The organism is Dyadobacter luteus (assembly GCF_003383615.1).
Classification (GTDB): domain Bacteria; phylum Bacteroidota; class Bacteroidia; order Cytophagales; family Spirosomataceae; genus Dyadobacter; species Dyadobacter luteus.
This window is the reverse complement of the sequence record NZ_QNUL01000001.1, coordinates 634385-692055: the sequence shown is the minus strand read 5'-3', so window position 1 is coordinate 692055 and position 57671 is coordinate 634385. Positions and strand designations below refer to the sequence as shown.

The window sequence follows — 57671 nt, the reverse complement described above, 5'->3', positions numbered from 1 at the left end:
TTTGATTGGGTTGTAGCTAGTAATCGGCGCATCAATCAAACGGCTGTCCGTAACAGTAGAGGCATAAGCCAATGCCGTCTCTTCTCTTTTCTGCAAGAGATAAAGATACAGTTCCTCCTTGATCGATTGCTGACGTTTGATGCCAACGTACTCCCTCTCTTTCTTTGGAATGCTACGTAGTCCAGCGGAAAAGCGCGTATTGATGCCTTCCAGGTTCTTTTTAGTCACAGCCATCCCGCGCTTCAGATTCTGTACGTTTTCACGAATTGCCTGGCGGGTACCTTCCAGTTGCGTATTGATAGTTTCCAGCAACGGGTTTTTAGCCGTAGTTGTTCGCGCATAACGCTCGCGCTGCAAGTCCAGCTCGTTGTATTTTGTTAGAAGCGATACCAAAACCGGATCGTCAATCATATAAGTTGCGGGAGCTGTTGCGCCTGCATCTGCATTTTGGACGAAATTATCTACGCTTTCGAGTATACTGATTTTTGTACTGACTTCATTCAATTTCGCATCATTCTCCTTGATATTTTGCAGAAATAATTCAGATTCGGCACTGATGTCTGTCAAGCCTTGATTGGTTTTGTATGCCTCAACATCTTTTTCAACATCACCGAGCTCCCCAGTTATTAGACCTAGTCTATTTTCTATAAATTTGAGTGTGTTACTGGCTTCACCATTTTTGTCGTTTAATGAAGATTGAACATATACATCAAGCAGCTTATTAAGGACGTCTTTTGATCGTCTTATATTAACATCTTCATATACAAGCTCAAGAACTGTACTTTTTACGTTTGGCTGCTGTACAGTTAATTTTCTAAGCATATTCTGAGCCAATTTCTTTGAATCAGTAAAATCAATTTCTATATCATTGAAATGAGAGTCTGTACCTTTCTGTACCACGAAAGCACCCCATTGATTGTTAAAGCGTTGACCAAAAGAGAATACTTTTTCTTCGGTGTTAAAACGGAAATGAGTACTATCCACCATTCGAATCAGCATCGGTTCAGCCATGCCATAATCAGTTATAACCTCTGGCTTGACGATAATTGGAGTAGCTCCATACAGATTAATAGTGCGCAAGCCGTCTTTTGTACTGTAGGATACGTCAAGGCTTAGTTCACGGATAACTTGCTCCATCAAATTTTGAGACTTAATAATTTCAATCTCATTTTCTACAAGTTTATTCCCTCCAAACTGAGAGCCTAATTCAGAAAGTATATCGCCCTGGGAGCCACTCAAACCTTTTTGCTCATCCTTAATTAAAATAGTGGCCTTAGTGCTATAAACGGGTTGTGTGATCTTGAGATAAAAGAAAGCTGCCGTAATTGTAATTGCCAGGAATATTGGAAATAGATACCAATATCGAAAGTAACGCCTAATGTATGCGTTAAGGTCAAATTGCTGTTCGTCTTCCTCGAAGAACTCCTGTTGCATATCGTTGGATTGGTTTTTCATCGTGTGTTGAGTGAATTTTAGCGAGTGAGGTTTAAAATCAAAATTCCCAAAGTGCTGATACCACCTACAATTGCTACGATAATGGGAACTGTCCGGACACGGCTATCGGTGTCAAGCATTTTGGATTTCACCGGCTCCACATAAATAACATCGTTTTTGTGGAGGTAATAATAAGGGGAATCGAATATCTCTCTCGAAGTAAGATCGATGCGTGCATACTCTCTTTTTCCATTTTCTTCACGGATGATCATCACATTGCTTCTATTTCCGTAGATAGTTAAATCACCTGCCATACTTAAAACCTCAGGTAGTGTTATTTTTTCGTCAGGAATCACATAGATGGCAGGAAGCTTCACCTCACCCAGCACCGATATCTTAAAATTGAGATTTCTTACCACCACCGTTGGTTCTTTAAGGTAACTGGCCAACAGCTTACGAATTGTTTCGGCTGCCTGATTGGTTGGCAATCCCCCAATCTTTACTTTACCAATCAGAGGCAATTCTATGGAACCTTCTACGTCAACCAAATAACCTAATGGCTGTAAACGTGCTCCGGCAGCTGTCGCTGAATAGTTTGCACTTGCTGTTGTGAACATATTAGGTGTGTTAAAGACCTCGTTGGCCTCCGCGCTTAAACTTCCGACGACCACTGACAGCAGGTCGTTAGGTTGAATAACAGGAACATATTGCTGCTTTATTTCCTGTGTATGATATTTTGTAGAATCTCCTTGGAAATATACAATTGATTTTGGAGACACACAGGAAGTTGTAAGCCCCAAAGCGAAAAGTACGGCGATACAAGCCAGGGAAGTGAATTTGAACAACAATTTTGAAAAATGGCGCATGTAAGAATGTCTGTTGTTGAGGATGGAATAGTTAATTTCTATGATTTAAAAGAATAGTATCTTTTGCAATTTCCGCGCTCAAATGAGCACATAAGCTGTTTTCTCCCTGCATGGCTTCTAGTTTTTATGTACTATATGAGCACAATTGTAGATTTAATTTTTTAATAATAACTACAAATGTAGAATATATTCTAATATAGTGAATTATTCTTCTAAAAGTTTTTGGTTTTGAAAACTGTACTTGTCCAGCCAGCCGTCTTTATTGGTCTTATTGATTAAATCCAAATGTTGAAGACGGTGGGCGTCTGTACCTATGTAGGTGATCAGACCCTGTTTGAGCAGGTATACCGCCATCTTATGTACATTGTCGCCGTAATAGCTACTTAGCGATAGCAGATTTACCTGTAGTTCACAGCCCTGGTCACACAGTTTTTTGTACACAGAAGGATCTGAGTAAAAGTAGGTATAACGTTCAGGATGAGCGAGCACAGGCCGATAGCCCTTTTCAATGATATAGAATAACGTTTCTGAAGTGTTCATCAGCTGCGTGGAGTAGGGAAGTTCCACGAGCACCCGGTTTCCGGGAAGTGTGAGGATTTTTTCGCCGTTGGTAAGCATGCCTACAAAGTGCTCATCAATAAAGTACTCTGCGGCAGCGTCTACCTCAATTGTGAGACCAGCGTTTTTGGCAGCGAGGCGGATGTCTGCCAAGCCATGTAGAATAGTGTCAGGGGTATTTTTATACATGTCCCACATTACATGTGGGGTAGTGATCGCCTTTCTGAAACCGAGCTCTTGCATCTTAGCAAGCATCTCCACCGACTGTTCTATGGTTTCAACGCCGTCGTCAATGCCAGGGATCAGATGCGAATGCAGATCAAGACCAATATGGTCAAGATGCACTTCTTTACTCTTATTTTTATTAAAAAGCCAATTCAGCATAAATCGTTTCGGTGTATCGTTCGTGGCTGAGGGTGAAACCAGCGAATTCGGAACCGGAATTTTGAGTTGAGTAATGATGGACAAATTTAAGTTAAAAAAAATGACACATCACAGAATTATCTGTGGAAATTATTTAGTGGGGGTGTGAAATGCATAATAGTACTATTCTTTTGTATGATTCAAATAGTTGAGACGTTAATGTCGAATTCCTTTGTATGACTTTGCAGAGAATATATTGTGTAGTCAATAGTAGTAGACCTATGGTGACAACATTTAAGGTAGAAAACCAGCCATTTTAGGCAGAAATATTGTTCATTTCGTTGGGGAAAAGTGTGGAACCGGAACGCGCTGACAATAGGTTAGAAACTACCTTTTTTGACTTTTTTTAAGATTCGCTATATACGTATTTTGTGGTGCAGCTTGCACTTATTCGAGATAGGATTGATGTAGCTTTTAACCCTCAAACCACTCATTTACCTCGTGCTCAGGGTAGATTTTTTTGTCACTAAATAGTGACCATGGCATAAAAGTTTAGTAAAAAGAGGCAAACAAACTAAACAATGCTATGAAAATTAAATTTCTAACGGTAGCGGTAGTTCTTCTTTTGAGTAGAGGGGCAGGGATTGCACAGGTGGTGTCACAGGATTCGGTAAAGGTACTTCAGCAGCAAAAGCAGCAACTTGAAGACGGACAGGAGGTTAATAAGAGAAAGTTAGAGCTGGCTAAATTGGAAAACGATTATGAGGCCAAAACAAAAGACGCGAAGGAAGCAGCTGAGAAGGCGCGTGTATCTGCCCGGGAAAATCAACAGGCCGCGGCCAGGCTCAGTGCGAACGCACAGGATAAGAAATTAGCCAATGCAGCTAAGTCCGCAGCCAGAAAGGCGGAACGGGACGCAAAGAATGCGCGTAAGGCAGCTGATAACCAGGAGAAGCTTTATGCTGATATCAATTCATTGCAACAGAAGATTGCTGAGCAGGAATCCAAACTTTCCGGCCAGGTGGCAACTGTCGCAAATGCTTCTGCACCGTCGGTAGCAGCACCTGTTGCACCAGCCCAAGCGGTTATGCCAGGAATAGAGCAGCCTGCACCAGTGGCTGAACGTCAGCAGCCGCAAGCACCTGCACAGCAGATCAATAATCCTGTTCAGGTAGGCAATGCGGCTGTGAGCCGTGAGTCTGTGAAAACGATTACGGAGCAGGTTGTGGAATCTACCTATAAGAATTATCCACAGCAGGCAGGACAGCCCAATATCATTATCAACAATATCATCATTCCTTCTGATTATGAGAAAAGACCAGCGGTAGCACAAGCACCGGTTCAGGCTGCTGCTGTGATTCAGCCTTTGGCAATGAGCGAAGGAGAAAGAAGCGACTATGAGGAATTTCTTGCCTGGAAGAAGCAAAGAAATACGCGGATGTATCAGGATACTTTTGAGCCAAGGTCTGACGCAGGTCGTCCTGAGCCTCGTCAGGGTGGGTTCAAGGAGCGCTTCTCAGAGAGACAGCCGCGCAAATCAGGTATGTGGGTAATCCCAATGGTAGGGGTACATGCATCAGATTTTAAAGCGGATTTCTCCAATAACGAAGCAGACGGAAGAACGGGTTGGAATGCGGGTCTTGATTTCCGGATGCATACAAGAAGATTCTTTGTGCAGCCAGGGGTTCATTACTTTAACTCATCACTGCGCTTTACAGACTCAGACAGCCTATCAACAGCGCCGCTTCTTGACGGACCGCGGATTCACTCTTTGAAAGTACCCTTGCTATTGGGTCTGTATCTGACCAAAGCTAACAGCGGTTTCTTTAAATTCAATATCAAAGGTGGGGCGACCGGTAATTATGTGATCGCAGTAGATAAGGACAATCAGTCGCGTTTTGACAAAGATAATATTGAAGAGTTCTCTTACGGACTTGCTGGCGGGATTGGCATTGAGTTCGGAATCCTGACGATTGATTTGTCGCATGAGTGGGGTATGAGCCGTTTCATCAAAGACAGCAACAGCAAGAACAACGTTCTTAGGGCCACGGTAGGTTTCAAGCTGTAAATCAGATAGCAGATAGCTTTTTAGTCGGTTAGGGTGTTATGATACTAGCACCCTAACCGATTTTTTATTTGTGGGGGGGCAGATTTGAAGCGGGTGGTTATTTCTTTTTCACTTCTATCTGATTCTCATGGCTTGCGGGCCGTATATACCTGTATCTTGCTGCACAGGATCGCCAGCATCAGAATCTTTCCCATTTAGCTCGTTAAGTCTGGCGCGAAGCTGCTGGTTTTCCTTCTCCAATTCTTTGGTGCGTTTTTCAAGTACCAGCCGGTCCATGCTCTCGGTTGGATCAGTAGCTGTCGTGCTTTTTAAATCCTGCTCTTGGGGTTTGACTGCAAATACTAAATAAACCCGCTGCACGAGCGGGCATAATCCGCTGATGTTATGACCTGCCGAATTTAGCCCAACCAGGCCTTTGGAAAATGAACTTTCATTTCCATCATCCGAATCACGATGTGTTCCGGCGTGGTATCTGACGATCAGTAAAGCTGCAAGAAGTAGCAATCTTTTTAGCATTTGAAGCTGGCGGCGTTATTCAAATAAAACAAGTCAAGTTCCTGAAAGTTTAGTTGGCCCGGGTCTACCGGGCACTAATACTTTTGACGAATTAATAGAGGAGGGGCCGTTTTTTATACCGGCTACAAATCAGCTTAAAATAATCTCTCTAGCCAAAAAAAGGGCGTAGACAAAGCGTAGACAAAGCTTGTAAGGTCTTGTAATACAGTTATATAAATTTGATCAGAATCTGCAATTGTTCTGGTAGAGCTGCTTCTTTACTCCTGAGTTGTTTCTGGCAGCGCCATTTTTTTAAACAGTCTGGTTTTAGCCCTTCGAACGCTGGCAGGATCAATGTTAAGAAGAGCAGCAATTTCCTTGTGAGAGAGCTTCATGTGGAAGTAGGCGTAGAGCCTGGTTTCTCTTGTAGTCAGTGCCGGGTACCTGGATTTGAGTTCTGTGAAAAAGTGGGGGTGAACCTGCTCGAAATGGATCTTGAATTTGTCCCAGTCAGAATCCAGCTGCGTGCTGTTATCGATCAGCGTGCTCATAGCGCGCATTCCCTGAGATGTGCTCGGGTTCGGGCGGCTTAATAGCTGCAGCTGAGATTTCAAATGGCTGAGCAGTTCGTTCTTTTGTACCATATGTAAAGCAGATGCTGCCAGCTCCCGCTGGTTGGTTTGAAGCGTCTGTTGCAAAAGATCATTTTTTACCTTTTCAGTATTGATATCTGCAATGGCCTTGTCGATTTCCAGCTGGTTAAGTTGCACTTGAAAACCTGCTTCTTTCAGATCGAATTCCAGTTGTTGATTGCTAATCCTGGCTGTTACCAGGGCGCTTTGTATACCCCGTGTGCGGTCGACGAGCGCGATGGAAAATGCAAATGCCTGCGTGATAATAGCCAGCTCAGGAAACCACAGGTTTTCTTCATTGGGAAGTGCAACGACAAGATGAGAAATCGGAATGGCCAGTATAAACATAAACGGTAGCCCGTTAGCCAGTATGAAGGTTGTGGCAAAAGGAATCTTTTTAGCATAAGCAGCGCTGGCCGCCCACATAATCAGAATAATCAACAGACAGCAGGCCAGATTATCAAAGGCAAGCGTGTAGTATTCAATGCTGATGCCTGCAAGATTGATCAAAATAGCTACCAGAGTGAACACGCCGTAGGCACGCGCGCAGCTCCGAAGAAGATGATCAGTTTTAGGTAGATAAGTTTTGGTATTTAAAAATTCCCGCGTGAAGGCAGTGATTGCACATAGGACCAGCAGTATCGACAGATGCATGAGAATCCTGGGGACATCGTAAAAGGTGATCATGTCGTGAACACCTACATTGAAGATATACACTGGTAAAAGCTCGTTGAAGATCCATCTGTAAGAAGTAATGTAGATCATTCCCCCCAATTGAGCCAAAAGATAATACAAGACAGCTTTATCGCGGAAGCTCCAATAGATATAAATGTTGTTGAAAATAAAAACCAATAATACAATCACGCAGCATACCCAAGCAAGCCTCACAGTCTGCTCATGAGCAGCCGCCAGATCAGCCCGCTGAAATGAAACATCCAGCTTTATTTGTTTATCTCCGCCGCCAAGCTTACTGAAATCAAGCTTCACAAAAAAAACCGAGGTGCTCTGCGCTGGAAAGCTAAGCGGGTGCCGGCCTAATAGTCTGGACCCGTCATTATTGGCCGCGTCTGTCTGGCTGGTAAGCCACTGTCTCTGATCAGGATCGAAGTAGTAGAGCGTATTGTTGAACTGAGGTATTATTCTCACAACGAAATCCTCTGATAACCGGTTAGGATTATCAACGCTGATTTTAAGCCAGTAATTTTGGCCACTGCTCACCTGACCAGGAGCAGCCCGGAATACCACATCCGGATTCTCTGTCAGATTAGTAATACTATAACCCCTATCGTTAGTTATGCTCACTACTGCCGAAAGAGGTTTACCCTTACCTTCATAGGGCAGCTGCAGCACAGGTTGGCAGAAGACTGTTTCTGTCAGAGAAAAAAAGAAAACGATCAGAGTTATCCTATACAAAACAAGAGGGGGTTTCGGTAGCGGATGCGAATGTACAACAATTCGAAACCCCGGAATATACCTGAGTTAGAGTAGTCTACAACCTGGCTGTTTTGAAGTTTAAGATTGACTTTCGAATTACACTAAAGCAGACCTATCAACTGATCAGAGGGCATGTAAAAGGAACCCTAATGTAGGTTTTCTATAAAACTATAGAAAACCTAATAGTATTACAACACAGTACCGGACCGGTAAATACCTTCCTTATTCTATTTCACGCTGCAGTCGGGTTGGCTTGGGACCCATTCTTTGTTATAAATCTTCCATGCTTCGGATGCTTCTCCTGCTTGTTTCCAGGGCTTAACATCCCTAAAGTAATGGGGTAACAGAGCAAAAAAACGAATTTTCATAGTTCCGCTTTTATCCTCTCCGGAGCAAGTACTCGCTTTATCCGGTGTACCGGCACCAGAACCGGAGCTGATTAGCTTTCCATTACTGTCATAACAGCACTGCTGGCCTGATTTTCCTGCCGAGGTTTTTGTGTATGGGTAGGAGCGGAAACATTCTGTTGCTCCATGATGATATGTGTCCAGGTCTCCTTTGTCTTTTGCCCATCCATCATTAAGTATTATTTTGTTAAAATCCGGATTGGTACATGGGCAGGGTGGCAGTTGTTGATGCCATGTGCGTTTATCGGTTGTATCATCTGTTTCTGTCAAAAAAATAGTGGTAACGATCAGTGCGAGTAGCGCAATTGATTTCATGATTGTTTTTTTATTCAGCATCGTATCATAGTAAACTGCAAATTAATCCTTTGTTGTCAAATTGCAGAATCGACCGGTGCCATGTTTATATTTAGTTGATTTGGTGATATCGCTATTTCAGCTCTTTGAGCTTAGATTCCATTTGAATCAGAAAATGGCCGGAGTTATTTTGCCATTCATTATCATTGATACAAAATTCAAATGATTCGCCTTTTTTTAACTGGAGCATGGCCTTGCCCGGTCCCATACCTAGGATTTCGAATTTTGGAGCGATCAGATATTCCCATTTATTTGGATTTACACTTCTCTTCAAAAGTAATGCCCCATGCCGAAAATTGCCGAAGAGGTTGTAAACTGTATCCATTGGAAAACCAAGAAATCCTGCAGATGTTCCCGAGGGTGCAATGCTGCCGACGAAAGTGCCAAGTTTTACCGAGCCGTCAACAATGAATGAAACCGAACAGTCTTTTTTTGCTTTGAAGACATTTGCAGCTATTTTTTGAATGTGTTCATCATTATGGCGATAGACAATTTCGTTTTCCTGATTCCAGAACTTATTGCACCCAAACCTATCAATAAATGGCATGATGAATAACATAGAAAGTCCCAGCCATCTGCTATAAAGCACATTACGGCGATAGTGCGGCCGAAAACTATGGATCATCGCTTCATTATTTGCATTTGGGGTTGGTGCGAGTGGTAGGGCAAGCAGATATTCTTTCAAGGAGAGATGATGGATCTTAATCCGGGCACCGGTCTGGCGCACAAAATCTATTTTGTGCATGGTCTGCACCCAGGAAGCATATCTTAGAGGCACTCTTCCTGATAAATACAGGTAAAACCGTAGTGTCCAGTGATGAATAAGCTCAAACCCCCCAAACCAGAGCGATGCGATAATGGCAAGGCCGAGACTGAATCTGAGCGCTCTGGTTACAGACTCAGCAAGCCCACTCACCGTATACAGACAGAGCGAATAGAGTATACCAATCGTTGCGAAAGTAAGAACTCCATATATCAGTGCATTTTCCAGCGATTTGAGCATGCCTGAATTAAGACCGGTGCGGGAGTCTTTTTCGATCGTTGTAACATCCTGACGGCCTCGTATCACTCCGATAATCATGAATGCAACGATAAATGCAACACCATAGCCCAGAATGAAAACCATCAAAGTTTCACTATACTTGAAAGGCATTACATGCTGGGTGAACATTTGACTCATTTTTTGCAGAAACGGTCTGAGCCATAAAGTAAATGTATTCCTGTTGTCGTGTTGAAGTTGAATGATCACACCGATAGTACCTATCAGAAAACCCACCGCAGCTCCGCCTGCCAAGCCGTGTCGGACGGCCTGCCCCCAACTGAACTTGCGTTGCTCTACTGGTTGAATGTCCAGTTCCGCTGTTTGTTTGATTTTTCTGAATCCAAACGTTAGTCCGGCGATCAGTCCGAATACAATTCCTGAGAATGATTCTGTAACAGAGAAGAGCCCGTACATATCTGCATGTTGTCTGGGAACTGTCAGTCCCTGGTAAAGTCCGCATAACAAGGCTGCACATGAGACAAAAAGGACAATAGTAACCCAGGGGGATATCTTTATTTGGAGTGTCTTTAAGGTAAGAAATGAAACCAGCACCCCGGCAAGCACACCATTTCCCAGGAAGTCGAGCGGGCTAGCGATTAAAAAGCCCACTGCAATGGCAAGTAGCACTGCACTGAGTACCCGGGAGGTATAATAGTAAGCCCATACTTGACTGTTACTTTTTGCGGTTTGAGGGTCATGAGGAAGTAACCACCGGGGCTGAATATCTTCAATGTAGAATGTCTTGTTGTCTATTTGCCTGGACAACCATGCCGCGTATGTTCGTGCGAGTTTTTGCTGATCTGATGAGATATGAAGGCTTTTTTCTTTGACGACTGTACCAGGTATTTGCTGCTTTTCAGTAAGCCGCTCTGCAAAAATCAATGGATCATATTTTTCCCACAAGAGTAGCAAACAACCTTCTACAGGAAGCTGTTTTATTCTAGAAATATCATTTTCGTTAAGTGTGGCAAACGTTTTTACAAACAGGTTCAGGATCAGAGGGACTTTTAAATAATTGTATAGTTCGGATTTTGAATCCAATACACTTCGAATTGCCGTCTGATGTTCAGGATTATCAATGTAAATCTTACCAATAATATTGTCAATGTCATGTCTGTCAAGTGATTCTACCTCATAAATTTGAGGCGAAACAGGAAGGTCCGATTGGAGCCTGACAAATTCTTCTTTACGGCTCGAAATGATGACTGTTTTATTTTTTTCACTGTAAGCTTTTATAGCCTTCATAAATTCGATTCTATCCAGTTGAGGGATTTCATCCAGCCCATCCAGACATATTGCCAGGTGCCCACCTTCGATAAGCCAGTTCCTGACCTGCTTACTTGCTATTTTGTAGTGTTTTTTCAGACTGTCTGATAGCCAGATTTCCAAAGCATTGGATTCGACATTCGCTTGTATTCGATAGTCTCCTGCGTCAAAAAGTATAGGTATTTTAACCCCCTTAATAAATTCAGCTGAGGGACTTGCAGGTATTTTAAGAAGAGATTCATGTAGCCTTTTTACAAAACTGTAGCTTTTCCCACAACCGGCATCACCTAAAATGACAGCAAAAAACACATCAATGGTCGGATCATTCAGAATAATCTGATCGACAGAATTGCCAGTCTTACCATTAATGTAGTTCTGACCGTTTGTTTTTTCCTCAGTTGCAATCTGAGAATTTATCTGTATGCTTGACACATCGGGATGGTGAAGAAATTTTAAGGTAACCAAATCCAGGCCTGAAAGCCCTTTGCAGGATTTAGCATATTCATCAAGGTAACCCGCATAGATGCCCTTTAATACATGTATCAAGTTTCGTTTAGCGTCCAGAATAGCTGATTCTTCTGCAATTTCAGGATTCCAATCTTTCCATAAAGAAAATTGACCCAACCATTTTTTAACAGGTTTTAATTGCGGGATAATTCCCATCAGAACTACAAAGATCGGAATGAAATCCATGAGCATTTCATAGCTTTCATAAAGGCTCAAAATGGAATTGTTGTCCGCATTCAGATCAAGTACTTTTTCAAGATAGTGCTTCAGGCACATGAAAGAAAACCAGGCAGCAACTATTGTTAAAAGAAAAAACCGATATAAAGTTTTCAGACTCATAGTCTTTGTAGGGAAAGATAGAAGGGGATATGAACAATAAAGGCAACAGACCTACGTCGCAGTGAATAGGGCATAGGCTGCCTGCGGACGACCTGCGTCCGGATTCGAGAAATTCATTGTAGAAGAATCAGCCTAACCGAAGGATACCGGAAAAAAAGTAGCTGTGATCTTGCATGTTGAGGTACAGTTTTTCATCAGAGGAGTTATTTAGTTGAGTGGTATACGTCAGACAAGGTAATAAAGATTTAACAAACGTTCAATCAGTGCTTTAAAATAATTTTTGGTCAAATATATCTCCGGATCACAGCAGTAATTTTTAATGAAATCGTTCTTTCATAGAATACGTCATCAAAATAGCTCAGGGAGCCGGAAAGACAGTGCGTATTTATCTTGCATAGCGTCTCAAATAACTATCGCATACTATACACTAAGTCGTTCAGATATCTAAGGGATAATATTGGCTTTATTGACTTGAGAATACTGAGATGATTAAGTAGCCGCGGCCATGGAGAGGCTTTTGTTTTAAGAAAGGCGAAGTTTTGCTACGTATGTAACTAGGGTTACGCTCTAAGCCCGAATTTACCGTAATAATACCTTCAAAAATGCAGCCTTTTTTATGCCTTGATTTTTACAAATTCTTCAGATATACCAGGTTTCATCTCAACATCCCGGAAATTGATGCCATAATTTTGGCTTCTGTTTAGTACGGTTTGTGTTTTCGTGGATGGATCTGAAGCGGAATTGATTGTAATCCGGTCCAAATAAAAAGCAAGCATTGCTGTGGTAAGCTTCCTGAATGATTGATTTTGTTGTAACCAGATAAATTAAAGGACTGTTTTTATTATTGATGTGCCAATACGTACTTTTGGAAGTGATAATAGCTACAAGTACTAAATCTAAAATCTCTTGAAAGATAAAATAGGCTTCAATATTGTATTCGCCCTGATCGCATTTCCTATCGGATTGGCTTTAAGTCGTGAATTTGACTTCCAAACTTACACTTTCAGAAAACCGGCATTGGGCTGGTTGTATTTGATTGTATTCATTGTCTCAATAGTGCTTACCTTCAAAAAACAAAGCAAGAAATAATGACGTTACTGCCGGAAGGTTCTGTTGTAAATGTGTTGATCTGCGAAAGTCCTTGGTGCGTGTACATGCTCTTACTATCAGCTAAAATGCGAGAGCTCGCCGGAGTGATATAATTGTATTGAGCAGGATTTTGACCGATCAAAGCAGTTGGCTGAAATGGATTTGATTATACCAGCGTCAGTGATTACACTGGTGCAGATCCGGTAAACGTAGCTTTCACAGGTGATGGGGATATCTAAGCGCTTTTTCTGAATGAACATATCTAAAACAGTAGACTTCCGGTTAATGGTGGTTTACACAGTAGCTCAAAAGTTAAGTTTTACAAAGGCCTCCCAGGAGCTGAATATCTCTCAGCCTGCTGTTACCAAGCATGTAAGAGAGATGGAGTATCAGCTCCAATGCAGATTGTTTGTCCGGAAGGGTAATGCAATCGCCAGGACCTCACAGGGGGATATCTTTTTAAGTTATGCTGAGAAGATCATCCGCCTCTCAAAGCAGATGGAGTCCGAAATAGGACTGGTCAGTCACAGTGGTCTTGGAAACATTTCTATCGGGGCAAGTACCACTGTAGCCCAGACGATCATTCCAAGGCTGCTTGCCCTATTCAAAAAGAGGTATCCGAAGATCGAGCTCACCTTCGTGCAGGCAAATACGGATGTTGTCAGCAGCTACATTCTCGACCAGTCTATTGATATAGCAATTGTTGAAGGCGTTGGCCATATTCAGCAAATCAACTATTCCCCTTATGTAAAAGATGAGATGGTGCTGGTTACCAGGGCCGGTGGTAAATATGCCAAACTGGCTGAAGTCAGCAAAAAGCAGCTTTGCCAGATTCCGCTTGTTCTCAGAGAGGCCGGCTCAGGATCGCTGGATGTGATCAGAAAGGCGCTTTCAGAAATAGGACTGACCTTGAAGGATTTGAATGTTGAAATCCAGCTCGAAAGCAGTATCGCTATCAAACAGTATCTTCTTTATTCTGAAACAGCAGCGTTCCTGTCGATTCAGTCTGTTGTAAATGAGCTCAAATACAACGAGCTGACGGTCCTTGATATAAAGGATCTTGAAATTTACCGTGATTTTCAGTTCGCTCACCTGCATGGTCAGGTATCGGCTATGGGTGAGCTTTTTATGCGGTTTTGCCGCAACCAGTATAACCTGTAGTTATTCCGGATAACGATTTGTGATTGGCTAAAACAGCAAGACTTCCAGAGTTTTGTGACAGAATTAAAAGCCAATTTACAAATGATAGATACAGACATATGCATTATTGGGGCAGGCCCAGTTGGACTATTCGCAGTTTTTGAAGCGGGTTTGCTTAAAATGCGTTGCCATCTGGTGGATGCCCTGCCGCAGGTAGGCGGACAGCTTTCGGAAATATATCCGCAAAAGCCGATCTACGATATACCCGGTTATCCTTCTATTCTTGCCCAGGAGCTAATTGAGAATCTAATGGAGCAGATCAGTCCTTTCCGGCCAGGTTTTACGCTGGCAGAACGTGTCGATAGTATTGAAAAAGATCAGGCTGGCAAGTTTACTGTTCTGACCAGCGAGAAGACGCTGATAACGGCGAAGGTGATAGTCATTGCTGGCGGGCTCGGCTGCTTTGAGCCGCGGAAACCCGCTATATCCGGATTGGAAGATTTTGAGGGTAGGGGAATTTCTTATTTCATTAAGGATCCGGAGCTTTTCCGTAATAAAAAGATAGTGTTGTCCGGAGGTGGGGATTCTGCCTTAGACTGGACTATTTTTCTGGCTGAGGTTGCATCCGAATTGACGCTGGTACACCGTGGCGAGAGCTTTCGTGGCGCGCCTGATTCTGCAGAGAAAGTCGGTCAGCTTGCATCGGAAGGAAAAATCAGACTGCTTCTTGAATCGCAGATCACATCCGTTTCGGGAAATGGGCACTTGCAGTCTGTGACTGTGGCGGGCAAAACACGGCAGGATTTTGCATTTGAGGCCGATCACCTTATACCTCTGTTCGGTCTGACACCCAAATTGGGACCGATAGCCAGTTGGGGGCTCGCCCTAGATAAATCCGCAATCGAAGTTCGGCTAAGCGATTATAGTACCAGTGTAGAGGGTATCTATGCGATCGGGGATATTAACACATACCCCGGAAAACTGAAATTGATTCTAAGCGGTTTTCACGAAGCGGCCCTGATGGCTCAAAGTGCATTTAAGTATGTATACCCACAGCAAAAACTGAGTTTCAAGTACACTACCGTCAACGGTATAAACGCGTTTTAAATGATACACGTAACTGTAATTGACCGTCAGCAGAATCAGAAAACGATCCAGATTCAGGAAACAGAGGATAGTAATCTGATGCAGATACTCAAAGAGCATAATTATGAAATGCGTGCTACATGTGGCGGAATGGCCCTTTGTGCAGATTGCCACTGTTTGGTCCTGCAGGGTTTTGATCAGCTGCAAGCCCCTCTTGATCAGGAATTGGATACGCTCGAGACAAGACCCGACGCTGAAAGCATCAGCCGTCTGGCTTGTCAGTTGAAAGCATCGGAATCCCTTGATGGGATAAGAATAAAGCTGACAGCTTATGCGTGTTAGAGACAAGAGCGATCAGGAAGGATTCTGTCAGTGAGTTGCTGTGCAGTTCATGTAGGGCAAAAGAGCAAAATCCTCTGCCACAGCAAAGGCATACACTAAGAAAGCAATAATGGCCCCCCAGACGTCGAGTCGTTATATTTCTTAGCGTATGTCTTTTCATTTAAATGCAATTAAACACCTAACTGCACTTTTGCTGCAGCGATATGGTTTTGATCATTGGTCTGAACAGCAAAAAAACCGTAGGCCAGAGCCGAAGCTGCTGCACGCTCGATAGATTGTTCATACAATTTATCGAACACCCTGCCGCCCTGCTTTTCATATTCATTAATCAGCTCTCTGAGACTCTTTTCACCAAAGACATTCACGTGACCGGAAAAATCCAGAGCTAAGTCGCTGACGTGTGCAGTAGACCAGTCAATGATACCGCTCACTTCGCCATCAGCAGTTGCCATCGTGTGTCCTGCGTACAGATCCCCATGGATGAAGCATGTAAAATCCGGCCAGAGCGTGTCATTGTCTAACCAGGTTTGGTAGCGCATCTGAAGACTCTGGCTTATTCCCAGCTCTGATTTGACCAGCGCGAGCCGTTCAGATATCTCCGCTCGCAGATCCTGTGGTTTGAGAACTTTCAAATCCTTTGCTATAACCTCAGTTAGTGGAATATTGTGCAGCTCGACAAGCGCCTTGGCAAGGCTGGGGACATATTTGGGACTGTGCTGGTCGAAATGCCAGGTTACCTCATACGTCTTCTCATCGAAGGACAGCGCCGGTGGATCTTTTAACAGAGGGTAAGCAACAAGCTTAGAGCTGGCTATTTTCCAGTCCGGCACTTGTACGGACAAGTATTTTTTTACAAGATCTAAAATGCGGCTTTCCGACTCAATCTGACTATCCAGATCATTTCGCCTCGGAACCCTGAGTACCCACTGGCGCTGGTTGAGATCTTTGGCAAAACCAATTTTAAAGTCGATGCCCATTTCATTAAAAGCCATTTCTTCGCTCAGCAGCAGGCCGTGCTGCTGGGCCAATGCCTGAATTTGTTGAATTGTCATTATACAATGCTTAATGTCTTGCGTAAAGTTAATCCGTACCTTACGGATCAAAACCCTAAAATTTTCAGTAAAAAGATAAGGCCAGAAGGCTGATTAAGGCTTTCGTGAGCCATACGCTGTGAGCATGCTTTGCATAGACACTTTCTGATTTTGGTCTGTCACCAGCTTACGAGCCTTTTGGAACACACGCAAAAAGGGAGTGACGAGTGCTAAATGACCGTTACACTTTCAGCAGCTTTTTCGCCACACAATCACCTCAGGTTTAACGGAAGGGAAGTTTTTTAAGAATGCGAATTTCCGAGCAGCCGCATTTGTCCGAATCTAATTTTCGATACAATCAAGTAGTCTTAAAATGGAATGTTCTTATAGACCAAACGTATAGATTTATAAAATGAAGATTGCCGTGCATCGAAACGCAGTAACAAAACACTATCTGAAGCCTTCGGTAATTATATTAATTGCCATGTTGTTTATAGTATTGTTTGGATGTAAACCCACAAAGCAAGAAGTGATTCAGCCAGATTTTAGGCCAGAGGATTTGATCGGCAACTGGACAACAATACCCAATGGACAGCCCTATCTGCGATGGACTTTGGATAAAAATGTATTGTCAGAAACCTGGGCAAAATCAACTGCCTGTGAACCGGTAGTTTCTTACTTTTCCTATCCGTACACAGTGGTAGCTGATACTCTTTTGATAGACTATGGCATCCCCAAACACATTCAGGATAACTTTTATATTATCAAATCACTGACACCAACGCGAATGGTGCTATACAGGACTTATTTTAAGGAAGAGGCGATATTTGAAAAATGTATGTGAGGTACTTGCTATGTTGTCCTGCACAATTTTTCTGCCGCTGGAAATCTTTAAAGCAAAGTGCCCTACCAGCAAGCTGACAACGGCGGCAGGCAGGGCTATTCTTACTTATGGATCAACCTGCCATTTATAAGATGCGATAAAGATACCAGCGTAAACGCATGCAGGATACACACTGTAAGAGCGTAAGGCGACATCTTTCTGATCAATACAGAAGGTACATTTTGCCGCTTTTACGAAGGCAGTCAGAAAAGCCATGATCATAATATAGCGCCTGTTACCCGCGTGCAGAACACATGTAGCAATGCAGACGTATTCCAGCCGCTTGTAAAGTATGGCAACAGATAGTACAAAAACAGCTTTGAGAGAAAACAACACCGGAAAACCATTCACATTCATCTCAAGTGAAACTATGATTTTTATAATTCGAATAATTCATTCAGACCGACCGAAAGCTTTTTTTGACACCGAAAGCCTTCTCGTAGACAGCATCTAAGATGTTAAAATCGTTGTTGAGAATCTCTTCATTACGTATGTTGGATACGGGAAGCCTTTGGGGAATATCCAAACTGCTTTTTGAAAGCGTATGAGAAATGGGACAGGCTCTCAAAACCAAGCTCCAAATAGATAGAAGACGGTTTTTTGTTATGCTTGACTATTTGGAAGTGTGCTTCTGCAAGCCGTTTGTTTTGTAGCCACTGGCGGGGCGGAATACCGAACTTTTTATCGAAATCTCGCTTGAAACCTGCCAGACTTCTTCCTGTAAGTCTAGCAAAGTTTTCAATTGGTACATTGAATTTGAAGTTGGCCTGCATAAATTTTTCCAGATCAATTTTATGAGGTTCGGAGAAATCAAAAAGGAAGTCCCGAAGATCCGGTTTCAGCTGTAGCAAAAGTTCAATAGCCTCTTTTACCTTTAATATGCTCAGCGGATGGCTTATACTTTTCGCATTCTGGGTGTAGGGGATAAGCGAGTTGAAGAAACCCTTTATATAATTACTTTCGGGCAGCAGGATATTCGACTCACCGCGATATTTCTCTTTTGTTTCCATCTGGTTTTCCAGCGCATATTCCCGCAAAATATCCTCCTTCATTACAAACATCAGGGCTTTGTAAAATTCATTATTTTTAGGAGTCTTGGTAGTTTTCACGAATTGGTGTTTTTTTACCAGATACACTTCACCCGGGCGCGCTGTAATCCTGTCGCCGGATGTCTCAAAGGTCATTTCGCCCGAAAGCTGCAGTAATAAAACACTTTCTTCAAGCAGGTTGTCATATTCTGTTTGTTTAGCTGTATCCAACGAATAGACGATGGAATCTGTAAATAAATTTTCTGTCTGCTTTCTCATACTGGTCTTTTCTAAACTGGCAGCCCTACCATTCCGGCACTTTCATTCCATAACAAATCTCTTGCGTAATCATCCTGTGCCAGCACGGACGGACTGGGAAAGGTAAGCTTACCTCTGACCAATGAGGCATAAATCTTACCTTTGGGAGGTATGACTTTACCTAATGCTAGATCTGCTAAAGCTTCTCCTGAACGCTTTGCGGTTCCCATGTAAAAGGCTGGTTTGATAAAACTAATCATATGAAATAACGGACGAATCGCAGATACTACAAACCGTATAAACCCCGACTGTTTGCCCATCAGAGATGTATCACCGGTTAAGCCCGGATTGAATGCAATAAAAGCTATATTTTCTATCTCGCCAAACTTTGATTCCATAGCGCTGATCGTAAGTAAGTTACAAAGCTTAGTCGCTGCATAAAAAGCCATTCCCTTCGGACTGCGGTGGGTCGGAAATGCCAACTCTTGAATATTTAACTCTTTTGGTCCGAAGGGAATAACAGCCGGATCGTGCGCGTCACTGGTCGTCATGATAACCTTGCCACCTTCTTTAATACTTGGTAAAAGCAGCCTTGCCAACAAATAATGAGAAAGGTGATTCGTCGCAAAAGTCAACTCAAAACCCTCTTCACTACGTAGTTGATTAGTAGTTGCCTGCACTCCTGCATTTAACACAAGAACATCGATTTTTTCATTAGCTAGCCGTCGTTTTACATTATCTGCAAAAGAATGGACACTCTTCAGGGAAGACAGATCGAGCGGTAAAACTACCGTTGAGTCGGGTACCAGGCGGGCATTACCACGCGCACCGACATAAATTTTCCTATTTTTTTCATTGGCAAAATGATTTAATGCTTCTGCGCCTATGCCTGCCGTTGCGCCGGTCATTACAATATTCATGATTTGTGATGTTTTTGTTCTGGTGCAAAGGTCAGGGGAATTGCGTGAGCAAAATTGCCTGTATAGCTCAATTTACTATCTTGTACAGCTCACAATAAGGTTAGATGCTATCTTCTCAACCAATTGCAGAGCTATGGCTAACTGAATAGAGGTAATTCTATTTTCTGGGAATTGCCAGAGCCCATATGGGTAAAAGCATTGCTGGCTTAACCGATGCTGTCTCAATCATCGTCTATATGCTATTTCTTGTTGATTCAGCCTATGGATATGCGCTGTGGAGTCTATTCGCTCGCAGGCCTGTTGCAAAGCGATTTAAAGCTGAACCCGTTATCAGGCGGCCGCTCATCGCAGACTCAAAAAGTGTCTGATTTTGACAGCTGCCGTCGTTATTTACGACAGCAGAGCTTTGCCTTATCATAAAATGTCTGTTTCATTGCATCAAATGTATAACTTCATACATTATACTGAAATTGAATATCTCACCTAGTTATGTCAATGTTTTCTAACAGTCTTACAAAGCCCTTGTTAACCAACCTCCTATCCGGGGCAATCATAATATTATTATGCTGTTGCCACTCAAAAACAGTAGCCCCGGATCCTATCGACTGCACACCATATAATGCTCCATCAGATGCATGGAGGTATCCTGTGTTGCCGGGAACCAAGGAATGGATAGAACTTCCAGATACTGAGACTAGATTTAACGCATGTCAGATTCCTTCTGAAAGGCTGGAAGCTATGTCAAATGAAGCTTTATTAGACTCATGGTTGAATTTTCCATTTAATTACGATATCTACTTGACTAATAACTTGTTAAAGCATATGAATAATGTAGTTACTACGTTTTCCGGATTAGCTGAGTTATCTACCAGAAAGGACAGGTTATCTACAGTATTGCGGGAGTATACTAGTCGAAATCCATTATGCATCCAACAACTGTCGGATTCAATAAAAAAAGGTGAGTACTCCCTAGATTTTGGTCTGTTTGAGGCATTGTTGGCGACAGATGGTTTTCTTAGTCAGTCCGCTCTTGAGGACAAAAAAGAACTCGTACGAGAATCAATTAGAAAGTATGATCGCAAATGTGAAGCTGGAAAAGAGAATTATACTGACAAGAGTCTTTCCTTACTCGTTTGTATGAAGGTGATGTATCAAGCTAATTATAAGCCATTTATTAACGAGTTGAAAGATCCAAAGCAAACTTTGCTCATCGGTTTCTTCCAAACAGGTATTTTATATTCAAGTTCGGAACCTGACCAACCGATTGTACAAACAATTTTGCGGCATTCGAAGAAATTTTCTGCTTAAAAGATTCTCAAAAAAGCCTCCTCTACAAAGACCGCTTAGCCTATATAGCCGCTGTCTGCAACAGATTGTGAAAAGCACAATTTCTTAGTATAAAACCAAGAACTTTCCCAAAACCATTCTCAGCCCCTTGGTCTGTGTTTTGTTGTTTAACATAAAATCTATTTATCACAACAAGGCAGCCAAATCTGGGTTTTGTGCTATAATTATGATCAAGCAACATTGCTATGTAATATAACTTTTTTCAGGTTTATTTTTAGACTGTCTACGAAAGACAGGTATACATATTGATAAGCGCCAATTATTGTTAAAATATAATTTTTTCTATATAATATAACTTTAAAAATGCTTCTGGTTGGATTTTACCCTGTTTTTGACAAGATAGTTGCCATTCGCTTCGCTGTGCAACGGGTAATTTTGCCTTCGTTTATGCCAGTATGTAAATAGGTATATTAGAAGTGCTCTGTCAATAACCGATCATTTTACCAAATGATAATTAACATATAAGGAGATCTTCAGATTTGCATCGAAATTTATTTATTACTGGCGAGTGATAACTTAAATTAAATAATAATGCATCAGTTTTTTTACCAAAGCTCTTTTTTAGAGAATAGTATTTCAAAATATAATAAATTAGCTTTTCTGGCTTTAATTATATTTTCTATCAATAATGCGGGATATTCACAAACTTTTCCAGTTCTACCAAGTCCGAATTACGATGTAGATCACACATCACTGGTTCGGGGGACAGTAAGCCAGAATGGAAGCGGTGGAATTGCAGGAATCCTTGTAAAATTGAAAACCTCAGATGGTAATGTTATAAGTTATGCACTGACTAATGACCAGGGTGCTTATGAACTTTCAGCAAAAGCAGAAGCAGGTAATTATACCTTAGAAATAGAATATCCATCAGACGGATTTTCTGTAACTTCTTCTCCATCTGTGTTTTCATTATCAGCAAATCAGGTAGAAGCGGGTAAGGATTTTAAGCTAGAAAGAAAATCCAATACTCTAACAGTTTGTGACATACATTCATTAGAGTTAACTCCTTGGGGATTAAGTTCAAATGTGTATTTAAATTTGACGAAACCGGATATTTCAACTCCATATAGCTCTGTAAAGCTCTTTACATCGGCTATGACCAGCCACCCTGAATTACAAATCGTAAACACAAATAACAGTGAACCAGCCAGAGTAACACGTCTGGATGTTGGTGCGATTGTATATCACGAAGCTCCAAGTTCATCGAGCAATATTAATTCTGCTATGGAATTTGCAAAAAGCAATATCGGCGGAAGTCAAAATCTTCTGGTCCCTGCTTCTACAACATATACATACTATGACATTTCATCAGGTAAAACATGGACAAGTAGCAACTTATCCAATGCTGCTTACAATACTGATGGTAGTAATGTACAGATACAGATTGCGGCAAGTGCTGAAATCACATCGACAATTAATGGAGGGAATGCAACTTTCAGTGTGTCTACTAACGCAAATGCCGGAGCCTGTTTAGTTTATACTTATCCATCAGACCCTCTTCCTGTACGCCTGGTATCTTTTGACGTTACTAGTCAAAACGGAGAACCAGCTCTGTTGAAATGGAAGACAGCAGAAGAAAATTTAAGTCAGGAATTTCAGGTTGAGAAAAGTATGAATGCCCGCGAATGGACTAAGGTAGTTTCCATTCCTACTACCAATAGAGGCACATATATCTCTGACTACCAATATTATGATAATGAAATTTGGGAGGGTATTACGTATTATCGATTGAAAATGGTGGATCAGGATGGTAGCTATTCTTATAGCACTATTCGAAGTCTTAATGGTAACAATGCTTCAGTTAAATTGACGGTTTTTCCAAACCCAATTTCGGCATCATCTGGCCAGATGCTACAATTTTCTAAGTTACCATCTCCAGCTCAAAAAATAGAAATATTCTCCATTTCAGGAGCTTTGATCCATAGTGTCGAAACGCCTGATTCAGAAGGAATCAATATTGGTCAATTGGAAAAAGGACTTTATATTGTTAAAGTAATTCTTCAAAATGGACAAATCATGTCTTCCAGAATCATAGCGAAGTAAAATTAATGAAATGCCTGTGTATGATGAAATGAATGCTCAATTCTTGTCATATGCAGGCATTTTTCATTTTCATGGCTTTATCTTAGGTTGTTCATAACATCATATCCTTCTCTTTGTAATTTACCTTAATCACAATAGAGTTGAAACTCGTTGTATAGATATCGTCTAACGGGTTGTGGACATATCAGACGCCAATTTTTACAGCCGGCTTTGTACATCCGAGCCGATTTCTGGCATATTAAGGAAATCCCCTTTCGATAAATGCCAGGAAGTACTCCGGTCTGGCGTTTGAAGAACTTTTTAAAATGGGAAGTGAGCTGTAAATCCCAATTCAAACACAGGCTCGGTCAGGTTTTGGTGTGAGTACAAAAGCAGCTTTTTAGATTCTACCGTTAATTTTTTCGTTGATCAATGCGCTGGCAAATATTCCAATTAACTTCTTGCAGGTTGCGTTGAGCGTTTTGGAAGTTATTTTAGAATATTTGCATGATATTCAATGTCTTAGTTAGCGGTGTATTACAAGCCGAGTTGCGTGAACAAATTTTTGAGTAGAGACGGATGTGGTAGCATGGGATGTGACTTTATCTCCCTTTTGAGCAAATTAAAAAACAGTTGCAGATACGTCTGAACGACTGCTCCAAAGTGGGCAGCACTTGAAGATATTCCGGTTCAATACTTCTGAAAATGCCTGGAAGGATGTCATTTTGTTCTTCCAAACAAAAGCCGCTTGGAATGTTTAGCGGGAAGCTTTGAAATAGAGAGTGCTAAAGGGGATGGTTTAACAGGAAACTTTTTGAATCATTACTACATACCCTTTGGGGATCTCGGTGAGTTCCCAGCTATGGATTTGTCCAAGCATGAGCAAATATGAACTATCAGGTTTGACAGCGAGCCTGTGCTTTCTGATTCTTTGGTTTACTCCAATTGCCGAATTTCTTCAATTGAACTGCCGAGCAATACATTATTTTCCTTTTCAGAATCCACATCGAATTCGGTTCCCAACACAAGCTCTTTGATTTTCTTTTTTGTCTTGACCACTATCGTTACTGTTTTATTCCCCAATGCCCAGCACCCAATGTGTTTGCTTATCAATTCTTTACTGCCATCCTGGTAAAAAACCGTAAGGTGGATAGGGACAAGTTCGGATCCCAAATTTTCGATGACAACCTTGTATTGGTCGCCTGACTTTTTCACACTTCCAATTGCCAGATCAGGAATGCCTTTGCTGAAAAACCAATTATTCCAAAACCAATCCAGGTTCAAGCCCGTGAAAGAATTCATACTATAAAAGAAATCGTAGGGCGTCGGATGTTTTCCTTGCCAGGTAAAAATATAGTGTTGCATGGCTTTTATGAAGACGTCTTTTCCCAGCATCTGCATTAAGTACAAATAGGCCAATGCAGGTTTCAGATCCTTATTGGCGTATCTTGCTTTTCCATAAAGTTGTGGGGTGGGGGTCATAATCGGTACGTCCCAGGCAGTACCGGCACTTTTATTAATATCACTGATATCATAATCCAGTTTCCCATTCGGATCAACAAACGGGTATAAAAGAAATTCCGAAAGCGTTGCCCAACCTTCGTCCATAAACGCGTGTTTGGTTTCGTTGGTGCCTACAAGAAATGGAAATAAAGCATGAAAGATTTCATGAGTGGTCAACTGCGCAGATTCCTGACGGTCTTCGAAAGGCAGATTGTTGACCATCATAGGGTATTCCATTGCGTCCAATCCATCAAAAATGGTTTGATGAGAATAGGGAAAGGGAATGGCCGGAAACTGGTAACTAATCGCTTTTACAGTTCTTACAGCGTAGTCAATAACGGGCAGGTATGCATCATGGCGCGGATTGTAAACAGCATCAACACGTGTTCGCCTGCCTGTTTTCGGGTCGACCAACACACTTGCAGCTTTCCAGATATAATGATTACTGATCGAGAAGGCGAAATCAGTGACATGATCTGCATGAAATTTCCAGGTGTTTAGCCCACCACTGTTCAGGGTAATTCCTCCTGTGGTGATATCTGTTTCGGTAATGATATTTTTAACCTCATCCTGTTTCTCAGCCTGCCGGATCCGCTCGACGAATTGGGGGCTGTATACCTGGTCGATATTAGTCAGATCGCCTGTAGCCCAAACCTGGTAGTCTCCCGGCACGGTAATGTCTACATCATAACTGCCGTAGTCGTTATAAAACTCATCATGACCTGTGTAAGGATACTCACTCCAACCATCCACATCATCATAGACGGCGATTCGAGGGAAAAAATATGCCAGAAAAAATGCGCCTTCTTCAACCTGTCCGGTACGGATGAATGAGCCCTTGTTGAGTGTGTATGCGTAGTCGATGTTTACTTTAATTGTTTGCCCAGGATGTATCGTTACCTTCCGGACTGTCATCAGTGTAGCTCTGGTAACCAAATTTGTACTGTCGATCTTTTTGCCATCGATTAGAAATTCACTGATATTGAGGCCATCTCCCAAGTCGCTGGAATTGACAGCCATCTTACGCAGTGCCTGTTTCTGATAGAGATTAGGAAAAATGTTCAGCAGAATCCGGCTCAGCGTGTCCGGACTATTGTTTGTATAGTTTATTTGGACACTGCCATTAACGGCACGGGTTACTGGATCAAATGTGATTTTTATCTTATGGTCTGCGTGGTTCTGCCAGTAATTTTTTCCCGGAGTGCCATTTTTGTTTCGTGTCTGTTTCAAGTACACACGTTTCATTTCAGGGGTTATAGGCAATACCGATTGAGCCTGAGCTACTAGGTTAGAGAAAAACAAAAGAAAAGTTAATACTTTTTTGCTGAAATGCATAGGTAGGTTTACCGGGCTTAGTATTGTGTTTTCCGAAGATAGTAATATTTACTTTCGCATAGCAATGAGTCTGTTCAACCAGGAACTCAGCATGATTAAGCTTGATATTCCGTTTCTAAAAATGCTGAGTTCTTCGTTGTGAGCTAATCCAGACTTATACGGCTGACGATATCGTAATACGCGTTCAGATCAAGCCATTCGATCCCGGAAACAACTTTACCATTTTCGATAGTCATGATGTACATGTAAGCATTTTGGTACGGTTGACCGTCAATGGCGACACTCGCACTTTCTATCCTTGCAAATACCTGGTTTCCGTCAGCCCATACACCCAAGGTCTTGATGGTCAATGGCTGAGCCAATCGGAGGTATAAAGGTGATTCTGCTATCTCAAAAAGCTCTTCCATACCGTAGTAGGTTGATGCTACCGGACCGTGGCCGGCGATTGTCCACTGAACATCTTTTGAAAAGAGATTTTTAAAAAATAAGGTAAAATCATGCGCCGACTCAGATAGTGCATCTGTTACAATTTGTTTGTTTGCTGCTTGCTGCTCAATATTGTTTTCCATCACTTTCATCAGTTCTATAAAATTTTACAAACTTTTAATAAATGAACAGATCGAAACAGCCTGTAAGCCGGAAAAAGCCCTGGCTGTGATCTGATACAAAGTTACGATGGAGACTAGCCGGTAATTTTGTTGCCGGCAAACCGATCTTTGTCAAATTCAAACCTTCCGGAATGCAGAAGGAGCCGAAGCAGTGTTTTTTTTAAAGAACTTGTTGAAATGGGCCTGATTCTCAAAACCCAACATGTAGCTGATTTCGGATATGTTCAGATTGGTATATCTCAATAACGCCTTCGCTTCGCCAATCAATCGTTCATTGATATGATCGGTAGTAGTGCGACCGGTTGTTTGCTTAATGGCACGGTTTAATGTATTTACATGTACTGAAAGCGCCTGTGCAATCACTTTGGCCGAGCGAAACCCGAAGCGGCGGGTCGTGGAATCGATAGGGAACTGCCGGTCAAGAAGCTCTGTAAATACCTTAGTAATTCGGGAATTGGCGTCATTTAAAATTGCTGTGGTGTAAGATGAAGTAAGCTTCTGGGCTGTAAAAATAAGCTCGGTTACATAAGCCTGGATCAGTTCCTGTTTGTAAATGTATTCCGAATTAAATTCATTGATCATTTTCTCAAACAGATTATTGACAAGTAAGTACTGATTCTCGTCAAGCGAAAAGACTGGCCTGCTGCCGGGGCTGAACATAGGAAGATTACCTACGTTGAGCCGAAGGTTGAGCCTGATGAATTCGTCTTTGAATACGCAAAAATACCCTTTGGTTTGAGCCGTAACAGGGTCAGATGTATAGGGTACTTTCGGATTAAAAAATAGCAGCGTTTTTCCATTGACAGGGATACTCATATCTCCATAATGAAATACACTACTACCCTCAAACAGCATAATTTTGTAAAAGTCCCTACGGATATAATCCGCAGATACCTGCCCGGGTTGTAAGCTGTCCTGGATGCGGAAGACATTAAATTGACCGGGCTCGTCTTTGATCACTTTCGGTGACTTCTCAAACTTATATTTATAGAATTCTGCAAGTGATTCAGTAGCTTTTGCCATTGCTTCGGTGGTTTGAAATTTAAGATAGATGGGTAGTTAAATCTGTTTTCAGTTCATTAGCAGTTTGATATTTAACCTTCGGATTCTATTAAAATTATCATTTTAAAATGTGTTCGGATATTTGGCTGGTAAGTTGCATCAGACCATCATTGGTCAGAAGGGAAATGCTAGCCACGCTTCGGGTAGCTGGGCACGGCGCTGACTAGTATACACTCCTTGCCAGTCAGGCCAATCCGTACCCGGAACTTTGGGCTTGTATTGAACACTAGGTATTTCTGTGAGCAGCTCTGGTGAAATCAGTCACTGTTCAAATATTCTGCCGTCATTCAACTTCAATTGAAGATACATCCCCATATCCACAGCGTCTGAATACCTAGCTTCAGCATCAGTAATATGAGCTCTTTACAGATCACTACTGGCAAAACATCCAAGGGGAGAGTTTTTAAAATGGCAGGCCTTCTGCTGGTTTTATACTTTATTAGTCATTCTTTAAAGTAAATACCCTAACTGATAATTTCTATTTTATCTGTAAAAATCGGGACTTTTACATCGTCACTTTCCTGTCTGCAGCTTTAAATACTGCTATATGCTGGTTGTAAGGTAGGCGGTCATCTTTCTTCATCTGGACTTGCCAAAACTCTCCTGGATCTTTCCACCGCTCATAAAAGATGTATTTGGTTTGATCATTTTCACTACGAATGGCAGCCAACATAAGACAAGTTTTTGCTGGGCAACCTTTTGCAGATGAGGTAATAGTATTGCCTCGAATTCTTTTAACACTTCTGGTTTCAGGGTAAATTCTACTAATATTTCAATTTCACTATTACTTTTTTCCTACTAATGGATTTTATATTCTTTAACCACTCATTTAACTGGTAATAGAACAGATACTAACTTGAAGCTTCGGTATCAAAAAGCCTATTGTTTGGTAAAAATCCTGTTACCCAGATAAATTCTGTTCCCTTTCTGAATGAGTGGATCTCCATCAGAGGTGAAAAAGACTCCGGGTTTAAATTCGGTTAATTTTGTCTCGCCGCCCCTTGAACAATACAGATAGCCATTCTTTAGGAAAATTTTGACTGTCTGTGGCTGACGGTTGTTGAAGCCTGAATAAGTCCCGGTTAAATCAGTCCAGGCTGCCTTGCCCGGCCCCGCCTTTTCGGTCGGTGAATCATTGTAGATGTAAAAATCAGCGCCGTATTGGTTGATATTGACAAAGTGTCTGGGTTTGCCTGTCTGACCGGCGTCAAACAGATACTTCTCACCATTCGGAGCAGAAAACTCTTGCTGACTATGCGCATTCAACTTTATTGTATCAATTTCTGAAATCACGGCAAGTTTCCCGGCCATTTCAACAAAGCTAACCACCCGCCGTCCACTCTTATATCTTCCGGTCAATGTTCTTATATAATTTGGATCAAGCTCAATGGTGGCTTTAAGATCAACGTCAGGATCTTTTTCTAAACCATCTACATTGTGTAAAAGCATCATTTTCAGGATGTACTCGCATACCTCGCTGGCAAATGGCGATACCAGACCATCATTTGTCATAATGGCAATGCCTATCCTTGCTTGGGGTATCCAGGCATGCAGGGCTTGGTAGCCGTATCCGTCACCGGGATGAAAAACCATGGTTGCACCATAGAATGGTCTGACCAGCACACCCAATCCGTAGCCGGAGCTTTGACCATCGAGCTTGTATTGAACGCTTTGCATCTGTGCAAGCAGCTTACCGGAAACCAGTGTATCACCATTTATTACGCAATCATTCAGCTGAAACTGAAGATACCTGCCCATATCCACAGCGTTTGAATACAGACCACCTGCAGCAATGTTGGGGATATAAGTTCTTTGCAAGACATTGTTTCCATAACACCCGATGGCAATGTTTTTGAATTGGTAAGCCTCATCCTGGCTATATGTGCTGCTAGTCATTGCCAATGGTTGCAGTACGCTTTCTTTCAGGTACTGATCAATTGGTTTGTTAGCTCTCTTTGCAGCAACATAACCAACAAGATCATGGCCCATGTTCGAATAACTAAAAAATTCGTTCACATCGAATCTTAGCCAGGATCCGTTGAAACTTTGAACATGCTGCTCGAAGGTGTATTTGGTCGTGTCGTAATTGTTACCCAAGGGCGCCTCATGACAAAAACCTGCACGATGGCTCAAAAGGTGTCGAAAGGTCATTTTGTCGGCCTGGCTGCTGCCGGTTCTGGATTGGACATGAAGAGCAGGATAATAACGCCGGATTTTATCATCGAGACCAAAACTGCCCGAGGTAGCTTCCATCAGAAAAGCGGTTGTTGTCAGCGTTTTTGATATGGACTGCATGCTAAAAAGCGTTTTCTCATCTACCTTTTTTGCCTTTGAAGGATCAGTGTAGCCAAACCCCTTTGCCAATATTGTATATTGGGCATCCACAAGCACAATAGATGCTCCAAGCACGCCGTATTCTCTCATTTTCAAAGTAATAACGCTATCCGCTTCCCTTATGATCTGAGCTTGATCTTTGCGCGTCAAATCCTTCACCATACCGGATTGAGCAAAAGCCTGTATAGTTGCCAACATTATTATGACCGGTATTAGGGAACTTGCTCTTTGCATCAACGAGATTTTAGACATGTACAGATTTGTCAACCAGACAAGATATCGAGCTTAAATGATTACTCAACATACTTAACGCAAGATCCAGGCAGTTAGATGCTTTGGGCAGTGGCCAGATGCTTCACCATCGCATTCTCCGCTGCTGATAGGCAAACAGGGGAGCTTTTACAATAGCTAAACGACCAAGTCCTGCCGGATATTTAGCCGGCTATCACATCCGGCGGAGCTGAATTCAACTAGTTGGGTAGCGAACGCATAAAATCAAGTATTTCGCGTCCTATCTCCACAACGTGGGTTTCCAAAGCAAAATGGCCTGTGTCATAAAATTTCAGGGCCGCATCAGGCAAATCTTTCTTATATGCCTCAGCTCCTGCGGGCAGGAAATAAGGGTCTTTGTCGCCCCAAACCAGTAAGAATTTAGGATGGTATTGTCTGAAGTACTGATGGAACTTCGGATAAAGCTCGACATTGGTTTTATAATCTCTTACCAGGTCGAGTTGTATGTCAATGTTTCCCGGCCTGTCTAAAAAATGCTGATCAAGGGTGTAAGTCTCCGGAGCAATTAGTGACTGATCGGGTACTCCCTGATGATACTGAAACCAGGTGGCGTCTTTGGATACGAAATCCCTGAGCGACTCACGATTTGGCTGAGAAGGATCTGCCCAATATTTACGTATCGGATTCCATTCACCGCTCAATCCTTCCTGATAAGCATTGCCGTTTTGCGAAATGATACCGGTAATCTTTTCCGGATTAGCCATCGCCAGACGCAGCCCGACCGGCGCGCCATAATCGAAAACGTAAACGGCGAAGCGTTTTAACCCAAGCGTATCAATAAAGGCCTGCATGGTAGCGGCGAGATTGTCAAAAGTATAATTGAAGTCTTTGTTGGATGGGGCATCAGAATAGCCAAATCCGGGTAAGTCCGGTGCAATGACATGGTATTGCTTACTCAGGATTGGAATCAGGTTCCTGAACATGTGTGAGGATGTCGGGTAACCGTGTAGTAAAAGAAGAGTCGGAGCATCGGGTGCGCCTGCTTCCCTGTAAAACAAGTTTAGACGATTTACTTGAACATTCAGGTAACGTACAGAGTTGTTTGGCATGGCTGGTTTATTAAAAGTTAATGGTTGATTTGATTGTGCCAGCATATCACTGGGCGAGAATAATGTCAGTAGCACTAAGGCGAATATGTAATCCGATAAATGTTTCATCTCCTTTTTTTTACCAAAACTAATCACGACATTTAATCATGACAAACGATTAATTGTGATCACTTAAATCACTTTTTATGATTCCTTTATGAATACCAACGATTTGAAAATATTTGAGGCAGTCGCATCCACCGGAAGTTTCACCAAAGCGGCCGCGGCAATGTTCACAGTGCAGTCCAACGTTACTGCAAGGATTAAAAGTCTGGAAGAAGAATTCGGTGCAGAGCTGATTTCCCGTACATCCCGGAAGGTAGAGCTAACCGTAAGTGGAAAAACATTGCTGCAATACTGTAAGCAAATCGGTCAGCTGGTTGCCGAGGCTAAAAGCAACGTGCAAAATACTGATAAGGTGGGTGGGACACTCAGGATTGGTTGTATTGAAACTACTATGGCTTTAAAAGCACCGGAAATACTCAATTACTTTCAGCAGCACTATCCCGACGTTGAACTGGAGTTTAAATCCCAGATGAGACAAGTGCTGATAGGCGAGGTATTGAACTTTGATCTGGATGCCGCATTTGTATCAGCTCCAGTTAACGTTGCCGGTCTGGATCAGATCCGCATCAAAGAAGAGCAGCTCATTATCTTAACTGCCGGCGGCGGGCCAAAACTGGAAGAACTACTTGCAAAGCACCCTGTGAAGATCGTGACATTCGGTCAGGGCTGTATATTCCGGGCAAGATTAGAATCCTGGCTAAGCTCTAAGGGGATTATACAATACAAAAGCACTGAACTGAATTCTATTGAGGGGATTGTCAATTTTGTAGAAGCTGGTCTGGGTATTAGTATATTGCCCCAAGAAGTCATTTCCAAATACTATGCAGGCAGAAAAATTGTCAGCCATAGGCTCAGCAAACTGCTGGGGACGATGACTACGGTCCTTGTCTTCAGAAAGGATAAATTACAATCGGGTGCTCTGAGGGTTTTTATCAATACCTACCGTCAGCATATTAATGTTGAGAATAGACCTGCATCCGGTTAACTGATCAGGCTACGCCTGTAAAAACGTAGAGTTAGTTGTCATCTCTAAAATATCAGTAACTAATACAATAGCCGCATTTGAGGGCAGATAGCACGAAAGGAAAACAGTCAAGCCTGTAGCAGAACAAATGCAAAAAAAATACAAGGATATCTACCACTGCAGACCTTATTGGATCGGCAGGGAGGACAGGCGTAAATTATGGGAGTGAAAATATCGATAGCTTCTAGGGCATTAGAAAGGGATTGCCCATATCGAAAGCAAAAGAAACAACGAAAGTTCCAAAGACGAGCGTCTCCACGAAAAGTAGTTTCAAAACATTTAAAAGCCTGTTTGCGATACGTAAACAGGCTTTTTTAATGTGTTTCAGGTATCAAATTTTGCAATAACTCGCAAAGTTTATGTGAGTACTCGGTGTAGTACGCCTTTTTCGAAAAAAAATCACTCACTGGGGTGTTTGTAAATATTTGTATATGAGCATGTTAGCGTAGTTTTCGTCTTGTCATTTCTGTAGTGAACTCCGAAATTTGCTTTATTCTAAACCAGTTACAAAATGATGGAGAAATCACTCGGGTTACTTTTTTATCTTAAACCCGCAAAGAATGACCAGGGCGAGCAGAGGTTTGTATACCTTAGAATCAGAGTAAACGGGAAGGCAAATGAGATTTCCACTAAACGAAAATGGTCAACAACGCGTTGGAATGCATCCACTAACAGGGCAACAGGCAGCAAGAAGGACGCCAAGCACCTAGTCTGTTTTTAGACTCCCTTGTTCAGAAGGTGCACGAGGCCAGTTCTTAAATCTTTGAGCTAAATCAGCAAACTTTTTGAGCTAAATAGGACAGTGCGAGAAGTCTGTGATGAATACCTTTGTATCATAGTTAAAATACGGATGAGCTGGTAACTTTGATTGGGTTGATCATGTTACTGAAAAGCTGACTTTTTAAAGAATGGATATGAGCAAAGTGATTAAGGTTCCTACTGCGCTGGTGAGCGGTCCGGGGCAACAGAGCGCTTTAATGTTGGATGGCTGTTCGGTCATAGAGCAATGCATACACAGCATGAAGGCCAAGGGCACAATGTACCTGGAAGAGCATTTGCTGCTGATCGTTCTGGAAGGCACTGTCACGCTGACGTATGGAAAGCAGCAGTATGCACTTGGGAAGAACGACATGATTCTTTTAAAGAAAGCGATTTCAGTACAATACGATAAAGTGGGCAATCCGGATAATGACAACATCTATGACAGTCTGATGTTCAGTTTAAAAGACGATCTGTTAAAAACGTTTCTGGCTTCATCGGAAGTTAAAGTACCCAAAATTGAAGGGGAAATTAAAACGGCTGTTTACCCGATGAATGAATGTCTCGTAGCGTTCGCCCATTCTCTCAAACCGTATTTCTATGACGATTCGATTGTTCATCCGGGGCAGTTGCGACTAAAAATTATGGAACTGCTCTACGACGTTGCAGAATGTAATCGTAATATGTTTTTGCAGATTCTTCAATTGCACCAGCCGGTGAGGGCAGATATCCGTCATGTAGTGGAGCTGCATTATGCTTCACCGGTTTCGTTATTGGAGCTGGCCTATCTTTCAGGCAGAAGTTTATCAAGTTTCAAAAGAGATTTTCAAATGGTTTATAATACATCACCGGCTTCGTGGATACGGGAGAAGAGACTGGAAAAAGCAAAAGATATGCTGGAAACCACACTCATGTCTGTTTCTGATATTTGTTATACACTCGGGTTTGAAAACGTATCCCATTTTTCCAGGATTTTTAAACAATACCATGGTCAGGCCCCTTCCATATTTCGGAGCTAGACATTTAAATCAGATCTTATGAAAAAAATATTAGTAATCGGATCAGGCGGACGCGTAGGTTCGGCTTTGATAGGTAAACTTGCGGAATCGGACTATACTGTTTTGGCAGGATCAAGGCATGAAAACAATTCTTCCCCGTCTGAAAATATATCGTTCATTGCCTTTGATTTACTTTGGGATGTGAATCGGATGGTGGAGGCAATGAAGGGAAATATTGACGCCGTTTATTTTGTGGCGGGTTCAAAAGGAAAGAATTTACTGCAAATTGATTTGCATGGTGCTGTTAAAACCATACAGGCTGCGGAGAAAGCAGGTGTAAAAAGATTCATTTTACTCAGTTCAGTATTCGCTCTTGAACCCAGTCACTGGCACGAATCTTTCCTGAAAGATATTACAGATTACAACATCGCCAAGCATTACGCAGACCTATATCTAATGAGCCAGTCCAGCCTGAACTACACCATTCTGCAACCCGGCGCATTAAAGGAGGAAATCGGAACAGGGAAGATTACCGTAGATGTAAAAGAGCCGTTATCAAATTCAATTGCCAATGTGGTCGATGCGCTAGTTGCCATTCTGGAAGATGATCATACCATTGGAAAAGTGATCATGATGCATGACGGTGACACGCCCATCAAAGACGCGCTTAAACAGGTGAAGTAGCAAACGAGAATTCTAAATCATGCGGTAAACCAAGGCGGCGCTTCCAAATTTGAACAAACTTAAATATTAATATAAAACAAACTAAGAGATGATTGAAACCAAAGGATACGCTGCGCAGAGTCCTAACGAAGATTTAGCGCCCTGGGCGTTTGAACGCCGGGAAGTTGGCCCCCACGACGTTCAGTTTGATATTTTATATTGCGGTGTTTGCCACTCCGATTTGCATCAGGTTAACAACGATTGGTTTCCGGGTATATTCCCAATGGTCCCAGGACATGAAATCGTTGGTCGTGTGGTCAAAGTGGGCGATCACGTAAAGAAATTTAAAGTAGGCGATCTTGCAGGAACAGGCTGTATGGTTGATTCCTGTCAGGAATGTGAAAATTGCAAAAGAGATCTTGAACAATATTGTCTGGAAGGCAATACGCAAACCTACAACGGAATGGAGCGTGACGGGAAAACACCAACGTATGGTGGCTATTCCAATACCATTGTGGTGCGGGAAGAATTTGTACTGCATGTTTCTGAAAAACTGGACCTGGCTGCGGTCGCACCATTATTGTGTGCTGGTATCACAACCTATTCCCCTCTGAGGCATTGGAAAGTAGGAAAAGGACATAAATTGGCGGTACTTGGTCTTGGCGGTTTGGGGCATATGGGTGTAAAGTTTGGCGTTGCTTTCGGAGCGGAAGTAACTGTTTTAAGTACATCACAAAAAAAAGAAGAAGATGCTAAAAGACTGGGCGCACATCACTTTGTTGTTACCAGCGATGAAGCTCAGGTAAAGGCGGCTTTAGGAACTTTTGATTTCATTCTGGACACCGTTTCTGCCGAACATGATTTTAATATGTACCTCTCTTTACTAAGAACAGATGGTACGCTGATTTGCGTTGGTGTTCCATCCAAACCAGCAGAAATAGCTGCGTTTAGTTTGCTTGGCGGAAGAAAAAGTGTTGCAGGATCAGGCATAGGCGGCATAGCTGAAACCCAGGAAATGCTTGATTTCTGTGCCGAGAATGATATCGTTTCCGACATTGAGCTCATTGACATGAAAGATATACAGACAGCCTATGACCGCATGGAAAAAGGTGATGTCCGTTACCGGTTTGTAATTGATATGGCAACACTGTAATTGATAGTTGCCGGATCGTAAAGCCTTGCCAAATTTTGGTGAGGCTTTTTTTATAGGCAACTGTATTTATTTCGGATCAATCTGACCTGGTAAACATCACCTATTCAGAAGTAAATGTCACTTTTTAAACTCATCAAATTGGACCAAATAGAAAGATTATTTGAGCTGAACAGAATACTTTGTCTCTTTGGTTAGATGTAATTTTGTAAAACAAATAAAAACTATCAAATAGTTGAAAATAAAATAGTTAAGTAGGAAAATTGTACAATATGGCCAGGAGTAGAAAATGGGTTTTAGCATTGGCATTATTACCATTTCTTTGGGTATCGTGCACAAGTAGTATGAATAAAAACAAAATTAAAAATAACCAAATTATGGAAGTTTCACAGCAGGAAAAACAAGGTATACTACATGCAATCGATTTGTATGTGGAGGGTGGGCGGAAAGCCAGTGGTAGAATCGCAGCGGAAGCATTTTCACCGACTGCAACAATGTCCTGGACAGAAGATGGTAAATTAAAAAGTGTACCGATTCAGGCTTTATTTGATGGATTCGATACTTGGCAACCTATGGAAGCAAGTTACGAACTCACCACCCTGGATGTGGCAGAAGATGTGGCTATTGTCCGCATTGAGTCACAATTCGGCCCAAGCAAATTTGCTGATATGTTTACCCTGGTCAAAGATGGCGATCTGTGGAAAATTGTAAGTAAAGTTTATCACGTTAAAAAGTAGAGATAATGGTTGCAAATAAGAATATCAATAGCGTTCAGGATTATGATGATGTATTGGCGGTAGTACAGGGATATGTAGAGGGATTAAGGACAGGCGATGTGGAACAATTGAAAAAGACATTCCATAAAGATGCTGTCATGTACGGACATTTACCGGAAGGTTTGTCCGAGGGCAGCATTGAAAATCTATACGCTTATATAGAAAAATTCGGTTCCGCTCCTCACATCAAGACACATCTGTCAGTACTGCATAAAACACCTACCACAGCATTTGTGCGTGTTGAGATGGAAAGTGATGCCGCTGATGAGGACTTTACCGATTACCACTCATTGATTCAAGTAGATGGAGAATGGAAAGTTATTGCAAAATTATTCCACCTGTACAGCAAATAAAAAGTAAATTTTATAAAGCATTATTGGTGATGATTCACTGCCAGTAATGCTTTTATTTATAAAAGTAAGATTATGTCAAAGTTATTTAGTCCCTTAACTATCAAATCAATATCGTTTAGAAACCGTGTTGTGACCTCACCCATGTGTATGTATTCTGCAACAGATGGTTTCGCCACCGACTGGCATTTGGTACATTATGGATCCAGGGCAATGGGAGGTGCTGGAGCAGTAACGCTTGAAGCAACAGCTATTCGTGCTGACGGTCGGATAGGAGTCGGCGATCTGGGAATATGGAAAGATGAGCATATTGCCCCCTTGGCAAAAATCGCTTCGTTTATTAAAAGCAGTGGAAGTGTAGCAGCGATCCAACTGGCACATTCGGGCAGAAAAGGCAGTACCTGGGCGCTGGGCAGTGAAAGTCGTGCGCTGATGCCGGAAGATGAAGATGGCTGGCAAACCGTTGCGCCTTCGGCGATTCCATTCTCGCCGATCATGCAAACACCCCGTGAAATGTCCCAACAGGATATCGATGAAATCATCCAATCCTTTGCCGACGCTGCACAAAGAGCTTTGAAAGCCGGTTTTGAACTGATTGAAATTCACGCTGCGCATGGTTACTTAATCAATGAGTTTTTATCTCCAATTCCTAACCAGCGTACCGATCAATATGGTGGAAGCCGTGAAAACCGCGCCAGACTTTTGTTCGAGATCATCGAGCGTGTAAAAGAAGTGTGGCCTCAGGAGCTCCCAATCGCTGTACGTATATCCGCTACCGATTGGATGGAGCAAGGCTGGACGGTTGATGATTCTGTTTGGTTGAGCAAGCTGCTGTCGCAAGCGGGTATAGATATCATCGATATATCGAGCGGAGGAACTGTTCCTGGCGCTAGAATTGTTTCCGGGCCGGGATATCAATTGCCTTTTGCAAGTGCTATCAAACGTGAAGTGAGAGATACTTTATATGTGGGTACAGTAGGCATGATTACGAACGCAGAACAAGCAGAAACGATACTGGCCAACAGCGATGCTGACCTTGTGTTTGTTGGGCGGGAGTTTTTAAGAAATCCCTATTTCCCGTTGGAAGCGGCACGAAAATTAGGATCAGAAATTCCGGTACCGAAACAGTATCAACTGGCTTTTTAGCGGGATTTATTAATGCTATGGTAGGAAGGGAGGTTTGATACAGATTCCGGCGCTCCTGATCGCGTTTCCGGATAAGGCGGTGGCTATGCTTTTTGGTACCAACAAGATCGCCGCCATTTCAGGAGCAGCAGTGGCGGCGTATCAGTAGAGCAAGTGTATCCGGTTTGATTACCGGCTCCTGCTTGTAGTCAGTCTGGCTGCATTTGCAGCTTCCTTTTTAGGCGCGAAAGTTTGCGATGCTGATCTATGTTTATACAAACAAAAATCTCGCAGCCGCCCAAACCAGGGTGCTTCCATTTGCGAAGCAGCTGTTGTTAGGATCGGTGATTGGTCTGGTCGTCGGTATCTACGGCGGATTCTTTGGCCCGGGAACAGGTAGTTTTCTGATGCTGGGTTTTGTCCTATCGCTCAAATTTGACTTTTAACTGCTTCTGGTTATACAAAACTTATTAACTCTGTCACAAATATTTCGGCATTGCTGGTTTTTATCCGACATGGAAATTTTCTATTGGGTATTGGGTTAATGATGGCTGTGTTTAACATTGCCGGAAATATGATTGGCAGCAGAATGGCCTTACGCGAAGGAAATGGATTTGTCCGAAAAATATTTTTGGTCGTTGTATCGTTGATGATCCTGAGGTACGGATATGATGTTTTTCAGGAGTTCTCGTCGGTTTCGTTTTAATGTGTTTGAAACGATTGCTGTTTTCGTGCCTGCATATCATTTAACGAAAGTGATCCGTAGAATGGCTGCTCCACACCCAAATCAATGAATATCTGCATGAGTATCACGCCAGGATCGATCATGTAAATTTGCAGCTTGTGTTTGCCCGCTTTCAGGTCCGGTACCTTAAAAGTACGTTGCGCCGAATTGCTCAGTACATTCTTTTTCCATTCATCACTTCGTCCAATAGTTCTGAAATTGAAAATTGTTACAGGACCGCCATCAATGCTCACACCGTAGCGTAGTTCAAAGTTTTTGTTTATCGGATAGGTAGGTAACGTGCTGACGGTAATGTCGGCCGGCGATTGGCTGAATGTAAAAAAATCATATTCGACAACAGGATTACTTTTCACTTTAAGCGTATCCAAATAGCCTTCTCCGGCTTCTTCAACCAGCGGTAATGATTCCAGCGATCGGCCGTGGGAACCCAATCCTTCAATGACACTCCAGTGCAGGGATCTTGTGTTTTTTACCGCAGTGTAGTCCGCAGCAGGAATGGATAGGTAATGGGCAGCCTCTATATGTCCTTTAAAATTTTCGAGCTCCTTCACATGGGCATTGTTGGCTGTAACAGCAAAGGTATATCGATCATCACCGCTTTCAACAATGATAGTCCCTTTCAATGACGCTTGTACAGGTGCTTTGTTCCAGTCAATTTCTACCCAAATGCGCTGCTGGCTGTTAAGCCCGTCTGGTGTCAGGTCACCCTGACTATTGCTTACGCTAATCCATTTTTCAGACACTTTGACCGTGAATGTTCTTTTTACTTTCTGTGTCAGGAAAACGTCAATAAAATATCTTTGCTTGTTCCATTTGTTAAATTCAGGAAGTATCGTTGCGCGGGACGTGCCGAGATCCGTTGTCGAATCAGCTTGATTGTATCCTTCGGGAACTGCACAAAAAGCGGGCAAACTCTTCTTTAGAGGTAAATTAAAATCCGGTACATCAAAGACAGGAAGCTTGCGGGGGAACATGTCCATCATACCATTCCATTTGCCATTGGCAAGCTTTGTGTTATAATAAAGGGTTTCTGCGGCAATTTTCTCCTGAGCCCCGCCCGACAGCGAAGTATAATACGCAGCGCTTAGTCTTCCTTGACTGGCATAAATGAAGGCCTTGTCTCGAAAAAGGAATTTCTTGTTTATCCACGCGGCACCTTTTACGGGGTATTCCACAAGCTCGTAAAAAGCATCCTTGTCTTTGGCTGCAATATTTGTCCCGATGTCCTTTACCTGTGCAAGCAGCTGGTCATAGGCGTCCATTCTCAGCTGCGCCTGATCATTGTAAAACAGATGATTATAGGCAGTGAATTTTACTCCGGTAGTAGGCTCCGTCTGGCTCCAACCCATGTATTCCGGCTTACGCTCGAAAGCGAGGTCATAGTAATGCCAAAGCGCTTTTGCTGCTGATGCTGACTGCTTATCCCCAAAAATCGTTGATAACCAATTTTGTAAATGCGTCATTAAAAAAGCTGAGTTTTCGAATGGCTCGATGTTATAAGCCATATCCAGAAAAAGCTGCGTGGCATACTCAGCAGGCTTAATATCACCCACATTTAAAACCCATAGCTGCCTGGCATTCATTGCAAAAGCCTTTGTCATTTCCTCACGCATGTGCGCGGGATGTGTGGTGTTAAGCCATAAATAATCGTGAGGCCTGCCCCAATAGGAAGCATGGTAATAGACGCCGGAACCACCTGATCGCCTATTCTCCTGAGCATTACTCAGCCGTTGAATGTATCCGTAATTGTCATCAGGCCACACCAGCGTGATGTCGTCAGGAACTTTAAGGCCTGCATCATAAATTTCAAGTACCTCTTTGTATGGTGTAAATACCTGCGGAACCTTGGTAATGCTCTCATTCACATACTTTTTGAGCATATTCCGCTGAGCCCGGATGATGGTGTCCATCAGAGGAACGGTTTCCTCCATTGTTTTTACACCTTCCATCGCGCCGTCATGGATTCCGCGCATTCCGGTCGTGTAAATACCATTGATCTTACTACTTTCTTTGATGCGGGATTCCCAGTATTCGTCTACCTTTTTCTTATTTGTCAGGTAGTTAAAGCGTCCCATTTCTTTCTGATTCCACTCGCTCACGTTATTTCTCAACATAGGTTCCGCATGTGAAGAACCTACTACGATCTGATAGTCTTCCGCTACTTTGATATTTCCGGGGTAATGGTAAAAAGCTTTTGTGCTCGGATGCATCGCAGGCCAGATCAGATTGGCTTTCAGACGCAGAAGCAGCTCGAATACCTTCGCATAAGTCTTAGGACCTATGTCTTTTGTCTCGGGTTCAAAGGTTTTTGCAGCCCATGGCTGTAAGCCCCAATCTTCGTCATTGATAAAAATACCCCTAAATTTTACTGATGGCGTTTTAGAGGTAAAATCCACACCATCTATGACAAGGGATTTCTGCATTTTCGGCTTTGCATCGGCCCACCAGTACCAGGGCGTCACACCAATTTTTTCTGACACAGAAAAAACGCCGTACGCCGTTCCACGGGCATCACTTCCGGCAATGATCAGTGCATTAGCGATGTTCGCCGACGGTTTCGATAAAAACCGCAGAGAATAAGATTCCCACTTTCCTTTAATCGCGGGATCGAAAGCTTTGTTTCCCACATTCTTAACCAGCGCTGATTCAGCTCTTCCGATGATAATGATATTGCCTTTGGCATTTGAAATATCAGTGAGAACTTTGGGCTGATACCCGCTGACGAGCTCAATGTCTGAGGCAAGTAAATGCGCGGTTATCGAATCAAGTTTGTATTCCCCTTTTTGATAGTAAATCGTGACTTTGTTTTTCGCCGTTACCAATTCAAACTGTGCTGCGCTTGCGACAATTGGCAGGCATACTGACATGAGAATGTGAATTGTAATACGCTTTAAGAAGATTTGTTTCATGAATCGTTTTTTGAAGGCGATAAAATGGAGCCTATCACTCCTAGGTGCAAAATATATTGAAAGCGATGTTTTCTCACCCGTTACGTCATTCCAAAGTTACATTTTGAATCGCAATACCAGCAAGTGGTTTTTGATTCTGACCAGCCGTTTGCGCAGGGAGCAATACAATTTGCAAAGTCTCAATGTTGCTTAAATCAAGCTTGCCGGCCTCCGGGGTGGTGTTTATAGAGTAGGGTAGAAATCCAGGGTAAGGGCGCGGAAGGCTGATGAAATCTGTTTTTTTAAGATCGGCAAGTAACATAGCATACGCACTGCTTTCCGGTTTTACGTTTAATGTCGCGCCATATACCGATCCATCCTTACCGATTAACACAAGCTCAATGGTGCAAGGTTTTTCGTTGAGTGCGCGGCCGTGAAAGACTAACTTTGTTTTAGATAAAACATCAGATTTGCGTCCCGCTATGTTGTTTTTAAAATTGTATCGCATTGCGTACTGTTCCGCTTTTTCGGGGTATATGCTCAATTCAGAAGTTCCCATTTCTGGTACTGGATTCAATCGCGATGTTTTCAGATAAGGTCTTAATAATTGCTCATGATCCGCTGCTGCACTAAATAAATTTATCGGTGAAGATTTTGGCAGAATGTGTGTTTCGAACAGTTTATCCACCTCATTGTTCCAATCTTTGATATTTTCCTGTTCAGAGGGATACTGTTTTTCTATCCCGTTTTCCCTAACCAAAATGCAGTAATTCACGACATCGCCTTTTAAAAATTCCGCCGGAATTGTGCCCGCGTATTGATAACCGCCAGTGTGCTCCAACGCCAGATCCACAGGCTTTACACCTTTAACAAGCAGTTTTATGCGGGCAGCTTCCGGCTGTTTCAGGGAAACGATCTGTACTTTGACACGCACATCTTCGCCAGCCGAAACCTCTTTAACCGGAGAATGAAGTACATACGTTTTTTCGAGTGTCGTTGCGGGGGCCACGAATTCATTCAATGTGATATTTTTCCATTTGCTGGCCGAAGTCAATTTATTGGAAGCGCCTTTTTTTACCAGCATATAAGCGCCTGGCGTAATGTTAAAAGTCTGATTTTTAGTATTGAAAATTTTGGCGTCATTTCCCTTATTCAGTGGTCTGATCTCAAAATCATCTCCTAAATCGGGTACACGCACAGACATCGGCCATTGACGCCAGTTGATCACAGCCAGGACTTTATCGAGGCTATTATAGCCAAATGGGTCCTGCACCCAGATCGCATCTGGCAAAACTTCCATTCGCCAGACGCCCTTTTCAAGTTTATCCAGAAAGTAAGCGCCTGTTCCTTCGTATTTCACAACCGTGGAATTACCTGAACCACTGATATGTTCTAATGCTTCGGTGTTTTCAGGAACGGTAGTTGTATGATTGGTATAAATAAATTTATCCTTTGTAACCATTTCCGCCAGGTCCTGCCCGTAACTCACCCTGAAATCCCCAAAGGATGTATCTGCGGGGAATTTGCCAAAGTCTTTGTACAGCGGAATATTGTGAAAAACTTCCGATGCGATTTTAAGGCTGAGCGCTTTCTGCGGCGTGTAAATCAGGTTCATGTAATGCGTGTCATATTCCGTATTGGCGTAGGCGAAGTAGGTTGGGTCATAGGCAAAGTGCGTGGCAAGCTGCATGCCTGCTGTACGGAAACTGCGCGCCATGGCTGGATAAATGTAGGAGCGCCCTACATCAGCAGCATCAAATTCATAGACGATCTTCGCCATTTGTTTGAACCTGGGATTGGCAGCAAATGGAATTTTGTAGTCGTCCACATTTGGTAGCAAATTTCCCATTATTTCATGCTTAGCCTGCAAACCTGTGGGATACCATTGAAATGTACCACCCTGAATATCAGCATCGAAGTAACCTTGCGCCAGGTGAATACTGTGGCTGATGTTATAAAAGACCGGCTTTGCGCAACCCGTCTTTCTCATCGAGCCTACCATTCCATTGATAAATGCAGTTACGTCGCTGGCTCTCCCGCCATGTTGCGGCTCGTTACTGATTTCAAAGGCGATCAGGTCCGGCTCGTTTTTGTAGGCGACACCGGTGTAAGGATTGACATGATTCAGGAACTGATACAGGTAATTTTGTTGCGCTTTAATGGCATCCGGATTGGTCAGACAAGCTGCTTTTCCATATTTTCTTGAAAATCCCGGCGTTTTTTCATCCTTTTCCGGCCAGCCATTTCCCCAGTACGCGATGGGCGTGAGCACAAACCTGATGCCACGATCTTTCATTTTTTTCAATGCATAATCCAGCAGTCTCAAATGCTCATTTTCCAGCAGATTGCCTAGCGTATCGCTTATTTCTGTGTCCCAGACGTGAACTCGGTAAAGGTCAAAACCCAGCCTGGAAAAATGGTAAACATCGTCGTCAATGGCCTTTTCCGGAGATACATTCAATTGCTTTGCCACGCGGTAGGCATAAGCGAAAGGAACCGTGTAATTTACTCCAAACCCTTTTACTTCCTCCTTCGTGTTACCCCAGCGCATCACGCCGCCTTTATCGACATATACATCATTAGACTTTTGAGAATAAGCGATTGGAGCGACAAACAAAATGAGAAGTAGAAAGGCAAGAGCAAGCTTCATAATTTATGAAAAGTAAAGTGTTTAGGATTAGTCAAGTAGTGTCAGGGGTGGTCATTTGTTGTCAGGGGGGCAAGCGTGGTCAGGGTTTGTCATACGTGCTAGAAACAACACCTGACAATTCCTGACAAAACTTGATAACACCTGACCATCATCGTCAATACCCTGGTGTTTGTTCTATTTTTCCCTCACCTACATTGATCACATATTGAGGTATAGGAAAAAGCTCTGACGGACCGCGGTTCACCTTTCCGGCAGCTTCCAGAGCGGAAGCCCATTTTCCGTGACGAACCAGGTCGATCTTACGGATTCCTTCAAAATAAAACTCAAATCCTCTTTCCATCAGGATCGCATCGTTGAAAGCAGTTTTCGAAGCGGTAGATGACGCACTTAATGCCGCAATCCCACCGTGTTTGGTTCTTACTTCATTGACCAGCGCTATAGCTTCTGCTGTCGGACCTGATACCTGGTTGATCGCCTCAGCCAACATCAGCAATACATCAGCGTACCTTAATACTGGCATGTCATTTCCCTGTACGTCAGCTCCTGGTGAAGATTCGTCAGGATATTTTCTCAAAACCGGACCCCTCATATTTGAGCGGTTTCGCTCTTTTCCTGCTTTATCGGTATAAGTGGCCACTAGTAAGTTCCTACGTTTGTCTGCCGGATCAAAAGTGTCATAAAATGCCCAGGTAGGACAGAATACGCCGCTAGGATTGGCCCAGCCACCTCCCAGCTTGATACTTTTAAAATCGTTGGGAAGACAGTATAGCGCCATAGCATTGAAATTGCCGCCACCTTCACCGTTGGTTGGCGCAATCGGATCACAATTGACAGCCCAGATCGTTTCTGAATTTACCTCTGTTGATTCCCTAAACAATCCGGCATAATCGGATACCAGGCTGTATTTACCTAATGCAATTGTAGCTCTGGCTGCTTTCTCCGCCTCAGCCCAATTTTTTTCATTGAGATATAATCGCGTTAGCATACCCAGCGCCAAACCTTTGTTGAACCTGCCATATTCCGAAGGGCTCAGTTCCAGATTAGCCGCAGCAAAATTAAGATCATCTGCAACCATTGATACGTATGTCTGTCTTGAAGGACGGGTCAGGTCACTTTCGGCATTGGTGTTGATTTTCGCTGCGTCCAGGATCACAGGTACTGGTCCGTACATGTGAAGCAGATAGTACATCGTCCAGGCACGTCCCATTCTGGCCTCCGCTATGAACTTATTTTTTGCGGCTTCGCTAATGGTTGCTTTTTCAATATCAGCAATAACCTGTGTCATTCTGGTAACGTAACGCACTTTCTCAAAATGGCTTTGTTTGCCTTGCGTTCTGAGAAATGTAAAATCTCCTTTACTGAAAAATTCCCAAAGTCCTCCCCATTCGGTAAATACATTCATCTGATCTGTTGGGAGATCAAACATGGCCAGGTGACCGTACTCAGGACTAAAGAACATATTTTGGTACGCTACGTCGCTGTATCCCCATTTTGAGCCAAATGGCTTGTAAGCTTGTAAGGCGTAAAGTTTAAAATCTGCCTCCGTTTTAGGGAAGTTGGCGGGGGAGAGTACGCCGGTAATCACCGGATCGAAGTTTTTCTCGCAGCTGGTAATTGAGAAGCTGGCAGCCAGTAGGCTGGCAATAATTATCTTTTTCATGTAATTCTGAATATCGGATTTGTTAAAAATTAGCTCTCAAACCAAGTGATAGCGTCCTGACCATCGGGTAAGGAGCAGGCCCCCCTTTGGTAGAGCTTGCCTGAATCTCCGGATCGACACCTTTAAAACCAGTCAGAATGAATGCGTTCTGTACATCTGCGAAAACCCTGACACTGCTGATGTACTTAGTCAAACCACCTGAATTGATTGTGTAGCCCAGCGTGATGTTCCGGCATCTGAGAAAATCCCGTTTTACAAGCCGTGTGTCTAGTCCAGCATCCAGTGCGATCGCACCTTCGTTGTAAGCTGCGCCAGGTAGCGTTCCGCTAGGATTGGATGTACTCCAGGCGTCTTTGATTCGCTCTGTACCGCTTTGATTGCTGGATAATAAACTTACCGGGTCGCCCCACAGCGTGGTGAAGTCATTACCCCACGCACCATATTGTCCATAGAAGAATACGCTCAGGTCAAACTTGCCGTAAGTGAAATTGTTCCCAAATCCAACGATTGCTTTGGGAATCCCCGAGTAGCTTTTAACATCATTGAAATCCAGTTTACCATCTCCGTTATTATCTACAAAAATGGGATTTCCCGGCTTTCTTGCAGATGCGGGCTGCCATGCCGGTACTTCTTGTCCTGCTTGCAATATACCGTTAGTCTGGTAGACGTAGATAATATCGCCGCCGACCGGATCATTTACATTGCCATATTGCGCAGGAGGATCGTTCGGGAAACGTGTCACCCAACGGTTTTTGAAATGCGTTACATTGAGTGTGGTATTCCAGCTGAAATTCTTGGTTTTGATATTTTCAGTATTCATGCTGAATTCAAAACCTTTGCGCCGCTGATGCCCACCATTAATAGGAGATGTTGAAATGATAGACAATTGCTGGGTAGTGGCACTGCTAAGCAGACGTGTGCGATCTTCTGTAAAAACATCGACTGAACCCGTTATGCGTTCCTTCAACAAACCGAAATCCAGACCGACATTAAATGTCTTTGTAATAGGCCAGCGAAGATTTGGATTGTCAAATGCGGTAAGACGATAAGGGAAGTAAACCATCGAGCCATTGTTAAATGTAACGGCGTTCGGGTCAGCACCATAAGCACCGTAGGCAACGCTACCCGGACGTTCTCCTGTCATACCGTAGCTGGCGCGTAGCTTCAATGTACTGATCGTTTGTATCCCTTGCATAAATGCCTCATTGTTAATCTTCCAGCCCGCAGACACGGATGGGAAATATTGGTACTTGTTATCCGGGAAAAACTTATCCGCACCATCGCGGCGAACGGTCAGCGAGAGCAGGTAGCGATCCAGAAAGTCGAAATTGCTCCGGATAAAGAATGAGCGTAACTTGTTAACCCCTCTGTAAGAACCAATCACTTTCGGGCCGGTAGCAGAGGCAAGGTTGTCGGTATTGATTGCGTCCTGCATATCAGAAGTTTCGACACTGAAACCGGAAAAATCTTCAAGATATTGACCAACACCAGTAACTACATCCAGGTTAAGCCAGTCGCCAAACGACTTTTTGTATGACATGGTTGCTTCCATCGTCTGGTTCTGTCTGCGTGTTTCAGCCAGGGATGCCCGTGCCTTGTAGAGTTGTCCCCAGAATACATTTACTGGAATGTAAAAGTCACGGATTGAATATTCGCTGTTATTTCCATATAATAATTTCGCTGTCAAAACATTTGGAATGATGTCAATATCGAGCGATGTATTGGCCAGCAAGCCCTGTGCTTTTGTTTTATCCTTGATATCTAACAAGGAAACCGGGTTGCCAGTCTGGGCGAACTGGCTGTATGTCCCGTCTGCATTGTAGACTGGAACAGAGGAAGGGTAGGCTAGGGCAGCCTGTAAAGCATTAAAGCCCTGCGTACCTGAACCGCCAGCTTGCCAGCCAGCCTGAGGATTGGAGTAGGCATTCCTATTGGCATTTACATTCACGTTCAGTCTGAATATCTTGCTTAAAACAAAATTAACATTCAGCCTGCCAGAGAATCGTGTCAGATCAGACTTCCTAAGCGAGCCAACCTGATTGAAATAGTTGCCGGAAAAAAAGTAAGTCGCTTTTTCCGTTCCACCATTTACGCTAACATTGTGGTTATCTATGCTCCCGGGACGTAAAACCTGTCCGAGCCAGTCAGTTCCTTCACCCGCATTCCGTATTTGTTCATCGGTGAATTTTTGCGTGTAGCCACTCAGATTGGCAGGAACCGTACCAAATGGTGCCATGTTTCGGTCCGACTGGTATTTATCAATATTTAATTGATTGAAATAAAGCATGTAATCCGACGCATTCAAAGGCTTCAGGTAAGGCATGTTTTTTGAAAAAGAACGGCTGCCATCGTAGCTGACACTCATCCGTCCCGCTTTTCCTTTTTTTGTTGTAATGATCATTACACCGTTCGCCGCCGATACCCCATAAATCGCCGCACTTGCATCTTTCAGGAATTCGATGGATTCAATGTCGTTCGGGTTCAGGCCCGCTAATCCGCCACGGTTAACACCTTGTATTTCTACCGAACCATTGCCTGGCTCCATACTATTTCCCGGATATACCACGCCGTCAATGACCAGCAAGGGATTTCCTTTTCCACGGATTGATACTGAGATATTTCCGCCTGGCTGTGAACTTTGCTGTGTAACCTGTAAACCTGCCGCGCGTCCAAATAACAGTTCGGAGATATTGTTATTGGCTGATGTCGGAATTTTGGTGGGATCAACCTTGGAAATTGCAGTGGTTAAGTTTTTCTTCGCAGTAGTACCGTAACCTACAACCACCACTTCGTCCAGATTTTGTGTGTCTGCCAGCAATTTCACATCAATCACATTACGATTGGCAATCGCAATTTCCTGCTTAATGTATCCTATAAAGGAAAAAACAAGTGTCTGCTGTCCGGCAGATCCATTTGGAAGGGATAACGAATACTCACCATTCTGGTCGGTTGACGTTCCGCTGGTATTACCCTTTACAACCACGTTTACCCCGGGCAGTTCCCCGCCGGAATTATCAGTCACTTTTCCTCTAATGACGGTCTGTTGCGCTATTAGTACAGTGCAGGAAGTCAATAGGAAAATCTGCAATAGCAGTAATTTTTTCTTCATCGTGTTACTGGATTAAGTTTATATTTTTCATTATAATTTCATGGTTGCAAGGTAGATCAGCTGCCAAATTTGGATTAGAAATAATCTGATAGAAAGCGATAATTTTCCGATATTTGTCTGGTATTTATTATATTTTTTGTTCAAAAAGTCAGTTTTTAGGCCAAAAGGAATGTGTCGGGTAGCAAGTATCAGCAGAACGTGGGTGATTGTTTTTTCTTTGTCGCTGGTATCCCTGCATCTGCAGGCGAGGGAAAAATTCTTTGCGACACTTTCCATGAGAGATGGTTTACCTACCAACCTGATCAATGCGGTTGCACAGGATCGCAACAACTTCATCTGGATTGCTACTGGTGATGGCCTGGCTCGTTACGATGGTTACCATTTCAGATTCTTTAAAAAAGGAGGATCGGCCAACTCTCTTCCCAGTAATGGTGTGCAGACGATCTATGCAGACGGAGATGATCTCTGGGTAGGTACTGTCAATGGGTTATGTAAGATAAATACAGTCACGTTCGCCATTACCAGAATATCGACAGGAGCCAACACCAATATTCGTTGTGTTTCCAGAGGTGCCGACGGCACCCTTTGGATCGGCACAATGACTGGGCTCATCAAATACAATAAGAAGAACAAATCGCTTATCACTTTAACTGCAAAGAACAGCAAGCTTAGCCACAACACGGTTCGGACTATTTTTCAGGATAAAAAGGGAATATTATGGATAGGTACTTATAACGGACTTAATAAACTGGATCCGGCAACACAGATTTTTACTGTTTTTAATCTGAAAAGTAAAGAAAGCCCGGATCTGAAAAATAATCTGATATGTGACATCAAACCTGTTGCTGGCAGTGATTCGTTGATATGGGTAGGGACAGATACAGGGCTTTGCCGGTTCAATACAATTACCGGTACGAACGAAAATCAAAATGAGCGGATCAAACTGAGCAACGATGTGGTCAAATCGATTTACACTGACAAAGATCGTAACGTCTGGCTGGGAACAGATTTTGGCTTAAATATCTATGATCCGACTGCTCAAACGAATGAACTCCATTTTCACAACCCGCAGTCGTCCTACTCCATTTCTGACAATGTTATCTGGCAAATATTTGAAGATCAGGCGGGTGTGCTTTGGTTTGTGACGTCTAACGGGATCAGCAAGTTTAACCAGGTGGACAATTTGTACCAATATCACCATGTAACACAGCAGGTTGGGGGCCAAACGATAGGCAATCAAGTGAAGTCCTTTCTTGTGAGCAAAAAAGGGATATACTGGATCGGTACCTTGCATGGTGTTATCCGTTTTGATCCAAAGACAGGACAAAACCGAAAGTTTAGCATTGATTCACCCAAAAAAAGTAGGCTGCTGATCAACAATGTCACTTTTCTGCACGAAGACCGTGAAGGACGTATCTGGATCGGGACAGTAGCAGGAGTGAATGTGTGGGATGACCAAAAACAGATCATGCAAGCTGTGACCGCCAGCGAAAACAATGGACTTACTTCCAATTACATCAATAATTTTGTCGAAACACCAGATGGGATTTTACTGGTGGGAACCTGGGAGGGAGGAATTTTTCGGTCGACAACTAATTTGACGGATGTTAAGGACACACAATTCAGACTTGTGTCAAAGGTCGAAACAGACAGGTTTCTATACAGAGAGAAATCGCTATGGCTCATTGAATTTGACGAGCTTTTTCAACTGGATCTGAACACCGGTGCTAAGAAAAAAATTACCGCATTTGCCCTTGCTGCCGACCGTAAAACTATTAACAGCTTTTTTATCTCAAAAAATGGCACTATCTGGGCGGCGACAGAAAACGGATTGGTCGAATATATTCCATCTGCCAACAAAGCATCTTTTCATGCAATCCCGAACCATAGCACAGTTAGGGCTTCGATCACGGAAGATGAGCACGGCAGTATCTGGATCGCGACTAATACAGCACTCGAAAAATTTATACCTGCAAGCCAGAAAGTAGAATTTTATCCCCTTGACAAAAACCTGCCTCTTAAAAGCTTTTATGCAGGCTGCGTTGCCCGCTCACCTTCCGGCGAACTGTTTTTTGGTGGAGATAACGGGTACATATCATTCTCTCCCGAAAAGGCGATTGCAAACGTTTATCAGCCAAAGGTGGTTTTGACGGGTTTGCTGCTAAATAATAAGGAAGTTGAAATCGGTGAAAAAATAGATGATCGGGTGATTCTGGATCAGGATATTTCCTTTGTGCCAGGCATTGAGCTCAATTATGGTCAGCGGTCACTGGAATTGCAGTTTGCAGCATTGCATTTCTGGCAACCGGAGGTGAATACGTATTCCTATAAGCTGGAAGGTGCTGATGAAAACTGGACTACGACTTCGGGAGCCAAGAATTTTGCGGTATACTCCAATCTCTCGCCCGGTACTTATACGTTTAAGGTGAGAGGCACCAATAACAATGGGATATGGAGCGATGTCATCAGTACGACGCAGATTACCATCAATCCGCCGTTCTTTTTGAGTAAAGGGTTTTTGGCATTGTATCTGCTGTTGATCGCCGCCGGGGTCTATGTAGCTTTGAAGATTTACTCAGCCAGAATTAAACTGGAAAATGAACTGAAAATAAGCAGGCTGGAAGTAGCACATGCAGAAGAAATAGAGCAGACCAAGGAGCAATTTTTTACGAATATTTCCCACGAACTGCGTACGCCCATTAGTTTAATACTCCCTCCGATTCACCAGATTATGAAAAACGGGAACTTGGATGATGATAATCTTAAACTGATTTCATTGGCTGAAAAAAATTCGCACCGTTTACTTCGTGTGGTAAATCAGGTGCTTGATTTTAAGAAAATGCAGGAGGATAAACTGTATCTGAACACTTCCAAAGTTGAGATTATCGGATTGTTGAGAGAGCTGTATTCGCATTTTGCAGATAAAGCAGCCAGGCATGAGGTTAATTATTCATTTACAAACAGTGATGTGCAATTTGAGATATTTGCCGACGCGGAGAAGGTAGAGACAATGGTATTGAATCTGCTTTCCAATGCCTTTAAGTTTACGCCCAAAGAAGGTGTTATCACGCTGAATGTTCAGATCATACATGCAGAAAATCCCGATGCCGATGCAGTGGAAATCAGCGTATCCGATACCGGGGCAGGTATTTCAAAGCAGGATCAGAATCGTATTTTCGAGCGTTTTTACCAAACTGCAGAATCAAGAAAAAGGGAAATGGGCTCGGGTATCGGGCTTGCGCTCACACAGGAATATGTGAAAATGCATGGAGGTGAAATAAATCTCGAAAGCGAGCCGGGAAAAGGAAGTGTTTTTACAGTTTTGCTCCCAAAAGGAAGTGCTGAGCAGATGGTCGCGGAATCGAACGGTGTTAGTTCCTACCAGATGTTCCAGGCGATATCGCCAAATCCCAAAGAGCATGAATCATTAGGCGCTGAGCTCGATAAGCCACTTCTGCTGATCGTTGAAGATAATCCGGATATGATTGATTTTATTCAATTGACCCTCAATGAAAAATACCGGTTTGTGATCGCGGGAGATGGGGAGGAAGGTATGAAAATGGCTGTGCAGTACCTGCCTGATGTGATCATTTCCGACGTTATGATGCCCGTGATGGATGGTTTGACATTTTGTAAAATGATTAAAGCGAATCCAAAGACCAGCCGGACGGCGGTGATATTGCTGACCGCAAGAAGTCTGACCTCTCAGAAAATTGACGGGATCAAGACAGGTGCCGATGCATACATTACCAAGCCGTTTGATATAGAATTACTTGACGCCCAGATCGCCAATCTTCTGCAAAGAAAAGAGGAATTGGTAGCCTATTTTCAGCATAACCTGATCGTTACACCCGCGGCCGGTTATGGGAAAGAAAATATGGATGAAAAGTTTGTAAAAAGGGTGATGAGCAGCGTGGAAGCCCATATTGCCGATCCCGAATTTAACGTGGAGGTGCTCGCTTCTGAGGTCGGAATGAGCTCTGCTCATCTGTCGAGAAAACTTAAAACATTAACACAATTTTCAGCCAATGAAATCATCAAGAAATACCGGATCAAAAAAGCGTCACTGCTTTTAGAAAACAATGAGGGCAATGTATCTGATGTAATGTATGATGTCGGATTTTCCAATCTTTCCTATTTTTCAAAGTGTTTTCGTGAGGAATTTGGGGTTACCCCAAAGGAATATGGCAAGAAGGTTTCAGGGAAGTTTAACATAGAGCAGATTCTCTAGACAGTTTGGGTATGCGTGATCTAATTGGTATGGAACAAGTGTAGTATCCCATTGCGTTTATGAGAAATTTTCGGGTGCGTCCATCCAGCGGCCGGCGTACATTAATATGGTTTTAAAGTTCCGGGCAATAGATTTAATTGTAGTTTGGTAGATTGACCGACTATGCCGGAACACTTGTGAACAAGGTGGCGACCAAAAAACTCTGCTATCAATCTGCTTTTATAGCCAATTGATATCCTGAGGCCATGAAGGTATTATCAGGCGTTTAATCCAGCTCCATTTCTTTTAAACATTATACGATAGAATCTCAACGGATTACAATCAAATCTGTCTGTTTTTGACACGACTAATAGGATGCCTGCTGGCAAGCTTCATCAGATTTCTTTGGCGAGGTACTGTTTCCAGTTCAATTCCCCCTTATTTCTTTTAGGGTTTTCCATAGGATTTATCAGATGGTACCAGTTTGGTTTATGTTCACGGCTGATTCATCGTACCTTCGGTGGATAGAAATAAATTTATACTGTATATATACATACCATGATACGAGTCCTCATCGCTGATGACCATAATGTTTTTGTTGAAGGTATTGAGTCGCTAATTTCGGGATCACCGGACATCGAGGTGACTGAGCGATGTTATACTGTTCAGTCAGTTATGGAGCGATTAAACCAGACAGCGATCGATGTCGTGTTACTTGATATTTCGTTTCCCTACATTGAAGACGGCCTCGGGCTTTGTGAGCATATTGGTCGAACGTATCCGGAAACGAAAGTGGTAGCACTGACTATGCACGACGATGCCAGCCTCATCAAGCGGGTCGTGAAAAAGGGGGCGAAAGGCTATTTGTTGAAGAATACTACAAAAACGGAACTGCTACAGGCCATCCAGGCAGTCTACCGTGAGCAGCATTATTTCAATGAATCAATCACGCAAATTCTTCTGAACGATAGCCCCAAAACCAGAAGATCAACGGCCGGCATTGGCGCAAGACCACACCTTAGCCCCCGCGAGTCGGAAGTGCTGACCCGCATCGCACAAGGACTAACAACGCAGCAGATGGCCAACCAATTATTTGTGAGCGCCAAAGCAATTGAATTCCACCGAAGTAGTCTACTGATGAAGTTCGGTGTTCCTAACACAGCCCTTCTGATAAAGACGGCTATGGAGATGCAAATGATTGATTAGTTCTATTTTGTCCTTTTAGGTAATGCTCATGAAATGCTGTTCTCTCCGATCTTGTTGGCAGATCATTTTTCTTTTTGTAGTAATTCTGACGGGTGGATTCCAATCCGTCGAGGCGGAGCCTGATACAACGTCTTTTGGTAGTTTAAAAAGACAGATTGAATTGTTAGTGCGGGACAAGCAATACAGTCAGGCTGCAAAGGCTTATGACTCCTTGGGTAGACTATACTATCGGCAGTACGGATACAATAAGTACACGATGGATTCTTACCTGAGTAGTTTGAAATACTACAGCCTGATGGGCGATTCACTCGGATATTTTAATCAGTACCTGGTCATAGGGGATTACTACGCTCAGGACTACTTTATGCATGCCTACGCCCAGCAATACCTGAAAAAAGCCCAGCAATATTTCGAGCGAACCTGTAATATGCCCAAAGTCATAGAATCTCGATTGGGGCTGGACAATATTGCGCAACATGTAGAACCTATGCCATCAGGTTTGAAAACGCACTTGCGTGAAACCTTGCAGCTTAGCATAGAGTACAAACAACCCTATTCTCAGGCTTATGCCCTCAGTTTGCTGGCCAATACGTACTTACTCGCCAAACAGCCCGATTCGGCATACTATTTCGCCAGCCAAAGTCTGATGATTTCAGATCAGTTAAAGGTTAAGTGGTTAATTGCCTTGAATCATTTTTACCTGGGCCTGGTAGAGCAATTCAGACATCACAGTATGGCAGCTATTGAAGCCTACCAGAAGAGCTACAACTTATCGAAGGCTGAGAATAGTCTGGGCATGATGCGGGAATTGTCAAGGCATACGGCAGATAGCTATTCCCGTATGGGCGACTATAAAAAGGCATACGATTGGTCGTTAAGAACGCTTGATTTTACCGTGCAGTTTTATGCATCTGAACAAACGAAAAGTATTCGTCTGCAGGAACTTGATAGTCAGATAAAAACCCTGGCGGTAGAAAAACAACTGGTTGAAGAACAAAGTCGCAACCAGAGCGTATTGAATTCTGCGCTATTTATTGGTTTTCTGATCAGTATTATAGGCGTGTTTACACTTGCGTATTTAAGGCGTCAACAAAAATTGATTGATCACCAACACACCGTCATCGCCCAGCAACAGATTCGACAACTGGAGCTTAAATCGCTACGTGCCATGATAGAAGGCCAGGAAGGCGAACGAACTCGGATTGCTCGTGATCTACACGACGGTCTGGGAATTCAACTTTCACGAATTAAACTATTCATAGAAGCGCATCAGGAAGAACTGCCCTTATCTGTCAAGCAGCCTTTAAACCAGTTTCTGGATGAAGCTTGCACCGAAACCCGGTTGATCTCCAATAATCTGCGCCCTTACGCGCTATCAACATTCGGACTTGTCTCAGCCTTAGAAGATCTGGTACAGAAACTGAATCTGGTTAATAAAACAAAGCTTATTTTAGACCATTATGGCGACATTCCACCTTTGGGCGATGAAGCTGCCGTCATGATTTACCGTGTAGTGCAAGAGTTGCTTAATAACGCGCTGAAACATGCACACGCCCGGGTAGTAACGGTTCAGCTGATGGTTAATGAAGAGACAACATTGATTAGCGTAGATGACGATGGCCTGGGGGCTGATTTCGATAATCTGCTATCAAAAGGAAGTGGCATCGCCAACATTAAGTCTCGCATTGCCTACCTTGGAGGCCATGTAATGTGGCAAGGAGAAGTCGGGAAAGGAACGTCCGTTATGATTTCGTTGCCCATGCAAAAGTTACAAAAAATAGAAGCGCTTGCATAGCAGAGGTTGTTCGTGATTTAAACATGTACCAGCATTGTGATTGCAGAAGCCGATACCGAATCCTTCCTATGAGATCCGTGGTCCAAAGTAAGACCAACATCCCGTAAAAAATCATCTCTTTCTAAACTGAACGTAGGAACTGATTCCTGCTTCCTTACCTGGGGTTTTCCCTAAGTTTTAAAAAAGTAGGGTTTTCCTTAATGTATCTTCAATCCGATACGTCCTACTTTTGCTAAGTAAAATTCTATTTCGGCTATTCCTATCCTTTGCCTCACAAGAGTATGCAAACACTTTTACTAAATGGTTTTGTGTCAACATTTCGATTGTTGGCAGCTACTATCGCTATTTGTTTTATCGCTTTATTGAGCATTAGCACAACGGTATTTGGTGCTGATCCAATTAAACTGGAAGCCGAAGCATCTCAGGGTGTGACCCTCAATGGCGTGCAGATTGTTCAGGATCAACCTGGCTATTCCGGAACGGGCTATGCCTGGGGCTTCGATGATGACAGCAACGGAGGCGACAACATGGTTTTCACCTTTTCCGCGCCTGCTGGTAGTTACCAACTCACGATTGGGTATTACTCACCTTACGGCGATAAAAAGACCCGGCTGACAGTGAACGGTGCCAGCAGCGAACACGATTTAAAATTAACCAATACGAATTTCGGAGCTGCCGTGATAGGTTCGTTTCAACTGCTGAACGGACAGAACACCATCACGATCCACAAGAACTGGGGTTACTACGGCATTGACTTTATTGAGCTAACACCCGCTTCGGTTAAGCCACCGACTGTGGTTCCGCTGATCAATGGGCGGGCTGAGGCCGAAGCTGGCGATCTGACGGGCGTGGAAGTGTCAAGCACCAATGCCGGTTTTTCAGGAACCGGCTACGTAACGGGCTTCGATAATGCGACGGATCAGGTAAGTATAACATTTAATGCCACCGCGGGACTGTATGATTTGTCTTTTGGCTATGCGTCACCCAGTGGCGACAAAGGGGTTGACTTTCAGGTGAATGATGAAAAAGGAAGTAGTACATTGAAACAAACATTGGGGGGATTTAGCCAATCAGGTGTCGGGAAATTCCTGTTGACCACCGGACTCAATACCATCACTATCTACAGAGGTTGGGGATACTTTGATATAGACTACATGCAGCTGAAGCCAGCAACGGCCTCCCTGCCAGTCAAGCCTTCAAAAATGCTGGTCGATGCACAGGCTACGTTGTCAACAAAGGGATTGTTTTCTTATCTGGTTGATCAATATGGCAGTAAAGTGCTTTCAGGCCAACAGGATGATGTTGAATATGTCCTGGAAAAAACGGGCAAAGAACCGGCTATTGGTTCGTTCGACCTGATGGACT

Annotated in this window: 42 protein-coding genes and 1 pseudogene (2 of these 43 running past the window's edge); 22 read left to right on the top strand and 21 right to left on the bottom strand. The window is 43.0% G+C overall.

Going from position 1 to position 57671, the window contains the following annotated elements; genetic code table 11:
• The 3 genes from DSL64_RS02700 to DSL64_RS02690 all read right to left on the bottom strand — a co-directional run.
• Positions 1–1455, bottom strand: partial view of a GumC family protein gene (locus DSL64_RS02700; protein WP_115829084.1) — the 5' portion only. It extends 927 nt beyond the left edge of the window; the window shows 1455 of its 2382 coding nt (coding positions 1–1455); its start codon is at positions 1453–1455; its stop codon lies off the left edge, out of view.
• A 17-nt stretch (positions 1456–1472) separates the two neighbouring features.
• On the bottom strand, positions 1473–2300 hold the full coding sequence (locus DSL64_RS02695; protein ID WP_115829083.1) for a polysaccharide biosynthesis/export family protein: 828 nt from the start codon (positions 2298–2300) through the stop codon (positions 1473–1475).
• A gap of 204 nt (positions 2301–2504) precedes the next feature.
• Complete coding sequence (locus DSL64_RS02690; RefSeq protein WP_115829150.1) at positions 2505–3242, bottom strand: tyrosine-protein phosphatase; 738 nt, start codon at positions 3240–3242, stop codon at positions 2505–2507.
• 565 nt (positions 3243–3807) lie between these two features.
• Between DSL64_RS02690 and DSL64_RS02685 the strand changes: the two genes are divergently transcribed.
• Entirely contained in the window at positions 3808–5289 is a 1482-nt protein-coding gene (locus DSL64_RS02685; protein WP_115829082.1) for an outer membrane beta-barrel protein, read from the top strand.
• 114 nt (positions 5290–5403) lie between these two features.
• On the opposite strand, the gene DSL64_RS02680 is transcribed toward DSL64_RS02685, so the two are convergent.
• From DSL64_RS02680 to DSL64_RS02665, 4 genes are all read right to left on the bottom strand, one after another.
• Positions 5404–5805 carry a hypothetical protein gene (locus DSL64_RS02680; protein WP_115829081.1) on the bottom strand — a complete coding sequence of 134 codons (402 nt, stop codon included), beginning with the start codon at positions 5803–5805 and terminating at the stop codon, positions 5404–5406.
• A gap of 257 nt (positions 5806–6062) precedes the next feature.
• On the bottom strand, positions 6063–7829 hold the full coding sequence (locus DSL64_RS02675; protein ID WP_158547855.1) for a 7TM diverse intracellular signaling domain-containing protein: 1767 nt from the start codon (positions 7827–7829) through the stop codon (positions 6063–6065).
• A gap of 248 nt (positions 7830–8077) precedes the next feature.
• The gene (locus DSL64_RS02670; RefSeq protein WP_158547854.1) at positions 8078–8572 is read right to left on the bottom strand and encodes a hypothetical protein; all 495 of its coding nucleotides are present in this window, start codon (positions 8570–8572) and stop codon (positions 8078–8080) included.
• A gap of 112 nt (positions 8573–8684) precedes the next feature.
• Complete coding sequence (locus DSL64_RS02665) at positions 8685–11765, bottom strand: NACHT domain-containing protein (RefSeq protein WP_115829078.1); 3081 nt, start codon at positions 11763–11765, stop codon at positions 8685–8687.
• 906 nt (positions 11766–12671) lie between these two features.
• Here DSL64_RS02665 and DSL64_RS02660 point away from each other — a divergent pair.
• The 4 genes from DSL64_RS02660 (at position 12672) to DSL64_RS02645 (ending at position 15422) form a co-directional block, all read left to right on the top strand.
• Positions 12672–12854 (top strand): hypothetical protein, encoded by a 183-nt coding sequence (locus DSL64_RS02660; RefSeq protein ID WP_115829077.1) that lies wholly within the window; start codon positions 12672–12674, stop codon positions 12852–12854.
• A gap of 252 nt (positions 12855–13106) precedes the next feature.
• A complete protein-coding gene (locus DSL64_RS02655) occupies positions 13107–14015 on the top strand; it encodes a LysR substrate-binding domain-containing protein (RefSeq protein ID WP_115829076.1) in 909 nt (302 codons plus the stop codon).
• A gap of 81 nt (positions 14016–14096) precedes the next feature.
• Entirely contained in the window at positions 14097–15101 is a 1005-nt protein-coding gene (locus DSL64_RS02650) for an NAD(P)/FAD-dependent oxidoreductase (RefSeq protein ID WP_115829075.1), read from the top strand.
• Positions 15102–15422: a 2Fe-2S iron-sulfur cluster-binding family protein gene (locus DSL64_RS02645; RefSeq protein WP_115829074.1), complete on the top strand. Its 321-nt coding sequence runs from the start codon at positions 15102–15104 to the stop codon at positions 15420–15422.
• A gap of 170 nt (positions 15423–15592) precedes the next feature.
• On the opposite strand, the gene mph is transcribed toward DSL64_RS02645, so the two are convergent.
• A complete protein-coding gene (gene mph, locus DSL64_RS02640; protein ID WP_115829073.1) occupies positions 15593–16474 on the bottom strand; it encodes an Mph(E)/Mph(G) family macrolide 2'-phosphotransferase in 882 nt (293 codons plus the stop codon).
• Between the two features lie 403 nt (positions 16475–16877).
• On the opposite strand from mph, the gene DSL64_RS02635 reads away from it, so the two are divergent.
• Entirely contained in the window at positions 16878–17297 is a 420-nt protein-coding gene (locus tag DSL64_RS02635; RefSeq protein WP_158547853.1) for a hypothetical protein, read from the top strand.
• A gap of 105 nt (positions 17298–17402) precedes the next feature.
• Here the strand turns inward: DSL64_RS02635 and DSL64_RS02630 are convergent, their stop codons facing one another.
• The 3 genes from DSL64_RS02630 to DSL64_RS02620 form a co-directional block, all read right to left on the bottom strand.
• Positions 17403–17693, bottom strand: coding sequence for a hypothetical protein (locus DSL64_RS02630; RefSeq protein WP_115829071.1), 291 nt, complete (start codon positions 17691–17693; stop codon positions 17403–17405).
• 128 nt (positions 17694–17821) lie between these two features.
• A complete protein-coding gene (locus DSL64_RS02625) occupies positions 17822–18643 on the bottom strand; it encodes a helix-turn-helix domain-containing protein (protein ID WP_115829070.1) in 822 nt (273 codons plus the stop codon).
• A gap of 11 nt (positions 18644–18654) precedes the next feature.
• Positions 18655–19542, bottom strand: a complete 888-nt coding sequence (locus tag DSL64_RS02620; RefSeq protein ID WP_115829069.1) for an SDR family NAD(P)-dependent oxidoreductase — start codon at positions 19540–19542, stop codon at positions 18655–18657.
• 495 nt (positions 19543–20037) lie between these two features.
• Here DSL64_RS02620 and DSL64_RS02610 point away from each other — a divergent pair, with 495 nt between their 5' ends.
• Together DSL64_RS02610 and DSL64_RS02605 are read left to right on the top strand one after the other, a co-directional pair.
• Positions 20038–20850, top strand: a complete 813-nt coding sequence (locus tag DSL64_RS02610; protein ID WP_115829067.1) for a hypothetical protein — start codon at positions 20038–20040, stop codon at positions 20848–20850.
• Between the two features lie 570 nt (positions 20851–21420).
• Positions 21421–22932 (top strand): T9SS type A sorting domain-containing protein, encoded by a 1512-nt coding sequence (locus tag DSL64_RS02605; protein WP_115829066.1) that lies wholly within the window; start codon positions 21421–21423, stop codon positions 22930–22932.
• A 915-nt stretch (positions 22933–23847) separates the two neighbouring features.
• Here DSL64_RS02605 and DSL64_RS02600 read toward each other — a convergent pair.
• From DSL64_RS02600 to DSL64_RS02575, 6 genes are all read right to left on the bottom strand, one after another.
• Positions 23848–25659, bottom strand: a complete 1812-nt coding sequence (locus DSL64_RS02600) for a M1 family metallopeptidase (RefSeq protein ID WP_229216926.1) — start codon at positions 25657–25659, stop codon at positions 23848–23850.
• A 233-nt stretch (positions 25660–25892) separates the two neighbouring features.
• Positions 25893–26318, bottom strand: coding sequence for a nuclear transport factor 2 family protein (locus DSL64_RS02595; protein ID WP_158547851.1), 426 nt, complete (start codon positions 26316–26318; stop codon positions 25893–25895).
• Between the two features lie 156 nt (positions 26319–26474).
• On the bottom strand, positions 26475–27380 hold the full coding sequence (locus tag DSL64_RS02590; protein WP_115829064.1) for an AraC family transcriptional regulator: 906 nt from the start codon (positions 27378–27380) through the stop codon (positions 26475–26477).
• 544 nt (positions 27381–27924) lie between these two features.
• Entirely contained in the window at positions 27925–28092 is a 168-nt protein-coding gene (locus DSL64_RS29115) for a hypothetical protein (RefSeq protein ID WP_199539316.1), read from the bottom strand.
• A 206-nt stretch (positions 28093–28298) separates the two neighbouring features.
• Positions 28299–29951: a serine hydrolase domain-containing protein gene (locus DSL64_RS02580; RefSeq protein WP_158547850.1), complete on the bottom strand. Its 1653-nt coding sequence runs from the start codon at positions 29949–29951 to the stop codon at positions 28299–28301.
• A gap of 272 nt (positions 29952–30223) precedes the next feature.
• Entirely contained in the window at positions 30224–31093 is an 870-nt protein-coding gene (locus DSL64_RS02575) for an alpha/beta fold hydrolase (protein ID WP_115829062.1), read from the bottom strand.
• Between the two features lie 196 nt (positions 31094–31289).
• Between DSL64_RS02575 and DSL64_RS02570 the strand changes: the two genes are divergently transcribed.
• The 10 genes and pseudogenes from DSL64_RS02570 to DSL64_RS29480 all read left to right on the top strand — a co-directional run.
• Positions 31290–32183: a LysR family transcriptional regulator gene (locus tag DSL64_RS02570; protein WP_115829061.1), complete on the top strand. Its 894-nt coding sequence runs from the start codon at positions 31290–31292 to the stop codon at positions 32181–32183.
• Positions 32184–32733: 550 nt separating this feature from the next.
• Positions 32734–32943: an Arm DNA-binding domain-containing protein gene (locus tag DSL64_RS29485; protein ID WP_115829060.1), complete on the top strand. Its 210-nt coding sequence runs from the start codon at positions 32734–32736 to the stop codon at positions 32941–32943.
• Between the two features lie 193 nt (positions 32944–33136).
• The gene (locus tag DSL64_RS02560; protein ID WP_115829149.1) at positions 33137–34000 is read left to right on the top strand and encodes an AraC family transcriptional regulator; all 864 of its coding nucleotides are present in this window, start codon (positions 33137–33139) and stop codon (positions 33998–34000) included.
• An 18-nt stretch (positions 34001–34018) separates the two neighbouring features.
• Positions 34019–34663, top strand: a complete 645-nt coding sequence (locus tag DSL64_RS02555; protein WP_115829059.1) for an NAD(P)H-binding protein — start codon at positions 34019–34021, stop codon at positions 34661–34663.
• Between the two features lie 88 nt (positions 34664–34751).
• The gene (locus DSL64_RS02550) at positions 34752–35795 is read left to right on the top strand and encodes an NAD(P)-dependent alcohol dehydrogenase (protein ID WP_115829058.1); all 1044 of its coding nucleotides are present in this window, start codon (positions 34752–34754) and stop codon (positions 35793–35795) included.
• A gap of 341 nt (positions 35796–36136) precedes the next feature.
• Positions 36137–36529 carry a nuclear transport factor 2 family protein gene (locus DSL64_RS02545; RefSeq protein ID WP_158547849.1) on the top strand — a complete coding sequence of 131 codons (393 nt, stop codon included), beginning with the start codon at positions 36137–36139 and terminating at the stop codon, positions 36527–36529.
• Positions 36530–36534: 5 nt separating this feature from the next.
• Positions 36535–36921, top strand: a complete 387-nt coding sequence (locus tag DSL64_RS02540; protein ID WP_115829056.1) for a nuclear transport factor 2 family protein — start codon at positions 36535–36537, stop codon at positions 36919–36921.
• Between the two features lie 72 nt (positions 36922–36993).
• Positions 36994–38064, top strand: coding sequence for an NADH:flavin oxidoreductase/NADH oxidase (locus DSL64_RS02535; protein ID WP_115829055.1), 1071 nt, complete (start codon positions 36994–36996; stop codon positions 38062–38064).
• A 236-nt stretch (positions 38065–38300) separates the two neighbouring features.
• Positions 38301–38489: a hypothetical protein gene (locus tag DSL64_RS02530; protein ID WP_115829054.1), complete on the top strand. Its 189-nt coding sequence runs from the start codon at positions 38301–38303 to the stop codon at positions 38487–38489.
• Between the two features lie 11 nt (positions 38490–38500).
• Positions 38501–38749, top strand: a pseudogene (locus DSL64_RS29480) (TSUP family transporter); the annotation flags it as partial.
• Here the strand turns inward: DSL64_RS29480 and DSL64_RS02525 are convergent.
• The 4 genes from DSL64_RS02525 to DSL64_RS02510 form a co-directional block, all read right to left on the bottom strand.
• Complete coding sequence (locus DSL64_RS02525) at positions 38746–41697, bottom strand: glycosyl hydrolase 115 family protein (RefSeq protein WP_115829053.1); 2952 nt, start codon at positions 41695–41697, stop codon at positions 38746–38748. The pseudogene DSL64_RS29480 and the gene DSL64_RS02525 overlap by 4 nt on opposite strands.
• A gap of 85 nt (positions 41698–41782) precedes the next feature.
• Positions 41783–44326 carry a hypothetical protein gene (locus tag DSL64_RS02520; protein WP_115829052.1) on the bottom strand — a complete coding sequence of 848 codons (2544 nt, stop codon included), beginning with the start codon at positions 44324–44326 and terminating at the stop codon, positions 41783–41785.
• A 154-nt stretch (positions 44327–44480) separates the two neighbouring features.
• Positions 44481–45986: a RagB/SusD family nutrient uptake outer membrane protein gene (locus DSL64_RS02515; RefSeq protein ID WP_115829051.1), complete on the bottom strand. Its 1506-nt coding sequence runs from the start codon at positions 45984–45986 to the stop codon at positions 44481–44483.
• Between the two features lie 22 nt (positions 45987–46008).
• Positions 46009–49095, bottom strand: coding sequence for a SusC/RagA family TonB-linked outer membrane protein (locus tag DSL64_RS02510; RefSeq protein ID WP_229216925.1), 3087 nt, complete (start codon positions 49093–49095; stop codon positions 46009–46011).
• A gap of 169 nt (positions 49096–49264) precedes the next feature.
• On the opposite strand from DSL64_RS02510, the gene DSL64_RS02505 reads away from it, so the two are divergent.
• The 4 genes from DSL64_RS02505 to DSL64_RS02490 all read left to right on the top strand — a co-directional run.
• Positions 49265–53326, top strand: a complete 4062-nt coding sequence (locus DSL64_RS02505; protein ID WP_115829050.1) for a hybrid sensor histidine kinase/response regulator transcription factor — start codon at positions 49265–49267, stop codon at positions 53324–53326.
• 537 nt (positions 53327–53863) lie between these two features.
• Positions 53864–54511 carry a response regulator transcription factor gene (locus DSL64_RS02500; protein WP_115829049.1) on the top strand — a complete coding sequence of 216 codons (648 nt, stop codon included), beginning with the start codon at positions 53864–53866 and terminating at the stop codon, positions 54509–54511.
• A 28-nt stretch (positions 54512–54539) separates the two neighbouring features.
• Complete coding sequence (locus tag DSL64_RS02495; protein ID WP_229216924.1) at positions 54540–56306, top strand: sensor histidine kinase; 1767 nt, start codon at positions 54540–54542, stop codon at positions 56304–56306.
• 281 nt (positions 56307–56587) lie between these two features.
• Positions 56588–57671: the 5' portion of a glycosyl hydrolase gene (locus DSL64_RS02490; protein WP_115829047.1), read on the top strand. Its footprint extends 2006 nt past the window's final position; 1084 of the gene's 3090 nt are visible here — the first part of the coding sequence; it begins with the start codon at positions 56588–56590; its stop codon lies beyond the right edge, outside the window.

Excerpts from the sequence above, each read along its gene's own strand:
- DSL64_RS02505 (WP_115829050.1), top strand. The coding sequence starts at position 49,265 with ATGTGTCGGGTAGCAAGTATCAGCAGAACGTGGGTGATTGTTTTTTCT.
- DSL64_RS02655 (WP_115829076.1), top strand. The coding sequence starts at position 13,107 with ATGAACATATCTAAAACAGTAGACTTCCGGTTAATGGTGGTTTACACA.
- DSL64_RS02610 (WP_115829067.1), top strand. The coding sequence starts at position 20,038 with ATGTTTTCTAACAGTCTTACAAAGCCCTTGTTAACCAACCTCCTATCC.
- DSL64_RS02495 (WP_229216924.1), top strand. The coding sequence starts at position 54,540 with ATGAAATGCTGTTCTCTCCGATCTTGTTGGCAGATCATTTTTCTTTTT.
- DSL64_RS02695 (WP_115829083.1), bottom strand. The coding sequence starts at position 2,300 with ATGCGCCATTTTTCAAAATTGTTGTTCAAATTCACTTCCCTGGCTTGT.
- DSL64_RS02515 (WP_115829051.1), bottom strand. The coding sequence starts at position 45,986 with ATGAAAAAGATAATTATTGCCAGCCTACTGGCTGCCAGCTTCTCAATT.
- DSL64_RS02620 (WP_115829069.1), bottom strand. The coding sequence starts at position 19,542 with ATGAATATTGTAATGACCGGCGCAACGGCAGGCATAGGCGCAGAAGCA.
- DSL64_RS02630 (WP_115829071.1), bottom strand. The coding sequence starts at position 17,693 with ATGAATGTGAATGGTTTTCCGGTGTTGTTTTCTCTCAAAGCTGTTTTT.
- DSL64_RS29485 (WP_115829060.1), top strand. The coding sequence starts at position 32,734 with ATGATGGAGAAATCACTCGGGTTACTTTTTTATCTTAAACCCGCAAAG.
- DSL64_RS02545 (WP_158547849.1), top strand. The coding sequence starts at position 36,137 with ATGAATAAAAACAAAATTAAAAATAACCAAATTATGGAAGTTTCACAG.
- DSL64_RS02575 (WP_115829062.1), bottom strand. The coding sequence starts at position 31,093 with ATGCCAAACAACTCTGTACGTTACCTGAATGTTCAAGTAAATCGTCTA.
- DSL64_RS02650 (WP_115829075.1), top strand. The coding sequence starts at position 14,097 with ATGATAGATACAGACATATGCATTATTGGGGCAGGCCCAGTTGGACTA.
- mph (WP_115829073.1), bottom strand. The coding sequence starts at position 16,474 with ATGACAATTCAACAAATTCAGGCATTGGCCCAGCAGCACGGCCTGCTG.
- DSL64_RS02680 (WP_115829081.1), bottom strand. The coding sequence starts at position 5,805 with ATGCTAAAAAGATTGCTACTTCTTGCAGCTTTACTGATCGTCAGATAC.
- DSL64_RS02690 (WP_115829150.1), bottom strand. The coding sequence starts at position 3,242 with ATGCTGAATTGGCTTTTTAATAAAAATAAGAGTAAAGAAGTGCATCTT.
- DSL64_RS29115 (WP_199539316.1), bottom strand. The coding sequence starts at position 28,092 with ATGTTGGCTGCCATTCGTAGTGAAAATGATCAAACCAAATACATCTTT.
- DSL64_RS02535 (WP_115829055.1), top strand. The coding sequence starts at position 36,994 with ATGTCAAAGTTATTTAGTCCCTTAACTATCAAATCAATATCGTTTAGA.
- DSL64_RS02555 (WP_115829059.1), top strand. The coding sequence starts at position 34,019 with ATGAAAAAAATATTAGTAATCGGATCAGGCGGACGCGTAGGTTCGGCT.
- DSL64_RS02605 (WP_115829066.1), top strand. The coding sequence starts at position 21,421 with ATGCATCAGTTTTTTTACCAAAGCTCTTTTTTAGAGAATAGTATTTCA.
- DSL64_RS02645 (WP_115829074.1), top strand. The coding sequence starts at position 15,102 with ATGATACACGTAACTGTAATTGACCGTCAGCAGAATCAGAAAACGATC.
- DSL64_RS02590 (WP_115829064.1), bottom strand. The coding sequence starts at position 27,380 with ATGGCAAAAGCTACTGAATCACTTGCAGAATTCTATAAATATAAGTTT.
- DSL64_RS02570 (WP_115829061.1), top strand. The coding sequence starts at position 31,290 with ATGAATACCAACGATTTGAAAATATTTGAGGCAGTCGCATCCACCGGA.
- DSL64_RS02500 (WP_115829049.1), top strand. The coding sequence starts at position 53,864 with ATGATACGAGTCCTCATCGCTGATGACCATAATGTTTTTGTTGAAGGT.
- DSL64_RS02550 (WP_115829058.1), top strand. The coding sequence starts at position 34,752 with ATGATTGAAACCAAAGGATACGCTGCGCAGAGTCCTAACGAAGATTTA.
- DSL64_RS02525 (WP_115829053.1), bottom strand. The coding sequence starts at position 41,697 with ATGAAACAAATCTTCTTAAAGCGTATTACAATTCACATTCTCATGTCA.
- DSL64_RS02530 (WP_115829054.1), top strand. The coding sequence starts at position 38,301 with ATGCTGATCTATGTTTATACAAACAAAAATCTCGCAGCCGCCCAAACC.
- DSL64_RS02625 (WP_115829070.1), bottom strand. The coding sequence starts at position 18,643 with ATGAGAAAGCAGACAGAAAATTTATTTACAGATTCCATCGTCTATTCG.
- DSL64_RS02580 (WP_158547850.1), bottom strand. The coding sequence starts at position 29,951 with ATGTTGGCAACTATACAGGCTTTTGCTCAATCCGGTATGGTGAAGGAT.
- DSL64_RS02670 (WP_158547854.1), bottom strand. The coding sequence starts at position 8,572 with ATGAAATCAATTGCGCTACTCGCACTGATCGTTACCACTATTTTTTTG.
- DSL64_RS02560 (WP_115829149.1), top strand. The coding sequence starts at position 33,137 with ATGAGCAAAGTGATTAAGGTTCCTACTGCGCTGGTGAGCGGTCCGGGG.
- DSL64_RS02510 (WP_229216925.1), bottom strand. The coding sequence starts at position 49,095 with ATGAAGAAAAAATTACTGCTATTGCAGATTTTCCTATTGACTTCCTGC.
- DSL64_RS02685 (WP_115829082.1), top strand. The coding sequence starts at position 3,808 with ATGAAAATTAAATTTCTAACGGTAGCGGTAGTTCTTCTTTTGAGTAGA.
- DSL64_RS02520 (WP_115829052.1), bottom strand. The coding sequence starts at position 44,326 with ATGAAGCTTGCTCTTGCCTTTCTACTTCTCATTTTGTTTGTCGCTCCA.
- DSL64_RS02595 (WP_158547851.1), bottom strand. The coding sequence starts at position 26,318 with ATGGAAAACAATATTGAGCAGCAAGCAGCAAACAAACAAATTGTAACA.
- DSL64_RS02540 (WP_115829056.1), top strand. The coding sequence starts at position 36,535 with ATGGTTGCAAATAAGAATATCAATAGCGTTCAGGATTATGATGATGTA.
- DSL64_RS02665 (WP_115829078.1), bottom strand. The coding sequence starts at position 11,765 with ATGAGTCTGAAAACTTTATATCGGTTTTTTCTTTTAACAATAGTTGCT.
- DSL64_RS02600 (WP_229216926.1), bottom strand. The coding sequence starts at position 25,659 with ATGAAACGTGTGTACTTGAAACAGACACGAAACAAAAATGGCACTCCG.